At 69.4% G+C, this 56,391-nt stretch carries 53 protein-coding genes (1 of these 53 only partly in view); 27 read left to right on the plus strand and 26 right to left on the minus strand.

Annotation, left to right across the window (positions count from 1 at the left end):
* Positions 1 to 283 precede the first annotated feature (283 nt).
* Genes CFP71_RS12075 through CFP71_RS12090 form a run of 4 tightly spaced genes read right to left on the minus strand, consistent with a single transcriptional unit; the run spans position 284 to position 3,161 of the window.
* Positions 284 to 742: a YfbM family protein gene (locus CFP71_RS12075; RefSeq protein ID WP_093933937.1), complete on the minus strand. Its 459-nt coding sequence runs from the start codon at positions 740 to 742 to the stop codon at positions 284 to 286.
* A gap of 3 nt (positions 743 to 745) precedes the next feature.
* Positions 746 to 1,540 carry a PIG-L family deacetylase gene (locus CFP71_RS12080; protein ID WP_093933938.1) on the minus strand — a complete coding sequence of 265 codons (795 nt, stop codon included), beginning with the start codon at positions 1,538 to 1,540 and terminating at the stop codon, positions 746 to 748.
* Between the two features lie 50 nt (positions 1,541 to 1,590).
* On the minus strand, positions 1,591 to 2,280 hold the full coding sequence (locus CFP71_RS12085) for a dienelactone hydrolase family protein (RefSeq protein WP_093933939.1): 690 nt from the start codon (positions 2,278 to 2,280) through the stop codon (positions 1,591 to 1,593).
* Positions 2,277 to 3,161, minus strand: coding sequence for an arginase family protein (locus CFP71_RS12090; protein WP_093933940.1), 885 nt, complete (start codon positions 3,159 to 3,161; stop codon positions 2,277 to 2,279). Before CFP71_RS12090 ends, CFP71_RS12085 begins: the two co-directional genes overlap by 4 nt.
* A 73-nt stretch (positions 3,162 to 3,234) precedes the next feature.
* On the opposite strand from CFP71_RS12090, the gene CFP71_RS12095 reads away from it, so the two are divergent.
* Positions 3,235 to 4,587, plus strand: a complete 1,353-nt coding sequence (locus CFP71_RS12095; RefSeq protein ID WP_093933941.1) for a TrpB-like pyridoxal phosphate-dependent enzyme — start codon at positions 3,235 to 3,237, stop codon at positions 4,585 to 4,587.
* An 84-nt stretch (positions 4,588 to 4,671) separates the two neighbouring features.
* Here CFP71_RS12095 and CFP71_RS12100 read toward each other — a convergent pair whose 3' ends face one another.
* The 3 genes from CFP71_RS12100 to CFP71_RS12110 all read right to left on the minus strand — a co-directional run bounded on the left by CFP71_RS12100 (position 4,672) and on the right by CFP71_RS12110 (position 9,187).
* Complete coding sequence (locus tag CFP71_RS12100; protein ID WP_244199643.1) at positions 4,672 to 5,886, minus strand: GGDEF domain-containing protein; 1,215 nt, start codon at positions 5,884 to 5,886, stop codon at positions 4,672 to 4,674.
* A gap of 139 nt (positions 5,887 to 6,025) precedes the next feature.
* On the minus strand, positions 6,026 to 7,237 hold the full coding sequence (locus tag CFP71_RS12105) for an MFS transporter (protein ID WP_093933943.1): 1,212 nt from the start codon (positions 7,235 to 7,237) through the stop codon (positions 6,026 to 6,028).
* A 147-nt stretch (positions 7,238 to 7,384) separates the two neighbouring features.
* Positions 7,385 to 9,187, minus strand: coding sequence for a VanW family protein (locus CFP71_RS12110; RefSeq protein WP_208635938.1), 1,803 nt, complete (start codon positions 9,185 to 9,187; stop codon positions 7,385 to 7,387).
* 397 nt (positions 9,188 to 9,584) lie between these two features.
* Here CFP71_RS12110 and CFP71_RS12115 point away from each other — a divergent pair, with 397 nt between their 5' ends.
* Together CFP71_RS12115 and CFP71_RS12120 are read left to right on the plus strand one after the other, a co-directional pair.
* Entirely contained in the window at positions 9,585 to 10,091 is a 507-nt protein-coding gene (locus tag CFP71_RS12115; protein WP_093933945.1) for a metallophosphoesterase family protein, read from the plus strand.
* 18 nt (positions 10,092 to 10,109) lie between these two features.
* Entirely contained in the window at positions 10,110 to 11,105 is a 996-nt protein-coding gene (locus CFP71_RS12120) for a PHP domain-containing protein (RefSeq protein ID WP_093933946.1), read from the plus strand.
* Between the two features lie 81 nt (positions 11,106 to 11,186).
* On the opposite strand, the gene CFP71_RS12125 is transcribed toward CFP71_RS12120, so the two are convergent.
* The 3 genes from CFP71_RS12125 to CFP71_RS12135 all read right to left on the minus strand — a co-directional run bounded on the left by CFP71_RS12125 (position 11,187) and on the right by CFP71_RS12135 (position 13,985).
* Complete coding sequence (locus CFP71_RS12125; RefSeq protein ID WP_093933947.1) at positions 11,187 to 12,038, minus strand: chitosanase; 852 nt, start codon at positions 12,036 to 12,038, stop codon at positions 11,187 to 11,189.
* Between the two features lie 119 nt (positions 12,039 to 12,157).
* Positions 12,158 to 13,324: a saccharopine dehydrogenase family protein gene (locus tag CFP71_RS12130; RefSeq protein ID WP_093933948.1), complete on the minus strand. Its 1,167-nt coding sequence runs from the start codon at positions 13,322 to 13,324 to the stop codon at positions 12,158 to 12,160.
* A 19-nt stretch (positions 13,325 to 13,343) separates the two neighbouring features.
* Positions 13,344 to 13,985, minus strand: a complete 642-nt coding sequence (locus CFP71_RS12135) for a GOLPH3/VPS74 family protein (RefSeq protein WP_093933949.1) — start codon at positions 13,983 to 13,985, stop codon at positions 13,344 to 13,346.
* A 202-nt stretch (positions 13,986 to 14,187) separates the two neighbouring features.
* Between CFP71_RS12135 and CFP71_RS12140 the strand changes: the two genes are divergently transcribed.
* The 6 genes from CFP71_RS12140 to hrpA all read left to right on the plus strand — a co-directional run bounded on the left by CFP71_RS12140 (position 14,188) and on the right by hrpA (position 23,064).
* Complete coding sequence (locus CFP71_RS12140) at positions 14,188 to 15,663, plus strand: APC family permease (protein ID WP_093933950.1); 1,476 nt, start codon at positions 14,188 to 14,190, stop codon at positions 15,661 to 15,663.
* Positions 15,660 to 16,220: a GNAT family N-acetyltransferase gene (locus tag CFP71_RS12145; RefSeq protein ID WP_093933951.1), complete on the plus strand. Its 561-nt coding sequence runs from the start codon at positions 15,660 to 15,662 to the stop codon at positions 16,218 to 16,220. Before CFP71_RS12140 ends, CFP71_RS12145 begins: the two co-directional genes overlap by 4 nt.
* Positions 16,221 to 16,269: 49 nt before the next feature.
* Positions 16,270 to 16,581, plus strand: coding sequence for a hypothetical protein (locus CFP71_RS12150; RefSeq protein ID WP_093933952.1), 312 nt, complete (start codon positions 16,270 to 16,272; stop codon positions 16,579 to 16,581).
* 42 nt (positions 16,582 to 16,623) lie between these two features.
* Positions 16,624 to 17,841: a cation:proton antiporter gene (locus CFP71_RS12155; protein ID WP_093933953.1), complete on the plus strand. Its 1,218-nt coding sequence runs from the start codon at positions 16,624 to 16,626 to the stop codon at positions 17,839 to 17,841.
* 13 nt (positions 17,842 to 17,854) lie between these two features.
* Positions 17,855 to 19,018 (plus strand): alpha-hydroxy-acid oxidizing protein, encoded by a 1,164-nt coding sequence (locus CFP71_RS12160; protein ID WP_093933954.1) that lies wholly within the window; start codon positions 17,855 to 17,857, stop codon positions 19,016 to 19,018.
* A 149-nt stretch (positions 19,019 to 19,167) separates the two neighbouring features.
* On the plus strand, positions 19,168 to 23,064 hold the full coding sequence (gene hrpA / locus CFP71_RS12165; RefSeq protein WP_093934017.1) for an ATP-dependent RNA helicase HrpA: 3,897 nt from the start codon (positions 19,168 to 19,170) through the stop codon (positions 23,062 to 23,064).
* 124 nt (positions 23,065 to 23,188) lie between these two features.
* Here hrpA and CFP71_RS12170 read toward each other — a convergent pair whose 3' ends face one another.
* Complete coding sequence (locus CFP71_RS12170) at positions 23,189 to 24,895, minus strand: bifunctional 3'-5' exonuclease/DNA polymerase (protein ID WP_167406091.1); 1,707 nt, start codon at positions 24,893 to 24,895, stop codon at positions 23,189 to 23,191.
* A 148-nt stretch (positions 24,896 to 25,043) separates the two neighbouring features.
* Between CFP71_RS12170 and CFP71_RS12175 the strand changes: the two genes are divergently transcribed.
* Positions 25,044 to 26,678, plus strand: coding sequence for an acyl-CoA synthetase (locus tag CFP71_RS12175; protein WP_093933955.1), 1,635 nt, complete (start codon positions 25,044 to 25,046; stop codon positions 26,676 to 26,678).
* On the opposite strand, the gene CFP71_RS12180 is transcribed toward CFP71_RS12175, so the two are convergent.
* Positions 26,675 to 27,664 carry a hypothetical protein gene (locus CFP71_RS12180; protein WP_208635940.1) on the minus strand — a complete coding sequence of 330 codons (990 nt, stop codon included), beginning with the start codon at positions 27,662 to 27,664 and terminating at the stop codon, positions 26,675 to 26,677. The two genes, CFP71_RS12175 and CFP71_RS12180, sit on opposite strands and share 4 nt — an antisense overlap.
* A gap of 259 nt (positions 27,665 to 27,923) precedes the next feature.
* On the opposite strand from CFP71_RS12180, the gene CFP71_RS12185 reads away from it, so the two are divergent.
* The 5 genes from CFP71_RS12185 to CFP71_RS12205 all read left to right on the plus strand — a co-directional run bounded on the left by CFP71_RS12185 (position 27,924) and on the right by CFP71_RS12205 (position 32,680).
* Entirely contained in the window at positions 27,924 to 29,174 is a 1,251-nt protein-coding gene (locus tag CFP71_RS12185) for a S8 family peptidase (protein ID WP_093933956.1), read from the plus strand.
* Positions 29,175 to 29,273: 99 nt separating this feature from the next.
* Positions 29,274 to 30,026: an SDR family oxidoreductase gene (locus CFP71_RS12190; RefSeq protein ID WP_093933957.1), complete on the plus strand. Its 753-nt coding sequence runs from the start codon at positions 29,274 to 29,276 to the stop codon at positions 30,024 to 30,026.
* A gap of 4 nt (positions 30,027 to 30,030) precedes the next feature.
* Positions 30,031 to 31,095: a phosphotransferase family protein gene (locus CFP71_RS12195; RefSeq protein WP_208635939.1), complete on the plus strand. Its 1,065-nt coding sequence runs from the start codon at positions 30,031 to 30,033 to the stop codon at positions 31,093 to 31,095.
* A complete protein-coding gene (locus CFP71_RS12200; RefSeq protein WP_093933959.1) occupies positions 31,096 to 31,752 on the plus strand; it encodes a histidine phosphatase family protein in 657 nt (218 codons plus the stop codon).
* 10 nt (positions 31,753 to 31,762) lie between these two features.
* Positions 31,763 to 32,680: an SMP-30/gluconolactonase/LRE family protein gene (locus tag CFP71_RS12205; protein WP_093933960.1), complete on the plus strand. Its 918-nt coding sequence runs from the start codon at positions 31,763 to 31,765 to the stop codon at positions 32,678 to 32,680.
* Here the strand turns inward: CFP71_RS12205 and CFP71_RS12210 are convergent.
* Positions 32,672 to 33,142, minus strand: a complete 471-nt coding sequence (locus CFP71_RS12210) for a VOC family protein (RefSeq protein WP_093933961.1) — start codon at positions 33,140 to 33,142, stop codon at positions 32,672 to 32,674. The two genes, CFP71_RS12205 and CFP71_RS12210, sit on opposite strands and share 9 nt — an antisense overlap.
* 62 nt (positions 33,143 to 33,204) lie before the next feature.
* On the opposite strand from CFP71_RS12210, the gene CFP71_RS12215 reads away from it, so the two are divergent.
* Positions 33,205 to 34,152, plus strand: coding sequence for a helix-turn-helix transcriptional regulator (locus CFP71_RS12215; RefSeq protein WP_093933962.1), 948 nt, complete (start codon positions 33,205 to 33,207; stop codon positions 34,150 to 34,152).
* A 246-nt stretch (positions 34,153 to 34,398) separates the two neighbouring features.
* Entirely contained in the window at positions 34,399 to 35,652 is a 1,254-nt protein-coding gene (locus CFP71_RS12220; protein ID WP_093933963.1) for a DUF222 domain-containing protein, read from the plus strand.
* Positions 35,653 to 36,210: 558 nt separating this feature from the next.
* On the opposite strand, the gene CFP71_RS44110 is transcribed toward CFP71_RS12220, so the two are convergent.
* The 6 genes from CFP71_RS44110 to CFP71_RS12245 form a co-directional block, all read right to left on the minus strand.
* Positions 36,211 to 36,363: a hypothetical protein gene (locus CFP71_RS44110; RefSeq protein WP_167406092.1), complete on the minus strand. Its 153-nt coding sequence runs from the start codon at positions 36,361 to 36,363 to the stop codon at positions 36,211 to 36,213.
* A 137-nt stretch (positions 36,364 to 36,500) separates the two neighbouring features.
* Positions 36,501 to 36,776 (minus strand): hypothetical protein, encoded by a 276-nt coding sequence (locus CFP71_RS12225; protein WP_143267069.1) that lies wholly within the window; start codon positions 36,774 to 36,776, stop codon positions 36,501 to 36,503.
* Positions 36,777 to 36,868: 92 nt separating this feature from the next.
* Positions 36,869 to 37,696 (minus strand): enoyl-CoA hydratase family protein, encoded by an 828-nt coding sequence (locus CFP71_RS12230; protein WP_093933965.1) that lies wholly within the window; start codon positions 37,694 to 37,696, stop codon positions 36,869 to 36,871.
* Positions 37,693 to 38,385 carry an SDR family NAD(P)-dependent oxidoreductase gene (locus CFP71_RS12235; protein ID WP_093933966.1) on the minus strand — a complete coding sequence of 231 codons (693 nt, stop codon included), beginning with the start codon at positions 38,383 to 38,385 and terminating at the stop codon, positions 37,693 to 37,695. Before CFP71_RS12235 ends, CFP71_RS12230 begins: the two co-directional genes overlap by 4 nt.
* Entirely contained in the window at positions 38,382 to 39,887 is a 1,506-nt protein-coding gene (locus CFP71_RS12240; RefSeq protein WP_093933967.1) for a benzoate-CoA ligase family protein, read from the minus strand. The genes CFP71_RS12235 and CFP71_RS12240 overlap by 4 nt, the downstream gene beginning before the upstream one ends.
* Positions 39,884 to 40,609 (minus strand): creatininase family protein, encoded by a 726-nt coding sequence (locus CFP71_RS12245; RefSeq protein ID WP_093933968.1) that lies wholly within the window; start codon positions 40,607 to 40,609, stop codon positions 39,884 to 39,886. The genes CFP71_RS12240 and CFP71_RS12245 overlap by 4 nt, the downstream gene beginning before the upstream one ends.
* A gap of 48 nt (positions 40,610 to 40,657) precedes the next feature.
* On the opposite strand from CFP71_RS12245, the gene CFP71_RS12250 reads away from it, so the two are divergent.
* From CFP71_RS12250 to CFP71_RS12265, 4 genes are all read left to right on the plus strand, one after another.
* Positions 40,658 to 41,479: a PaaX family transcriptional regulator gene (locus CFP71_RS12250; protein ID WP_093933969.1), complete on the plus strand. Its 822-nt coding sequence runs from the start codon at positions 40,658 to 40,660 to the stop codon at positions 41,477 to 41,479.
* Complete coding sequence (locus CFP71_RS12255; RefSeq protein ID WP_093933970.1) at positions 41,476 to 42,261, plus strand: tryptophan 2,3-dioxygenase; 786 nt, start codon at positions 41,476 to 41,478, stop codon at positions 42,259 to 42,261. The genes CFP71_RS12250 and CFP71_RS12255 overlap by 4 nt, the downstream gene beginning before the upstream one ends.
* Positions 42,258 to 43,448: a PLP-dependent aminotransferase family protein gene (locus tag CFP71_RS12260; RefSeq protein WP_093933971.1), complete on the plus strand. Its 1,191-nt coding sequence runs from the start codon at positions 42,258 to 42,260 to the stop codon at positions 43,446 to 43,448. Before CFP71_RS12255 ends, CFP71_RS12260 begins: the two co-directional genes overlap by 4 nt.
* A 117-nt stretch (positions 43,449 to 43,565) precedes the next feature.
* Entirely contained in the window at positions 43,566 to 44,636 is a 1,071-nt protein-coding gene (locus tag CFP71_RS12265; protein ID WP_093933972.1) for a Glu/Leu/Phe/Val family dehydrogenase, read from the plus strand.
* Between the two features lie 342 nt (positions 44,637 to 44,978).
* On the opposite strand, the gene CFP71_RS12270 is transcribed toward CFP71_RS12265, so the two are convergent.
* Positions 44,979 to 45,167 (minus strand): DUF5302 domain-containing protein, encoded by a 189-nt coding sequence (locus CFP71_RS12270; RefSeq protein WP_005162443.1) that lies wholly within the window; start codon positions 45,165 to 45,167, stop codon positions 44,979 to 44,981.
* 74 nt (positions 45,168 to 45,241) lie between these two features.
* Complete coding sequence (locus CFP71_RS12275; RefSeq protein WP_093933973.1) at positions 45,242 to 46,207, minus strand: winged helix-turn-helix transcriptional regulator; 966 nt, start codon at positions 46,205 to 46,207, stop codon at positions 45,242 to 45,244.
* Positions 46,208 to 46,337: 130 nt separating this feature from the next.
* On the opposite strand from CFP71_RS12275, the gene CFP71_RS12280 reads away from it, so the two are divergent.
* Positions 46,338 to 47,810, plus strand: a complete 1,473-nt coding sequence (locus CFP71_RS12280) for a carotenoid oxygenase family protein (RefSeq protein ID WP_093933974.1) — start codon at positions 46,338 to 46,340, stop codon at positions 47,808 to 47,810.
* Positions 47,811 to 47,939: 129 nt separating this feature from the next.
* A complete protein-coding gene (locus CFP71_RS12285) occupies positions 47,940 to 49,163 on the plus strand; it encodes an acetyl-CoA acetyltransferase (RefSeq protein ID WP_093933975.1) in 1,224 nt (407 codons plus the stop codon).
* On the opposite strand, the gene CFP71_RS12290 is transcribed toward CFP71_RS12285, so the two are convergent.
* Complete coding sequence (locus tag CFP71_RS12290; RefSeq protein WP_093933976.1) at positions 49,079 to 49,477, minus strand: hypothetical protein; 399 nt, start codon at positions 49,475 to 49,477, stop codon at positions 49,079 to 49,081. The genes CFP71_RS12285 and CFP71_RS12290 overlap by 85 nt on opposite strands.
* Before the next feature lie 91 nt (positions 49,478 to 49,568).
* Positions 49,569 to 50,438, minus strand: coding sequence for an alpha/beta fold hydrolase (locus CFP71_RS12295; protein WP_093933977.1), 870 nt, complete (start codon positions 50,436 to 50,438; stop codon positions 49,569 to 49,571).
* 61 nt (positions 50,439 to 50,499) lie between these two features.
* On the opposite strand from CFP71_RS12295, the gene CFP71_RS12300 reads away from it, so the two are divergent.
* Entirely contained in the window at positions 50,500 to 51,237 is a 738-nt protein-coding gene (locus CFP71_RS12300) for a TetR/AcrR family transcriptional regulator (protein WP_093933978.1), read from the plus strand.
* Between the two features lie 99 nt (positions 51,238 to 51,336).
* Here the strand turns inward: CFP71_RS12300 and CFP71_RS12305 are convergent, their stop codons facing one another.
* Together CFP71_RS12305 and CFP71_RS12310 are read right to left on the minus strand one after the other, a co-directional pair.
* Positions 51,337 to 51,969 (minus strand): TetR/AcrR family transcriptional regulator, encoded by a 633-nt coding sequence (locus CFP71_RS12305; RefSeq protein ID WP_093933979.1) that lies wholly within the window; start codon positions 51,967 to 51,969, stop codon positions 51,337 to 51,339.
* A 225-nt stretch (positions 51,970 to 52,194) separates the two neighbouring features.
* The gene (locus CFP71_RS12310; protein ID WP_093933980.1) at positions 52,195 to 53,535 is read right to left on the minus strand and encodes a sensor histidine kinase; all 1,341 of its coding nucleotides are present in this window, start codon (positions 53,533 to 53,535) and stop codon (positions 52,195 to 52,197) included.
* Between the two features lie 77 nt (positions 53,536 to 53,612).
* On the opposite strand from CFP71_RS12310, the gene CFP71_RS12315 reads away from it, so the two are divergent.
* Genes CFP71_RS12315 through CFP71_RS12325 form a run of 3 tightly spaced genes read left to right on the plus strand, consistent with a single transcriptional unit; the run spans position 53,613 to position 55,896 of the window.
* Complete coding sequence (locus CFP71_RS12315) at positions 53,613 to 54,128, plus strand: P-loop NTPase family protein (protein ID WP_244199644.1); 516 nt, start codon at positions 53,613 to 53,615, stop codon at positions 54,126 to 54,128.
* Complete coding sequence (locus CFP71_RS12320; protein ID WP_093933982.1) at positions 54,125 to 54,784, plus strand: ATP-binding cassette domain-containing protein; 660 nt, start codon at positions 54,125 to 54,127, stop codon at positions 54,782 to 54,784. The genes CFP71_RS12315 and CFP71_RS12320 overlap by 4 nt, the downstream gene beginning before the upstream one ends.
* Positions 54,781 to 55,896, plus strand: a complete 1,116-nt coding sequence (locus CFP71_RS12325; RefSeq protein ID WP_093933983.1) for an FtsX-like permease family protein — start codon at positions 54,781 to 54,783, stop codon at positions 55,894 to 55,896. Before CFP71_RS12320 ends, CFP71_RS12325 begins: the two co-directional genes overlap by 4 nt.
* On the opposite strand, the gene CFP71_RS12330 is transcribed toward CFP71_RS12325, so the two are convergent.
* Positions 55,893 to 56,391 carry the 3' portion of a response regulator transcription factor gene (locus CFP71_RS12330; protein ID WP_093933984.1) on the minus strand. 203 nt of this gene lie beyond the right edge of the window, so only the last 499 of its 702 coding nucleotides appear in the window; the start codon falls outside the window, past its right edge — the gene reads right to left on this strand; its stop codon occupies positions 55,893 to 55,895. The genes CFP71_RS12325 and CFP71_RS12330 overlap by 4 nt on opposite strands.

Here is a 56,391-nt window from a genome sequence, read left to right on the forward strand (position 1 = left end):
CCCACGAGCTACCTCCTTCCCCTACCCGCCGCTCTTCCGATCTACTTTCCTCTCATCGCATGAGCGGAAAGTCCCCTTCACCACGGATCTTGCGGGTACCGCGGGCCTCGTGGGCGACGGAGGCTCGGCGGCGTTGCGAAAGCCACGTTCGCAACGCTCAACGTTGCGAACGTGGCTTTCGCAACACCCGAAACCGGCAGGTGGACAGGCCAGGCACACGCCACGTTTGCCTTACCCCTCAATAACCCTATTCGCCACTCACGACCACCCCGGCCGAGCGAGGTCAGGTGATGATCGTGACGACCGGATCCCCGGCCTTCGCGGCGGCGGCGAAGAAGGGGACGAGCGCGTCGTAGTGGGCCCGCACGTAGTCCAGCGCGTCGGGCTCGTCCCAGATCGACGGGTAGATCCCCTCGGCCTCGAGATCCGAGAGCTCGACGCCCTCCGAAAGCTTGTCGAATCCGGTCAGCTCCGCCGAGATCGTCCGCACTTCGTCCGCGCTGAAGTACCGCGGCGGCCCGTCACTGTCGGCTTCCCCCAGCAGTGTCCCGCCCAGTACGAAGTCGATCTTCCACCCGGCCCGCCCCACCAGATACCACAGCGCGTTCCACGCCTTGTCGACGTCGACCGTCCGCTCGGTGCCGGCGGCCTTCTCGGCGTAGTCCCAGTACCGGTCGGGCTCCTCGATCAGTTCACGCAGCTCACCTGGGGTGACCCGCAGATACGCACCGCACATGCCCATCGGTCAGAGCCCCGCCATCAGGTCGGTCTCGGTGATACCCGGCCCCTGCCCGGCGCGGATGAACCACTCGATGCCGAACGCCCGCGCGAAACCCTCGTCGGGCATCGCGAGGAAGAACGAGTCCTCGCTGATCTGACTGGCGTGCGCGCGCATCGCGGCCCGCTTGTGCGGCAGGTACGCGGTGACGTCGACCCTCGCCGTCAGGATCGCTTCCGGCTTGCCGAATTCGGCGCCGTCCTCGAAGTCGGGGAGGTCTTCGGCCTTCATCTCCCCGGCCCGCACCGCTTCCTCCATACCGCGGCGCATATCGTCACTGTTGCTCGTCGCCTCGTAGACCCGCGGCGTGCCCGCCAGCTCGGCCGCGCGCATGCCGACGCGGTGCACCTGGATGTGGTCCGGGTGCCCGTAGCCGCCGTTGTCGTCGTAGACGGTCAGGACGTCTGCCTGCTCCTCGCGCAGGATCTCGGCCAGCCGCTGGGCGGCCTCCTCGACGTCGGCCTGCCAGAACGTGCCGGGCACCTCGTTGCGCGGCTCGCCCATCATGCCGGAGTCGGTGTACCCCAGGAACTCCACGCGCTTGGCTCCCAGGACCTCGGCGGAAGCGTGCGTCTCCTGCACGCGGCGCTGCCACAACTCCTCTCCCTCGTCGAGGAACCCGTCCTGGACCTCGCCGACCTCGCCCCTGGTCGCGACCACGAGCACGACCCGGTGGCCTTCCTCGAAGGCCTTGCGCATGACGCCGCCCGCGACGATGCACTCGTCGTCGGGGTGGGCGTGAAAACTCACCAATGTGGCCATGGTGGGGAAACTACCCGGAGGCACCGACATATTCCGGCGCACCGACCCACTCAAGCCGGGAAGACCCGCCGCAGGAACTCCAGCGTCAGTGCCCAGGCCGCCGCGGCGGGCTCCGGCTGGTGGAACATCGGCGCCACATGGTTGTGGAACGCGTGCCCCGCGCCCTCGTGGACGTGGATCTCCGCACCGTCATGAGACGCGACAGCGTCGGCCAGGCGGCGCACTCCCTCGACAGGAATGTAGGGATCGGCGCCCCCGAATTGGAACTGGATCGGGCAGGTGATCTTGTCCAGCAACGGAAGCTGCTCCGGAACCCGGGACCCGTAGTACGAAACCGCGACATCCGGATCACCCTCGGCGGCCGCGGCGTACGCCATCGAGCCGCCGAGACAGAAGCCGAAGACACCCGCGCGCCCATCGGTTTCGGGCAGGGAGCGCAGCATCGCCAGGGTCGCGAGCACGTCGGAGACGGCGCGCGCCGGGTCGAGTTGGCCGGAGACCGCCATCGACGCCGAAATACCGGCTTCGTCGTGCGTGGCCGACCAGCCGGGAGCGATCCGCCAGAACAGTTCGGGCACGGCGACGACGTAGCCGAGCGCGGCCAGGTCGGCGGCGACGGACTTGAGGTAGTCGTCGAGGCCGAAGATCTCCTGGATCAGTACCAGCCCCGGGCCGGAGCCGGATTCGGGCAGCCAGAGCGGGGCGTCGAACGAGCCGTCGGCGACGGTCACCTGGGTCATCGGGTTCCTTCCAGCGCGCGTACGAGGCAATCCGCCACCAGGGCTGCCTGAGTTCCGTCGGGGTCGAGGTCGGGATCGAAGATGGTCAGTTCCAGCCCGGCGGCGCCGGGGATCGCGACGAGGCCGCGCAGCAGTTCGACGAGCTTGTCCGGGCTGAGCCCGCCGGGGTCCGGACTGTCCACAGCGGACACGAACTCCGGGTCGAGGGTGTCGATGTCGATGTGGATCCAGAAGCCGTCCAACGGCGCGAAGATCTCGCGGGCGGCGGCGAGCGCGTCGCCGGTGCCGGACGCCATGATCTCTTGGCTGGTCACGACACGGATCCCGGCTTCCCGCACCTCGGCGGAGTCCTCCGCGCGGACGCCCAGCACGAGGACGTCTTCGTCGCGGACATACGGCGAAAGGCCGTCCACATCGGCCAGTTCCGGCGCGCCTCGGCCGGTCACGACGGCGAGCGCTTCACCGCCGACGTTGGCGACGTGGTCGGAGTTTCCGAGGTGCCGGAAGTCGTCGTGACCGTCGAAGTAGACGATGCCGAAGCGCCCTTCGCGACGCAGGGTCAGCATCGCGGCGAGCGCGATCGAGCAGTCCCCGCCGAGGACGACCGGGAAGCCGCCGTCCGCACGGATCTTCGCGAGCCGCCCGGCGAGGGCCGCGGTGTAGGTCGCGATACCGGCGGCGTTCCGGACGCCGCCGCCGGGTGACCAGTCGGGCAGGTACCGCGGCGGAGTGACCACGCCGCCGTCGGTCGCGCCCAAACGGGTGAGCAGGCCGTGGTCGCGCAGCGCGCCCGGCGCCTTGTGACAGCCAGGGACCGCTCCTTCGGCTGGCGGCCGCAGGCCGAGGTTGGACGGTGCGTCGAGCAGTACGAGATTCCCCATCACCTCACCGTAGTAGTCGTCCCTGGTGTCGCGCCGTCCGTCCCTTTAGGTTGGAGGGAACTGAGGAGGCTCAATGGCGGAGCGGACCAAGTACATCCTCGACGAAGCGGACATGCCGGCCAGGTGGTACAACGTCGTCCCGGACCTGCCGGAGCCCCCGCCGCCACCCCTGCATCCCGGCACCCGCGAGCCGATCGGCCCGGACGATCTCGCGCCGCTGTTCCCGCAGGCGCTCATCGCCCAAGAGGTCACCACCGAACGCTACGTCGACATCCCCGAAGAGGTCCTGGACGTCTACCGGCTCTGGCGTCCGTCGCCGCTGTTCCGCGCGAGGCGCCTGGAGAAGGCGCTCGGCACGCCCGCCCGGATCTACTACAAGTACGAGGGGGTCAGCCCGGTCGGTTCGCACAAGCCCAACACCGCCGTGCCGCAGGCGTTCTACAACGCGGCCGAAGGCGTCACGAGGCTGACGACGGAGACCGGCGCCGGGCAGTGGGGGAGCGCGCTCGCGTTCGCCTGCGCCACTTTCGGGCTCGAGTGCGAGGTGTGGCAGGTCCGCGCTTCGTACGACCAGAAGCCGTACCGCAAGCTGATGATGGAGACCTTCGGCGCGACGGTGCACCCCAGCCCGTCCGAGCTGACCGCGTCCGGCCGCGTGATCCTGGCCGCCGACCCGGCATCGACCGGGAGCCTCGGCATCGCGATCAGCGAGGCCGTCGAGCAGGCGGCGCAGGCGGAGAACACCCGCTACGCGCTCGGCAGCGTGCTCAATCACGTGCTGCTGCACCAGACGATCATCGGCGAGGAGGCGCTCAAGCAGTTCGAACTGGCGGGGGACACCCCGGACGTCCTCGTCGGCTGCACCGGCGGCGGCTCCAACTTCGGCGGGCTCGCCTTCCCGTTCCTGCGCGAGAAACTCGCCGGGCGGATGGATCCGGTGATCCGCGCCGTCGAACCGGCGGCCTGCCCGACGCTCACCCGCGGGAAGTACGCGTACGACTTCGGGGACACCGCCGGGCTGACGCCGCTGCTGAAGATGCACACCCTCGGTCACGACTTCATCCCCGATCCCATCCACGCCGGCGGCCTGCGCTACCACGGGATGTCGCCGCTGATCTCGCACATCTACGAACTCGGCCTCATCGAAGCGCTCGCCATCGGGCAGGAGGACTGCTTCGCCGCTGGTGTGCAGTTCGCCCGGACCGAGGGGATCATCCCGGCGCCGGAGCCGACGCACGCGCTCGCCGCTTGTATCCAGGAAGCGTTGCGGTGCAAGGAAACCGGGGAGGATAAGGTGATACTCACCGCGTTGTGCGGGCACGCGCACCTGGACCTTCCGGCCTACGGCGCGTATCTGGCGGGGAACATCTCCGATCACGAGCTGCCGGAGGAGGCGCTGGCTCAGTCGCTCGCCGGGCTTCCCTAGCTCTCCGCGAAGTGTCATGAAGGGTCCCCATAGGACGAAAAGTGTCCGAAGGGGACCCCTCATGACACGCGCCGGGGGAGGGGGTCAGCCGGTCACCTGATAGCCCGAGGTCCGGTTCCGCCCGGTGTTCTTCGCCTCGTAAAGCGCGCGGTCCGCGATGGCGATCACCGCGTCGAGGTCGGTGACACCGGGCCGGTCGGCGAGCCCGATCGACACGGTGACGTGCTCCGGCAGGTCACCGTGCCGAGCGGCGACGCTCGACCGGATCCGTTCCGCGATCGCGTGGGCGTGCACGGCGGACGTGCCGGGCAGCAGCACGACGAACTCCTCGCCGCCGAACCGCCCGACCAGATCCGTACCGCGCACCTCGGTGCGCAGCGTCTCCGCGATCGCCGCCAGATACCGGTCGCCGACCAGATGCCCGTGCCGGTCGTTGATCAGCTTGAACCGGTCGACGTCGACCATCAGCAGACTGGTGTGCCGCCCCGCGCGCCGTCCGCGGTCGAGTTCGTCGGCCGCGGCCTCGCGCCACGCCTTGGCGTTGAGCAGCCCGGTCTTGGCGTCGCTGCTCGCCTGCCGCTTCAGCTGCCGCAGCAGGACCCCGCGGTGCAGCACCAGCGTGATCCCGACGACCAGCAGCAGCACCACCGGCCAGTCCCGCAGCGCCCACGCCACGATGACGCCGAGCGCGATCGTCGCCGCTTCGAGCGCGTACTCGAAGGGCTTCGCCAGCGCGTCGCGCAGCTTGTCGTGCGGCGTGCCGTAGTACACCGCGACCGTCATCAACGCGGTGTTGACCAGCATGAACACCCCGCCCGCCGCGACCACCGACCAGAACGAGGAGAGGTCGCGCGGGAGTTCGTCGAACGGGACGGCGTACCGGGAGAGGAAGGCGGCGGCCGCGAAGCCCGAGAGCACGGTCGCCGACGTGGAGAACGTCCGCCGGAACAGGGGGTTCGGCTGCCCGCGGAACCAGCGGTAGAAGAACGACAGTGCGATGACGAGCGCGGCCAGCCCGGGGTGCACCAGCAGTACGGCGGAGAAGGTCCAGACGCTGTCGAGCGAGATGTGCGGCGTGCCCGCGAACCGCTCCCGCACCCGCTCCACCGGACGGGACAGCTCCGTGTACAGCACGACGCTCGTGATCAGGACCGCGAAGGGGAGCGCGTCGCCCGGAGTGAACGGGATCCGGAGAAAAGACCAGGCGGATCCCGCGATCGCCGCGACGTCCACCAGGAGGACGAAGCCGATCAAGCCGCGGTTGGGTAGCCGCCACAGCGCCCAATTCGTTAGCGCCACGGTGACGAACGTAATCGGTTGGATACTAGGTGTCACTACGCTGTATGGGTAGGCGTGGGTGCACCACGCGTGACCGGATCGGGTGGCGGAGGGGGTGAGCCCTATGCGCGGGCAGAACTGGTGAGTACCGGGTTCCGGTCTAAAGGGGGTGCGGTGGGGCCACGTGGCGCCAAGCCCGGGTGGCCGGAACAGCCACGACGAGACCGGCCAATGCGATGACCGAGACCGTCGTCGCGGGTGAACCGAGCACGCCGACGAGCAGGCCGCCGGCGATCAGCCCGATTCCCTGCACGGCGATGAGTCCCGACCCGGCGAGGCCGAAGGCCTGGCCTCGTTCGGTGTCGGGGACCAACCGCATGAACGTGGTGCTCGCGGTGACTTGGTAAGCCGCGCACATCCCGGACAGCACGAGCAGTCCGGCGGCGTAGGGGAGCGACGGGGTGAACCAGAACGCCGCGAGCGGCACGATCGCGCCGAGCGCGAGCACTCCGACCATCCGCAGCCGGATTTCGGGCCGCACCAGGCGGCCCAGCACGAACACGCCGAGCACGATCCCCGCCGGATGCGCCGCGAGCAGCAAGCCCGCCGTCGCCGCCCCGCCGCCGATCTCCGCGGCGTAGGGCACGGCGAGACCCTCCGGAACGATCACGAAACCCGCGAGCCACGCCAGGCCGACCAGCGCGCGCAACCGGCGGTCTCGCCAGATCGTGCGGGCACCCGCGGAAAGCCGCCGCAAGGTCGACGTCGCCGGTCCGCCGGAACCCGAAGCGGCCCGGGCGCGGACACCCAGCCGCAGGACGATCGCCGAGATCCCGAATGTCACCGCGTCGACGGCCAGCCCTCGGCCAGGCCCGATCGCGGCGATCACGGCGCCGCCCAGGGCGAACCCGGCCAGCTGGCCGACCTGGTTGGTGATCTTCAGCAAGGACTGACCGAGCACGTACTGATCCCCGCTCAGCACCGACGGCAGGACGGCGGCCTGCGCGGCGGTGAACGGCGCGTTCGCCAGCTGCACCACGACGAGCACCGCGGCCAGTACGGGCAACGGGATGCCGGGGACGGCGAGCACCGCGACCAGGATCGCCCGGACGACGTCGGAGCAGACCATCACCGCGCGGCGCGGGAACCGGTCGGCCAGCCCGCCGAGCAGCGGGCCGCCGATCAGGTCGGGCAGATAGGTGAGCGCGTAGGTGAGCGCGGGCCAGGTCGCCGAACCGGTCCGCTGGAACACCAGGACCGACAGCGCGACCCTGGCCACCTGATCACCGAGGATCGACTGGAGTTCCGCGAACCAGATGGCCCGCAGTTCACCGACCGCGAAGATCTGCCGGAAGGTCGCCATGGAGTCCACTCAAGCCACCCCCACTCGGTCGGGTGAGTCACTCAGCGTACCTCTTTGGACGCGTGCGGTGAACCCTCGAAGTACGTGAAGGCCCCCTTCACTGCGTCTAGCGCAGTGAAGGGGGCCTTCACGTACTTGCGGGGTCCCGGAGGGTGGTTACTCCGTGCCGCAGGTGATCTTCGGCTGCGGGTTGTAGTGCACGTTCCGGGTGTGGCGCCGGACCTCGCGGCCGCTCGCGACGTCCTTGATCACCCGGGTGTCCGAAGTGGTGAAGCCGGGCGCGCCGTTGCTGGGCTTGCAGTTCTCGGCCGGGCCGGGCTTGGTGGGCGGGTCGGACGGGTTGCTGCGGCCGCCGGGGATCGACTCGACGGTGTACTTCTTGGTGCCCCACAGGCGGATCGTGATGTCCGACGGCGTCCAGATGGTCTGGATCGCGACGCCGGTGTCACCGTCGTTGGTGAACTTCAGGTCGATCACGCTGCCGCCGTTGTGGTTCTGGAACACGGTCGCCTCGCGCGCGGCGGGGTAACGGCTGATGTAGTAGCTGTGTTCCTTGTGCTCGGTGTCCTTCATGCCGGCGAAGTACGAGGCGTTGTACAGCGTGGTCGCGAACTGCGAGATCCCGCCGCCGACCTCGCGGCCGGGCGCGCCGTCCTTGATGACACCGGCCTCGACGTAGCCCTGCGCCGCGCCGCGCGGCCCGGTGAACCCGTTGAGGCTGAACGTCTCGTTCGGCTTCACGATGGCGCCGTTGACCTTCTGCGCCACGACCCGGATGTTCGTCCCCGAGTCGGCGGCGAAACCGGAGGTCTTGAACTCGCTGACGACCTCCTTGATGCCGAGCTGGTTGGCCTGCTCGGTGGTCACCTTGGCCGGGGTCTTCTTGTAGGTCACCGGCAGCTCGCGGGTCCCGGTGCGCTTGAGCACGTCGAGCGCCGGCTTGAGGCTCGGCTCCCAGTCGACGACGTTGGCGTCCTCGGAGGGCTGGACGGTCGGCTTGCCGCCTTCGAAGACGATCTGCGCGTCCTTGCCCTCCTTCTCGGTGGACTTCAGCTGCGGGCCGACGGCCTCGATGATCTTGTTGTTGTCGACCTTCGGGTTCAGCACGCCGCCGTCGGCGGGTTCGAAGGTCAGCGCGGTCGCGATGGCCTCGGGCTTGAGGATCGCGTCCTTGCCCTCGCCCTTGATGACCACCGGCGCCGCCACGGCGGGCTTCGCGACCTGGTCGAGGGCGGCGTGGACGGCCTCGGCCGAGACCTTGACCGGGGTCTGGGTGACCGCGAGTGTCAGCGGCTCGCCGGTGGCCCAGCGCTCCAGGATCGTCTTCTTGGCGGCCTCGACGTCGAGCTTCTGCCCGGTCTTCGGCTCGACCGCGACCGGCTTGGTCTCCTCGAAGCGGACGGTGCCCTCGACCGGGTCGCGGTCGACCTTGTCGCGCAGGTTCTCCAGCGCCCCGGTGAGCTTGCCGTCGTCGGTCTGCGTGACGACGCCGACCTCGGTGGTCGTGAAGAACGACGCGATCCGGGTGAACGGGTTCAACGGCTGGTCGCCGGCCTGGTCCAGGGTGGCGGGCCAGTCGAGGCGCAGGCCCGCGTTGGTCGGCGCCAGCGATTCCTCGGCGTCGCCCGCGACGACCTTCACCGGCCGGGTCAGCCGCGGCTCGATGCCGCCCCTGAGCTCCTTCTCGGCCGCGGTGCGGTCCATCCCGCCGACGTCGACCCCGGCGACGGTGACGCCGCGGGGGACGCTGCCCTGGGAGACCAGCACGTCGAGGGCGTACGCGACGACCAGCAGGCCGAACACGCCGCCGCCGATGAAGGCGGCCTTGCGGTAGCTGCGACGGCGCTTCGGTGGCGTGGGCTCCTGAGGCGTGGCAGACTCCGCGAACCCGGGCGTGACGACCGGGAGAATGTCCGTCTGCTCAGCGTGGGACTCGGGCCAGCGCGGTTCCTGCGGCAACTCTCCACCCTCCACGGTCCGGTGAGGCCGGACGTCGTGATCGAACATCCGGGCCTTCCACACGTTCCGGACGTATGTTCAAGATACGGGTGGCGTTTTGTGGGTCTGCAACTCGCCCGGTTGGGTGAGCGGGTCACTCCGACGGGTGGTCACCGGGTGTCAGGTTCCGGGTTTTCGCTCACTCTGGCGTGAAAACCGAGGTCACAGCCTTCGCCGGCTTGCGTGATGTGTTCGGAGCACGACGCGCCGTGACCCCGGGAGTACCACGAGGGTGGCGTGGTCCACCGCGCGCGGAGGCGTTGCGATTCCGCATCATCGCGGTCACGAGGTCCAGAGTGGACGAGCGGGCGGTCGGAGTCCGAGTCGGACTGTCCGGCTCGGATACGATCGGAGACCCATGACGCGCCTGCTGCTCATCGCCGACACCCATCTGCCATTGCGCGCAAAGGCGCTGCCGGAACAGGTCTGGCGCGAGGTCGACGCGGCGGACGTCGTCGTGCACGCCGGCGACTGGGTCGCCCCCGCCCTGCTCGACGAACTCGAGACCCGCTGCGAGCGGCTCGTCGGGGTCTGGGGCAACAACGACGGGGCGGACCTGCGGGCGCGGCTTCCCGAGATCGCGCGGGTGGAACTCGACGGCGTCCGGCTCGCCGTCATCCACGAGACCGGTGGCAAGCAGGGGCGCGAGCGCCGCTGCGACGAGCGTTTCCCGGACACCGACGTCCTCGTGTTCGGGCACAGCCACATCCCCTGGGACACCGTCACGCCGAACGGGCTGCGGCTGCTGAACCCCGGCTCGCCGACCGACCGGCGGCGGCAGCCGTTCTGCACGTACCAGACCGCCGAAATCCGCGACGGCCGGTTGTGCGATGTCGCTCTTCATGAGCTGCCTCCGCGTCGCTGACGGGGTAGACAGGTAGCCATGGAACCGGCGCAGGCGTTGAGGGAGATCGCGTTCCGGCTGGAGCGCGCGGGCGAGCCGAGTTACCGGGTGCGAGCCTTCCGTCAGGCGGCTTCGGTGATCGCCAAGGTCAAGCCGGACGACCTGCGCAAACGCGCCGAGGCGGGCACGCTGACCGCGTTGCCGAACATCGGCAAGGCGACCGCGGCCGTCGTCGAAGACGTCCTCGCCGGCCGTCGTCCCGCGTACTTCGAGAAGATCGGCGAGCCGAAGCTGCCCGACGGCGGCCCGATGCGGGCGGCGTTGCGCGGCGACTGCCACACCCATTCGGACTGGTCCGATGGCGGGAGCCCGATCGAGGAGATGGCCGAGGCCGCCCGCGCGCTCGGGCACGAATGGATGGTCCTGACCGACCATTCGCCGCGGCTGACCGTCGCCAACGGCCTCTCGCCCGAGCGGCTGCGACGGCAGATGGACGTCGTCGCGGAACTGAACGAGACGATGGCGCCGTTCCGGATCCTGCACGGCATCGAGGTCGACATCCACCTCGACGGCACGCTGGACCAAGAGGAAGACCTGCTGGCGCAACTGGATTTCGTCGTCGCGAGCGTGCATTCGAAGCTGCGGATGCCCGCCAGGGAGATGACGCCGCGGATGCTCGCCGCCGTGCGGCATCCGCGGGTCCGGGTGCTGGGGCATTGCACCGGGCGGCTGGTGATGGGGGCGCGCGGGAAGCGGCCCGAGTCGGAGTTCGACGCGGAGGCGGTGTTCACCGCGTGCCGGGACAACGGCGTGGCCGTCGAGATCAACTCGCGTCCCGAACGCCGGGACCCGCCGACGCGGCTGCTGAACCTGGCCGTGGAGCTGGGCTGCGACTTCGCGATCGACAGCGACGCGCACGCGCCGGGGCAGCTGGACTGGCTGGTCTACGGCTGCGTGCGCGCCACCGAGCTGGGGATCGAGCCGGACCGGGTGATCAACACGCGGACCGCCGAAGACCTGCTGGCCTCGGGCTAGGCGCTTTCCCCGCCGGGCGTGTCATGAGGGGTCCCCTTGAGACAAATTTCGTCTCAAGGGGACCCCTCATGACACCGGGCGCTAGCCGATCTCGTACGGGTCCCCGTAGACCTTCCACTTCAGCGGGGTGTGCAGGTCCAGGTTGCCGTCGTTGAGCCATACCAGCTGGGCCGTGTCGATCCGCGACGTGTCCGCGTGCGCCTCTTCCTGCTTCATGACCACGCGCCGCGCGTCGAGGAACGCCTTCAGGTACGCCGTCTCGTCACCGCCCTGGGCCGGCGGCTTCGCCTTCTGGAGCGCGGCCGAGCGGATGCCGCCGAAGCTGGCCTGGCTGGTGCCGGGCCCATGCATCACGATGGCGTCGTAGTAGATGAATTGTCCCAGAGCGCCCAGTCCGTCCGATTTGGCCTGGTTCACCGACGGGTCGAAATAGACGCGATCGCGTTCGCCGTTCTGCGCTTCCTTGAAGTCCGCGCGTCCGGCGGCCTCCTTCCACGCGTTTTCGAAATCGCTGCCGAGGCCTTCGTGCGAATCGCTGCCGTCCACTTTCCGTAGCGCCGGAAGGTATTCCGCGAGCGGGTTGTCCGGGACCGAGTTCGTGTAGCGCTCGACGAGGTCGAGCATGTCGCCGGTACCGGAGCAGAACCCGATGATGCCGGCGGTGTACCCGCGTCCGTCGCCGATGTCCTCGATGTAGGAGTACTGCGCTTTCCAGTCCAGCGAAGAGTTTTCCGCGCTGGAGACGATCTGCATCGCGATCTCCTTCTTCTCCGGCGAGGCGAGGTCGCCCCCGGAGGCGAAGATCGACGCCGATGCCGGGGCGGGATCGGCGGACGCGTGTGAAGAGAGCGCGACAGGGCCGGAAACGGCGAGGGCGAGAACGGAGACCGCGCCGAGAGCACGACGCATCGCGGGCCGCAGGGTGTCACTCATGAAAGGTGTCCCTTTCCACAGATAATTGTCATTCTCTGTCAGGTGTGGCTGCGGCGTGGGCACACGATAACCAGGGGTGACAGTTTCCGGCAAGGGGTCGATCCGGTTGAAGATTTTTGCTACAGGGTCGCGAAGCGCAGACCGGCGTCGCTCAGCCTGTCGATCAGCGCCTGCCCCATCGCGGTCGCCGTGGTGACCTGTCCGGCCGTCTCGGGCAGTTCGTCCAGCGCCAGGCACAGGGCGGACTCGCCGAGCATCTTGGCCGTCTCGCCGTAGCCCGGGTCGCCGCCGGACACCTCGGTCACGACGCGCTCGCCGTCGCTCTCGGCGTGGAACCGCACGGAGAACCACGACCGCGCGCGGCGCTGTTCGTCCGGTCCGCCGCCGGGCTTCAGCAGTTTCGACAGGGCCCGCCGCGCGGGCGGGATCTGGGCGGCTCCGAAGAGGACACCCATCCCGGCGGCGCCGGCGACCACCGTCGGAAGTCGTTTGATCGCCGCGAAATGCCGGTAGGTGAAGTCGGGGCCGTACGCCGGGAGGGCGGCGGCGGACCGTTCGACGATCATCGGGTCAATAGTCGGCAGCGGCACCGCCCAGAAGCCGTCAGGACTGCGGTGCGGAGTGCCGAGCGAGGCCCGCGCGCGACGGCCCGCCGGGCGGGGTTCGGCCGCGGCGCGGTCCCGCGCGGCGCGGATACTCGGCGACAGCCGGGAAAACGCGGTCAACGCGGAAAGGAACGTGCCGCCCGAAGGTGCCGCGCCCGCGCGCACGTAGCCGTCGATCCGGATCGGTTTCCCTTGTGGCAGCAGGGAAACCGTGAAAAGGGCGCCGAGGTCGTGTGGGATCGAGTCGAAACCGCACGCGTGCACCAGCCGGGCGCCGGTCTCGGCGGCGCGGGCGTGATGGGCGAGGTACATCCTGTCGACGAACTCGGGCTCACCGCACAGATCGGCGTAGTCGGTCCCGGCCTCGGCGCACGCGGCGACCAGAGGTTCTCCGTAGTGGACGTACGGGCCGACCGTGGTGGCGACGACCTTGGTGGACTCCGCGACCTTCCGCAGCGAGCCCGTGTCGGAGACGTCGGCTCGCAGCAGCGGTAGCTCACCGAACTCCGGATTGATCGAGAAAAGGTTTTCCCGCAACGCTTCGAGCTTGCCGGGATCGCGGCCGGCCAGTGCGAGACGCAGGCCGGGTGGCGCGGTGCGCGCGAGATATTCCGCCGTCAGGCCACCGGTGAACCCGGTGGCGCCGAACAGCACGACGTCGTGGTCACGGTCGGTGAGCATCGCCCCACACTACCGCCGGTCACCGCCGGTCGCCGGTGTAGACGACGGCGGCGCCCACCGCGTCCACGCCCGAGATCAGCTCGGCGAGCGCCTTCGGGAGTTCCCGGTGCGTGGCCTCGGCCCAGGTCCGCAGGCCCGCGCGGTCGAGTTCCGGTTCGCAGAGGTCGTCGAGGCCGATGGTCCAGGCCAGCAGGGCCAGGCAGACCGAATGCGGATCCGGCCGTTCGGTGCCGAGGACGGCCGTCCTCGCCTTGCTGCGCGCGGCCGTCGACATCAGCAGATCCCGCGGCGGGTAGCGGTGATTCTTCCGCATGAGCACCCGGTCGGTCTCGCGGTCGATCACTCCCGCGGTGAGCAGATTGTCCGCCACTGTTTCCCCGAGATCCTGGCGGAGATGGTCGACCCATTCCCGGACGGTGTGCCCCTCGCGTTCGCCGAGGATTTCCGAGAACACCCGATCCAGCGGGGGATGCGCGAGGCCGCGACGGGTCAGCGGCCTGATTCGCTTGCGTTCCACGGTGATCCGCTCGGCGAGGAGGAGATCACAAAGCGCGGCACCGGCCATTCCGATGCCGAGTCCCGTGCGGCGCAGTGCGGGTTTTCCGGTGAACTCGTCGTGGGCTAGGAAGAACAAGGAATCGACCAAGGTCAGCCGACGCATGAATGGCACGCCCTCCGGCGTTGTAGTGCGGGACGGCCAAAGTAGCGGTAGGCCGGGTACCACTGCGACCCGAGGTCCGTTTTTAGCCTGAACGGACGTATCTCGCCGGGTTGCCCGGCCCTAAGGTTGGATGGCTTTCGCAAGATCAAGAACGCGAACCGACCGCGTTCGCCGACAAACAGACGTCCGGGGGGACGGGTTCATGGGTACGCACAGACCGCGGCGCGGTCTCGGCCAACGGCGCCTCGGTGCCGCTCAGATCGTCTTCTTCGTGGTGGCGGCGGCGGGCCCGCTCTTCGCCATCGCGGGCGGGGTCCCGACGAACTACGCGGTCACCGGCAGTGTCGGTGTCCCGCTGTCGTTCCTCCTGCTCGCCCCGATCCTGGGGCTGTTCGCGGTCGGGTACGCGGCGATGAGCCGCTACATCACCAACGCGGGCGCCTTCTATCCCTACGTCGCCAACGGGGTCGGCAAATCCACCGGCGCCGGCATCGCGTTCGTCACGCTGATCTCCTACAACGCCATCCAGATCAGCATCTACGGCCTGTTCGGCTGGTCGGTCTCGACCTGGCTCGGCACGCTCACCGGGTCACCGCCGCCGTGGTGGCTGTGCGCGCTGGTGATGGTGCTGATCGTCGGCGCGCTCGGGGTCCTGCGGGTCGATCTCAACGCCAAGGTCCTCGGGGTGGCGCTGTGCCTCGAAGTCGCCGTCGTCGTGATCGTCGACATCGCGTTGTTCGCGAATCCCGCCGGTGGCAGCGTTTCCTGGGTCCCGCTGGAGCCTGCCAGCCTGTTCACCACCGGAGTCGGGGCGGTGTTCGCCTTCTCCGCCGCGGCCTTCATCGGTTTCGAAGGCGCGGCGACCTACGGCGAGGAGACCCGCGAACCCAGCCGTACGGTCGGCCGGGCGACGTTCGCCGCGATCGGTCTCACCGCGGTGCTCTACGTCGCTTCGTCGCTCGCGCTGGCGGTGGGCGCCGGACCCGACGTCATCGTCACCGCCGCTGCCGCCCAAGGGCCCGATCTGCTGTTCAACCTGGCGGGGCAACATCTCGGCGAGACGTTCTCCAACGTCGCGTACACGCTCTTCGTGACCGGTCAGTGCGCGGCGCTGCTGAGCTTCCACAACGCCGTCGCGCGCTACTTCTTCGCGCTGGGCCGGGAAGGACTGCTGCCGCGTTCGCTCGCCAAGACGAGCAAACGCACGGGGGCGCCGGCCGCCGGTTCGCTCACGCAGACCGCGCTCGCCCTCGCCGTCGTCTCCCTGTTCGCGATCGCGGGCCGCGACCCGGTGACCGAACTGTTCACCTGGCTCGGCACGACGGCGTCGACCGGGGTCGTGGTGATCATGATCGCCGTCTCGCTTTCGGTGATCGGCTTTTTCAAACGTCGCCGCCAAGCCGAAAACGCTTGGCGCCGTTGGATCGCGCCGGGACTGGCGATCCTCGCGCTGTCGGCCGTCCTCGCGCTGATCCTGCTCAACTTCGACCTGCTGCTCGGTCCGGCCGGGAACTTCCTGCTGCGCTGGGGATTGCCGGGTCTCGTGGTCATCGCGGCCCTGGTCGGCTTCCTGCGCGCGGAGGTGTTGCGGACGCGGGATCCCGAGACCTACGCCGCGATCGGCGGTCCGCTCGAAGGTGAAGACGAAGAGCCCGCGAAGCTCCGGGCGGGACGATGATCGTGCGCTCAGCCGAACTGTCCGAAATGGACATCGTGGTCGACGTGCTGACCGAGGCCTTCCATGAAGACCCGGTCAGCGTGTGGGTCTTCCCCGACGCCGAGCGCCGCCCGGTGGCGTTGTCGATCTTCCATCGGGCGATCGTGCGCGGAACCCTCGCCGCGGGCGGCAACGTCGACGTCACCGACGACCTGTCCGCCGCCGTGCTGTGGACGCCCAGCGGTGAGGAGGTCGTCGACGGCGACGCGTTCGCCGGGCTCACCGGGGAAGAACTGGGCAGGCTCGCGGCGTTGTTCGAGTTGATGACCGAACGCGCCCCCGCCGGCGAGTACCGCCACGCGCAGTTCATCGGTGTCCGCAAGAGCGCGCAACGGCAGGGGATCGGCGGATGGCTGCTGCGACACGGACTCGATCGCAACGGCGCCGTGCCCGCATATCTGGAAGCGAGCAGCCCGATGAGCGCGAAGTTGTACCGGCGGCTGGGTTTCCGTGACCACGGCCCGGCTTTCGCCGTGGCGGGCGGGCCGCCGATGCAGCCCATGTGGCGCGAACCGTGACAGATCTCTCGTCGATATGTCTATAAAGGACTGGTAAAGTCGCGGGCAGATGACGACGAACCGTGCCCCCGCCCCACGGCACCGTTCCGTCTTCTTCCTTCTGATCTTGCTCGTCTTCGCCTTCGTCACGCCGACCGTTCCCCACGGGCACGGCCGGACCGCGAAGGAAGACCCTGTCGCGGTCTTCGCGACCCATCCGCTGCCCGCCTTCCACGGCGGCCAAGCCGTTCCCCTCGCCGACGTGCCCGCCGAAACGGCGACCGTCGAACTCCTCGACGCCGGTCCCGCCCCTGAGCAGGGCGAACCCGTCGTCATCACCCGCGCGGTGCCCCAGGCTCCCGCGCGGGCGCCTCCGCGCTGATCCGGTCCTCACTCCCGCATTCAGCCACCATCGGAGGTCTCCATGAGTTCCGGTCATGCCCTGCTGGCCGTCGGCGGGGCGTTCCTCGCCGCCGGTGTCATCGCCAGAGCCGGCGCCCGCATCGGGCTGCCCACGATCCCCCTGTTCATGCTGGCCGGTTTCGTCTTCGGCCCCAACACCCCCGGACTGTCCCTTGTGGACGATCCGAAAGAACTCGGTGTCCTCGCCGGGCTCGGCCTCGTCTTCCTCCTGTTCTACCTCGGCCTGGAGTTCTCCCTCGACGACCTCGCCAAGGGCGGGCGCAAACTCGTCTGGTCCGGGCTGATCTACCTGATCCTGAACATCGGCGGCGGACTCGCCTTCGGCTTCCTGCTGGGCTGGGGAACCCGGGAAGCGCTGGTCATCGCCGGCGCCATCGGCATCTCGTCGTCGGCGATCGTCACGAAACTCCTGCTCGAAGCCCGCCGGATGAACCACCCCGAATCCCGGCTGATCATGGGCATCATCGTGATCGAGGACATCTTCCTCGCGCTGTACCTGGCGTTGCTGCAGCCGGTGCTGTCCGGCGCGGGGAGCTTCGCCACGGCGGCCGCCGACTTCGGCAAGGCCTTCGCGTTCCTGATCGTGATGGTCGCGCTCGCCCGCTGGGGCGGCCGGGTGGTGTCGAAACTGTTCGGCTCGGCCGACGACGAACTGCTGACCGTCTGCTTCGTCGGTGTCGCCGTCATGGGTGCCGCCGTCGCCGAGGAGGTCGGGGTGTCCGACGCCATCGGCGCGTTCATGGTCGGCATGATGCTCGGCGGCTCGAAGGTGGCGCCGCGCATCCACAAGCTGGTGCTCCCGCTGAGGGACGCGTTCGGCGCGCTGTTCTTCTTCATCTTCGGGCTCAGCATCGACCCGAACGCGGTCGGCTCGGTGGTCGTGCCGGTGCTGATCGCGGTGGCGCTGACGATCGTGCTGAACCTGGGCGCGGGCGCGCTGGCCGCGCGGCTGAACGGGTTCGGCCGCCAGGCCGGGGTGAACATCGGGCTGACCGTGCTCACCCGCGGCGAGTTCTCCCTGGTGCTCGCCGCGATGGCGACCGCCGCCGGACTGGACTCGCGGGTCGCGCCGTTCGTCGCGGGCTATGTCCTCCTGCTGGCCGTGATCGGTCCAGTCGCGGTCATCCGCTCGGAGAAACTCACCTGGTTGCTACCGGCGAGTATCGTCCGGCAGGATTCGACCACCCGGGACCGCGAAGAGCCGGCACCGGTGACGTGACGAGGAGGCCCGGGTGACCGAGCGGTTCGGCGGCTATCAGAACGAGATCTACCTGCAGGGGCTCGGCGGGACCTTCCCGCCGTGCTCCACCGACGCCACGAAGCTGGAGGAGTCGGCGCGGGAGGTCCTGGAGCCCGGGCCGTTCTGGTACGTCGCGGGGGCGGCCGGTTCCGGCGCCACCGCGCGCGCCAACCGGGAGGCGTTCGACCGCTGGCGCCTGGTGCCCCGGATGCTCACCGGCGCCACCGAACGCGATCTGTCGACGACGGTCCTGGGGACGCCGATGCCGGCGCCGGTGCTGCTGGCGCCGGTCGGCGTCCAGTCGATCGTGCACGAGGGGGCCGAACCGGCGGCCGCGCGCGCCGCGGCGTCGGTCGGCCTGCCCTACATCATGTCGACGGCGTCCTCCACGAGCATCGAGGACGTCGCCGAGGCCAGTGGCGAGGGGCCGCGCTGGTTCCAGCTGTACTGGCCGACCGACAACGACGTCTGCGCGAGCATCCTGGCCCGGGCGAAGGCCGCGGGCTTCACCACGCTCGTCGTCACGCTCGACACCTGGACGCTGGCCTGGCGCCCGAACGACCTCGACCACGCGTACCTGCCGTTCATCAAGGGCGAGGGACTCGGTGTCCCGCTGAGCGACCCGGTGTTCCGCGGCCTGCTGGAGAAGACGCCCGAAGAGGACGCACCCACCGCGATCCTGCGCTGGATCTCGATGATCACCGGCACCGACAGCACCTGGGACCGGCTGCCGTTCCTGCGTGAGCACTGGGACGGGCCGATCGTGCTCAAGGGCATCCAGCACCCCGACGACGCGCGCCGCGCCGTCGAGACCGGGATGGACGGGATCGTCGTGTCCAACCACGGCGGCCGCCAGGTCGACGGCGCCGTCGCCTCGCTCGACGTGCTCCCGGAGATCGTGGCCGCCGTCGGCGACCGGCTGGAGGTCCTGTTCGACTCTGGCATCCGCACCGGCGCCGACATCGCCAAGGCGCTCGCGCTCGGGGCGAAGGCCGTGCTGGTGGGACGGCCCTGGGTCTACGGCCTGGCGCACGCGGGGGAAGACGGCGTCCGGCACGTGCTGCGGAGCCTGCTCGCCGACCTCGACCTGACCATGGGCCTGTCCGGGCACCGGACGCTCGCCGACCTCACGCCCGCCTCCCTCCGGCACGCCTGACCCCCGCGTTTCGTCCTCTGGATGCGGTAGTTCGCGGCACCAACTACCGCATCCAGAGGACGAAACGCGCGGGGTGAACGTGGCGTGGTGGTGACGTGGGGGATATTCGGAGGCCCCGCTCGTCACGCACGGCTATCCTGGTGCCGGTCATGGCTTCTCAACCTTCCCCGCTCGGCGCCCTGCGCGCTCGCCTGCCCGAATTGATGTCGCGCGACGAGCACCGCCTCCGGCGCCGGCTCGACGGTGCCCGGAAAGCGCGGAACGCCGAGTCGATCACCGCGCGGATCGAGGCCGACATCGAGGCCGCGGAGCTGCGGGTCACCCGCCGCCGCGACGGCGTCCCGAAGATCTCCTATCCCGAAGAGCTGCCCGTCAGCCAGCGCAAGGACGAGATCGCCGCCGCCATCCGCGACCACCAGGTGGTGATCGTCGCGGGGGAGACCGGCTCCGGGAAGACGACCCAGCTGCCGAAGATCTGCCTCGAACTCGGCCGCGGGATCCGCGGCCAGATCGGCCACACCCAGCCGAGGCGGCTGGCCGCGCGCACCGTCGCCGACCGCATCGCCTCCGAGCTGAACACCGAACTGGGCGAGGCCGTCGGCTACAAGGTCCGGTTCACCGATCAGTCCGGTCAGGACACGCTGGTCAAACTGATGACCGACGGCATCCTCCTGGCCGAGATCCAGACCGACCGCATGCTGCGGCAGTACGACACGCTGATCATCGACGAGGCGCACGAGCGCAGCCTCAACATCGACTTCATCCTCGGCTACGTCAAACAGCTCCTGCCTCGCCGTCCCGACCTCAAGGTGATCATCACCTCGGCGACGATCGACCCGGAGCGGTTCTCGAAGCACTTCGGCGACGCGCCGATCGTCGAGGTCTCCGGCCGGACGTATCCGGTCGAGGTCCGCTACCGGCCGATCATCGACCCCGACGATCCGGACGCCGATCAGGATCGCGACCAGACGCAGGCCATCTGCGACGCCGTCGACGAACTCCAGCACGAGGGCCCCGGCGACATCCTGGTGTTCCTCTCGGGCGAGCGGGAGATCCGCGACGCCGCGGACGCGCTGTCCAAACAAGACCTCCGGAACACCGAGATCCTTCCGCTGTACGCGCGGCTTTCGTCGTCGGATCAGCATCGCGTCTTCCAGCGGCACACCGGGCGCAGGGTCGTGCTCGCGACCAACGTCGCCGAGACGTCGCTGACCGTGCCGGGCATCAAGTACGTCGTGGACCCCGGCACCGCCCGGATCTCGCGCTACAGCCACCGCACCAAGGTCCAGCGGTTGCCGATCGAGCCGGTCTCGCAGGCGTCGGCGAACCAGCGCAAGGGCCGCTGCGGCCGGACGTCGGACGGTATCTGCATCCGGCTGTACTCCGAAGACGACTTCGACGCGCGGCCCGAGTTCACCGATCCCGAGATCCTGCGGACCAACCTCGCTTCGGTCATCCTGCAGATGACCTCGCTCGGCCTCGGCGACATCGCGGCGTTCCCGTTCGTGGAACCGCCGGACCGCCGCCAGGTCACCGACGGCGTCCAGTTGCTGCAGGAACTCGGCGCCTTCGAGATGTCGGACGGCAAGAAGCTCACCGAGACCGGTCGCAAGCTCGCGCTGCTCCCGGTCGACCCGCGGATGGCGCGGATGGTCCTGGAGGCCTCGCGCAACGGCTGCGTCCGCGAAGTGATGATCATCGCCGCCGCACTGTCCATTCAGGACCCGCGCGAGCGGCCGGCGGAGAAGCAGCAGGCGGCGGACGAGCAGCACGCGCGGTTCGCGGACAAGACGTCCGACTTCCTGGCGTACCTGAACCTGTGGGAGTACGTCAGCGAGCAGCAGAAGGCGTTGTCCACCGGCCAGTTCCGCCGGATGTGCCGCAACGAGTACCTGAACTACCTGCGCATCCGCGAATGGCAGGACATCTTCAGCCAGCTGCGTCAGCTGGCCAAACCGCTCGGCATCACCCTCGCCACCACCGCCGACGGCCCGGTCGATCCGCAGCGTGTGCACACGTCGCTGATCGCCGGGCTGTTGTCGCATGTCGGCCTCAAGGATCCGGCGAAGGGCGACTACCTCGGGGCCCGCGGGGCGCGGTTCTCGGTGTTCCCGGGGTCGGCGCTGTTCAAGAAGCAGCCGCGGTTCGTGATGTCGGCCGAACTGGTCGAGACCTCGCGCCTGTGGGGCCGGGTCAACGCGCGCATCGAACCGGAATGGGTCGAGCCGCTCGCCGGGCACGTCGTGAAGCGGAACTATTCCGAGCCGCACTGGGAACGCAAGCAGGGCGCCGTGATGGCCCTGGAAAAGGTGACGCTGTACGGCGTCCCTCTGGTGGCCGACCGCCGCGTCAACTACGGCCGGATCGACCCGGAGACGAGCCGCGAGCTGTTCATCCGGCACGCGCTCGTCGAGGGCGACTGGGAGACCCGGCACCACTTCTTCCGCGAGAACCGCGCGCTGCTCGACGAGGTCGAGGACCTGGAGAACCGCGCTCGCCGCCGCGACATCCTGGTCGACGACGAGACCTTGTTCGAGTTCTACGACCAGCGTGTCCCGGCCGACGTCGTCTCCGCGCGGCATTTCGACAGCTGGTGGAAGAAGGCGCGGCACACCGAGCCCGATCTGCTGAGCTTCGAGAAGACGATGCTCATCAACGAGACCGCGGGTGGCGTGCGCGAGGCCGACTACCCCGACTTCTGGACCCAAGGCAACCAGACCTTCAAGCTCACGTACCAGTTCGAGCCGGGGGCTGACGCGGACGGCGTCACCGTGCACCTCCCGCTGCCGGTGCTGAACCAGGTCACCGCGGACGGTTTCGACTGGCAGGTCCCCGGGCTGCGCGAAGAACTGGTGACACAGCTGATCAAGTCGCTGCCCAAGGCGATCCGGCGCAACTTCGTGCCCGCGCCCGATCACGCTAAGCTGGTGCTCTCGCGGGTCGGCCCGGCCGACGGGCCACTGCTGCACGCCGTCGCCGACGAGCTGGAAGCGCTGCGCGGGGTGGTGATCCCGGACGACGCCTGGCAGCCCTCGGCGGTACCCGAACACCTGAAGATGACCTTCCGCGTGGTCGACGTCCGCGGCAAGAAGGTGTCCGAGGGCAAGGATGTCGAGGCGCTCAAACGGGATTTGAGCGGCCAGGTGCGCGCGACGATCTCCAAGGCCGCGGACAGCATCGAGCGGCAGGGCCTGACGACGCCCGCGTTCGGCGAGCTGCCGAAGGTGTTCGCGAGCAAGCAGCGCGGGCACGACGTCAAGGCGTATCCGGCGCTGGTCGACGAGGGCGGCACCGTGGCGGTGCGGCTGCTGGACACGCCGGGGCAGCAGGAACAGTCGATGTGGGCGGGCACGCGGCGGATGCTGCGGCTGAACATCCCGTCGCCGATGAAGTTCATCACCCGCAACCTCGGCAACTCCTCGAAGCTCGTGCTGAACCGGAATCCGCACGGTTCGGTGGCGGCATTGCTCGAAGACTGCGTCGACTGCGCCGTCGACAAGCTCGTGGCCGACAACGGCGGCCCGCGCTGGGACGAGGCGGGCTTCGCGGTCCTGCTGGAAAAGGTGCGCGCCGGGCTGAACGCCGGAGTGCTCGACGTGCTGACCAACGTCGAGAAGATCCTGCGCGCGGCGAACGACGTCGAGACGCGCTTGGCCGACACGCGCGGCCCGAAGGATTCGCTCGCGGACGTGCGGGCGCAGCTGGACGGGCTGGTGCACAAGGGTTTCGTCACCGAGACCGGGCAGGACAGGCTGAAGCACGTCGTCCGGTACCTGCGGGGGATCGAGCGGCGGCTGGAGAAACTCCCGACCGAGCCGACCCGCGACATCCAGCGGACCGGCGACATCGCGTGGCTCCGCAACGAGTACCAGTCCGCGCTGGACGCGCTGCCGCCGGGGACTTCGTCTCCCGCGCTGCGCGAGATCCGGTGGATGATCGAGGAGCTGCGGGTGAGCTTCTTCGCCCAGACCCTCGGCACGGCCCACCCCGTCTCGCTGAAGCGCGTCATCAAGGCCCTGGACGACGCCGCCGCTGCCCGCATTTAGTCCTCTGAATGCGGTAGTTCGTGCCGCCAACTACCGCATTTAGTCCTCTGAATGCGAGGACCCTCACCGCCCGGATGAGCGTTGCGGGCCGTAGCTCGCATTCAGAGGACTAAATGCGAGGGGGTCACTTCGCGTCGGCGTAGGTGTCGACGGCGGCGATGTGCAGCGGGAACCGGACCGGGCAGGCGGCACCGAACAGCATCCGCGCCGCCTCGCCCATGCTGTCCACAATGGACTGCGAGACCTCGTCGGCGAACTCGGCGGGGGTGTGCACCAGGACCTCGTCGTGCTGGAAGAACACCAGATGCGCGGGGGAGGGGAGCTTGCCGCGCAGGGTCGCCAGCAGGACCGCGGTCATGTCCGCCGCACTCGCCTGCACGACGAAGTTGCGGGTGAAGCGGCCCCAGTTGCGGGCCGCCTGACGCGCTTTGAGCTCGCCCGCCTCGTCCTCCGCGACACCGCCGGTCAGCGCGCGCCAGGCCTCCGACGGGGCGGGTGAGGTCCGCCCCAGCCGGGAGCGGACGCGCTCACCGCGTTCCCCGGCCTGCGCCGCACGCTCCACATAGGACACCGCGTCCGGGAACCTGGTCCGCAGCAACGCCAGCAGCGGCCCCGCCTCGCCGGACGTGCCGCCGTACATCGCCGACAGCATCGCGATCTTCGCCCTGTCCCGATCGTCCCTGTCGTCCCACGCGGGCACCGGGACGCGGCGGACCCCGGAGAACATCGCCTCGGCCAGGCTCGCGTACAGATCCGTGGCCGCGGCGACGTCGGCCAGTTTGCGGTCACCGGACAACGCCGTCAGGACGCGTGGCTCCAGCTGCGCGGCGTCGGCGACCACCAGCTTCCAGCCCGGATCGGCCCGGACACAGGTCCGCAGCACCTTCGGGATCTGCAACGCGCCCCCACCCCGACTCGCCCAGCGTCCGGACACGACCCCGCCGACGACGTAATGCGGACGGAACCGGCCATCGCGCACCCATTCGTCGAGCCAGGTCCAGCCGTTGGCCGAATGCAGCCGCGCGAGTTCCTTGTACTCCAGCAGCGGCGGGACGGCGGGGTGGTCGATGTCGCGCAGCAGGTACTTCCTGGCCGACGTGACCTCGATGCCCTCCCGCCCGAGCGCGCGGACGACGCTGGCCGGGGCGTCCGGATTGACCGGGCGGCCGCCGAACGCGTCGCTGATCTTCGCCGCCAGCTCCACCAGCTTCTTCGGGCGCTGCCCGGCCGGGACGCGGGGGCCGAGCTGCTCCGCGAGCAGTTCGAGGTGCAGGTCCGCTCGCCACGGCAGCCCGTCGGCGGACATCTCCGCGGCCGCCAGCGCGCTCGCCGACTCCGCCGCGAAGAGCAGCCGAAGCCGATCCGGATGCTCGGCGAGAGCGACCCGCTTCTCCTGTTCGGCCAGCACCCGGCGCGCCGCGTCGACCATGGTGACGCCGGAGGGCAGCCGCGGGCCGCGCGTCTCGAACAGCGTCGGCTGGTCTTCCTCGGCCCACAACGGCGGCTCGTCGGCGGGCGGCTCTTCCCCGTTCGCCCTGGCCAGCGCCGCGCGCAGGCTCCGCGACTCCTGCGGACGGCCCTCGTGCGCCAGCAGCAGCCCCTCGGTCAGCGCCAGGTCGTGACACCGCCGCACCCGGACGCCTGCCTTGATCAACGCCGGGTACGCCTGCTCGACCGACGGGAACACCCACCGGGGTGAGTGCTCGGCCTCCACCCGCCGTACTTCGTCCACGAACTCCGGGATCTTCAGGCCCAGCCGCGGCGGCTGTCCGGAAATCGAGATCGCGAAGTCGCCATCTTCCTCTTGACCTGCGATCGCCTGCACACTCACATTGTGGTGGATCCCACCGACATTTCTGTCACCAGACGGTTAGTGCGCCTGCGCTATCGGTCGGCTACTGTCGAGTAGCAACCCATACCGCCGGTACGCGAACGCCGCCGGCATGGTGTCTCGCCGCAGCAGCAACGGAGGTGCCCGGATGAGAAACCCCACCGGCCTCGCCACCCTGGTGGCGGGCAAGGTGACCGAGACCGTGCGCAGCATCGACGTGATGCGGCAAGCGGGCCTGCTCCCGATCCCGAGGGTCGACGAGGGCCTGCGTTCGCTGGTCATGGTGCGGAAGTGGGGTCCGTTCGCCGGGGCGAACATGATCGCCGCCCGCCGGGACCCGACCGCGACAGGCATCGTCGACGAGCTCGGCCCGCTGACCTTCAAGCAGCTCGACACCCAGTCGAACGCGCTGGCCAGGGCCTGGTCCGAACGCGGCCTCGGCCCGGGTTCGGTGATCGCCGCGCTGTGCCGCGACCACCGGGGTCTCGTGCTGACGATGCTCGCCTCCGGCAAGCTCGGCGCGAAGCTGCTGCTGATGAACACCGGGTTCGCCAAACCGCAGCTCGCGGACGTCGCGAAACGCGAGGGTGTCACGGCGCTCGTGTACGACCAGGAGTTCACCGACCTGCTGGACGCTGTCGAGGGCGAAGTCGACCACTACCTCGCGTGGGTCGATTCGGACACCGCGCGCTCGCCTGACATCCCGGTCGTCACCGAACTGGTCGCTAGCACCGACGACCGGCCGTGGCCGGCGCCCGCCAAACCGGGCGGCTTCATCCTGCTGACCAGCGGCACCACCGGGACGCCGAAGGGCGCGCCGCGGCCGCACACCTCCGCGCTCGCGTCCGCGCAGTTCCTCGACCGCATCCCGCTGCGCACCGGCGAAGCGACCTACATGGGCGCGCCGCTGTTCCACGGCACCGGGTTGTCGCAGTTCATCCTGTCCTTCGCGCTCGGCTCGAAGGTCGTCATGCGGCGCAAGTTCGTGCCGGAGGAGACGCTGCGAGGGGTCGCGGAAAGCCGGTGCACCACGCTGGTCCTCGTGCCGACGATGTTGCAGCGGATCGTCGACCTGCCCGAAGAGGTCCGCGCCAAGTACGACACGTCTTCCCTGCGGATCATCTTCGTCGCGGGCTCCGCGCTGTCCCCGGACCTCGGGAACCGCGCGACCGCCGCGTTCGGCGACGTCGTGCACAACCTCTACGGCTCGACCGAGGTCGCGGTCGCGACGGTCGCGACCCCCGAGGACTGGCGCAAGGCGCCGGGCACGGTCGGCCGCGCGCCGGTGGGCTGCAAGGTCGCGCTGTACGACGAGAAGGGCGGCAAGATCACCGAGCCGCACGTCACCGGGCGGGTGTTCGTCGGCAGCGGGCTGAGCTTCCAGGGCTACACCGACGGCCGGAACAAGGAGATCATCGACGGGCTGCTCTCCAGCGGCGACGTCGGCCATTTCGACGAGGACGGCCTGCTCTTCATCGACGGCCGTGACGACGAGATGATCGTCTCCGGCGGCGAGAACGTGTTCCCGATCGAGGTGGAGAACCTCCTGGTCGAACGCGAGGACGTGCTCGAAGCGGCGGTCGTCGGTGTCGAAGACCCCGAGTTCGGGCAGCGCTTGAAGGCGTTCGTCGTGCGGGCCGAGAAGTCGGACCTGGACGTCGACGGCGTGCGCGAGTACGTCAAGGCGAACCTCGCCCGCTACAAGGTGCCGCGCGACGTGGAGTTCCTCGACGAGCTACCGCGCAACGCGACCGGGAAGGTGCTGCGGAACAAGCTCCACTAGTACTCCCAGTCGATGCCGAACACGCCGGGGCCGAAGTCGAGCGCCACGGCGTGGACGCCGCTGCCTTGGTCCAAGGTGAGTTCTTTCCGGTCCAGCTGGGAGGAACCCTGGCCCAGGCCCGAGGTACTTGTTCCCGCCGAGGGCCCATGTGCGCTGTACTGCCAGCATTTGGTGGGGATGGTGTCCGGGTCGAACCGGATCTCCAGCAGATACTCGCGCACGGGGCGCCGGAACTCGCGGTAATGCGTGTTCCGGCACTCCGGGTACGGCGGTCCGGAGTTGGTCAGGGAGTACTCGATCAGGTGGGTCTCGCCGCGGTCGATGGGCCGGTCGAAGAGGAGTTCGGCGACGGTGAGCCCGTGCTCGTCGTCGACCTCGGCGCGGCCGACGTGGCAGTTGCGCAGCGTGTTCAGCACCGGCGGCCCGGCCTCGGGATCGCCCTGGGCGTAGACCAGCAGCCAGCGGTCCTGGCCGTCCGCGCCCGCCTGGAACACCGCCCGGGCGGTCACCGCGCGTTGCCCGCCGTCTTCGGCGATCTCGCACAGGTCGTGCAGGCCGACCAGCTTCAGCTGATGGTGCTGTTCGAGCGCGTTGGGCGCGCCGACCTTCTCCAGCAGCGCCTGGAGGGCTTCGAGCGGGAAGGTCAACGGCTGCTCGGTGGTGGCGCGGCTCCGGCGTGACGACGCCCCGCGCGGACGCGGCGGCGGCAAGAGACTGAGCAGCGAACCGGCGGGAATCGCCAGGACTTCTTCGAGGACCCGGACCGCGGAGAGTGAACTCTGCCGTTCCGGCTGGCGTTTCCCGGACTGCCAGTAGCTCAATGCGGTGACGCTGACCGACGCGCCGCGAGCGAGAAGTCTCGCTTGGATACGGTCGAGACTCAGCCCGCTGGTGGCGATGGCCGATCGCAACGCCGTGGCGAACGCGGTACGCGGTTCTTCCTCATCGTCGGTGCTCACTCGGTCCGCCGTGCTCCCCGCCACCATATGTCGCCCGACCGCCCCCGCCTGCCGTTTCTCGACCCGTCCGGTTGATAACAACACGAATAACTTTATCAGTCTGGGGTAACACTCCAGGGGCGCCTTCTGCCAGGCGAAAACCCCTTTCCGGACGAGCGGTGCTACTCCTTTTGGCCTAGTACTGGTAACTGTGAATCATTGCCCGCCACCTGGCGCACCGGCTTGCATGGCCTCAGCAACGATCATCCTCCCGGGTGATCCGCACGGCGCGGCAGGAAGGGAACCAGTGAGCAAGTCCCGGAAGAACCTGAAGTCCCGAAAGACCCGTAGCGGCCTCGTGGCGGGTGTCGCCCTCGCCGGCGTGACCGCGGCTGTCGCCACCTTCGGCGCGGGTGCGGCCAACGCCGACCAGCAGGGCGAGATCCGTGACGCCGGTGTGGCCAACGCGGTCGGCGGCAGCTACATCGTCGTCCTCAAGCCGACCGCGGTCGGCCAGGGTGTGGCCGCGGCGAACGAGGTCACCGCGAACGTCGCCTCGAAGGCACAGGGCCTCACCGGTCAGTACGGCACCACGCTGTCCCGCACGTTCGGCTCGGCGCTGAACGGCTTCTCGATCAAGGCCGACGAGGCCGCCGCAAAGCGTCTCGCCGCCGACCCGCAGGTCGCGTACGTCGTCCAGAACAAGACGTTCAAGATCAGCGAGACCCAGGACAACCCGCCGTCGTGGGGCGAGGACCGCGTCGACCAGGCGGACCTGCCGCTCGACAACAAGTACACCTACCCGACGAAGGCCGACAACGTCACCGCCTACGTCATCGACACCGGTGTCCGCGGTTCGCACAAGGACTTCGGTGACCGCGCGACCGGCGGCAAGGACTTCGTCGACAACGACGACACCCCCAACGACGAGCACGGTCACGGCACGCACGTCGCCGGCACCATCGGCGGCACGGACCACGGCCTGGCCAAGGGCGTGAAGATCGTCGGCGTCCGCGTGCTGGACGCCAACGGCAGCGGCACCACCGAGGGTGTCGTCGCCGGTGTCGACTGGGTCGCGGCGAACGCCAAGGGCCCGTCGGTCGCCAACATGAGCCTGGGCGGTGGCGCGGACGACGCCCTGGACGCGGCGGTCAAGGGTGCCATCGACAAGGGCGTGACCTTCGCGCTCGCGGCGGGCAACGAGTCCTCCGACGCCGGCACCACTTCCCCGGCGCGGGTCAAGGAGGCCATCACGGTGGCCGCCAGCGACAAGACCGACAAGCAGGCCAGCTTCTCGAACTACGGTTCGGTCGTGGACCTGTACGCGCCGGGTGTCGACATCACCTCGACGTGGGGCACCGGTGACGACGCCACCAACACCATCAGCGGTACCTCGATGGCTTCGCCGCACGTCGCCGGCGCTGCCGCGCTGTACCTCTCGGCCCACCCGGACGCCACTCCGGCCCAGGTCTCCGAAGGCCTGGTCGCGGCGGCCGCCGACGGCAAGATCAGCAACCCGACCGGGGGCACCGCGAACAAGCTGCTCCAGGTGAAGTAAGACCCTTTCGGACAGGCTGCCCCCGGCGAACTCCAGGCGCCGGGGGCAGCCATCCGTCCGAGGGGCGCCGGACTTGTTACCAACGGGTAAGCTCCAGCCATGGTCCTGCGGAAGAACATCCTGATCACCGGGGCGAGCTCCGGACTCGGCGAGGGAATGGCCAGGCAGTACGCCGCCAGAGGCCGCAATCTGGCGCTGGCCGCCCGCCGTGTCGACCGGCTCGACGCCCTCGCGGCGGAACTCGAGAAGGCGTATCCCGGCATCACCGTCGTCACCCGGAAGCTGGACGTGAACGACCACGACCAGGTGTTCACCGTCTTCGAAGAGTTCCGTGAAGCGCTCGGCTCCCTCGACCGTGTGATCGTGAACGCGGGGCTCGGCAAGGGGCAGCCGATCGGCTCCGGCAGGTTCGACGCCAACCGCCAGACGCTCCAGACGAACTTCCTCGCCGCGGCCGCCCAGATCGAGGCCGCCGTCGGTATCTTCCGCGAGCAGAAGGAAGGCCACCTCGTCGTGGTTTCCTCCTTCTCCGCGCTTCGCGCCTTCCCCGGCAACTTGACCGCGTACGCCGCTTCGAAGGCGGGCGTCTCGGCACTGACCGAGGGCACCCGCATCGAGCTGATGAAGACGCCGATCAAGGTCACCCAGCTGCTGCCCGGGTTCATCGAGTCGGAGATGAACGTGGACATCTCGAAGATCCCGCTCGCCACCAAGGCGGAGGCGGGTGCGCAGGCGCTGGTCAAGGCGATCGAGACCGAGAACGCGAAGGCGTTCGTCCCGTCTTGGCCGTGGAGTGTGCTGGCGAAGGTGTTCCGGTTCGTCCCGGTGTCGGTGCTGAGGAAGTTCGGGTGACCTGTTGATGACCGCCGCGGACAAGACCGTCGAGGTACGCGGCGAGGACGCTTTCGACCCCGCCGCGGTGCACGCCTGGCTGGCCGGACGGGTGCCCGGCCTCGGCGACACACCGCCCGGGGTCCGCCAGTTCCCCGGCGGTGCTTCGAACCTCACGTACCTGCTGACCTACCCGGACCGGGACCTGATCCTGCGCCGGCCGCCGCTGGGGCACAAGGCCGCGTCCGCGCACGACATGCGCCGTGAGTTCCGGGTGCAGCAGGCGTTGCGGCCCGTCTTTCCTTACGTGCCCGAGGTCCTCGCCTTCTGCGACGACGAAACCGTGCTCGGCGGCGACTTCTACGTGATGGAACGCCTCGAAGGCCTGATCCTCCGCGGAGACCTGCCCGCTGGTTTCGCATTGCCGCCGGAGAACGCGCGCGAGCTGTGCGGCAAGGTCGTCGACAGGCTCGTGGAGCTGCACGCCGTCGACGTCGAGGCCGCCGGGCTGGCCGACCTCGGCAAGGGCGCCGGATACGTCGAGCGCCAGGTGCGCGGCTGGTCCGAGCGATTCCTCAAGGCGCGCACAGAGAACGTCCCGGACTGCGCCGAGGTGATGGCGTGGCTGAAGGAGAACCAGCCGTCCGAGGTCAAGATCTGCCTGATCCACAACGACTACCGGCTCGACAACCTGGTACTCGACGACGACCTCGGCATCATCGGCGTCCTCGACTGGGAGATGGCCACCCTCGGCGATCCGCTGATGGAACTCGGCAGCACCCTCGCGTACTGGGTGCAGGACGACGATGACGACGTCATGAAGCTCAGCCGCCGTCAGCCGACGCACGTGCCCGGGATGTACACGCGCGAGGAGTTCGTCCGGCGGTACGCGGAACGCTCCGGCCTCGCGATCGGCGACTGGACGTTCTACGAGGTGTACGGCCTGTTCCGGCTCGCGGTGGTGATCCAGCAGATCTATTACCGGTTCCACGAAGGACAGACGACCAACCCGGCGCTGAAGGATCTCTGGCAGTTCGTCGGCTATCTGGACGGGCGCTGCCGCCGGATCATCGGAGGAGGGCGCGCGTAGATGGGTGCGATCTACCTGGTCCGGCACGGGCAGGCGTCGTTCGGCGCGGAGAACTACGACCAGCTCTCGCCGCGCGGCTTCGAACAGTCCACTGTGGTCGGTGAGGAACTGCTGCGGCGAGGTGTCGAGTTCACCCAGGCGCGGTCGGGTTCCCTTGCCCGGCAACGGGACACGGCCGCGACGGCGTTGAAGGTACTCGGCTCGGGGATCGCCGTCGTCGAGGACGAACGCTGGAACGAGTACGACCACGTCGACATCGCGAAATACCATGCCGCCGGTGTCCAGCAGACCGATTCGCGGGCGTATCAGGCCGCTTTGGACGGTGCGCTGAGCGCGTGGGTCTCGGCGGGCGCGTCCGGTCCGTGCGCCGAGACCTGGCCTCGGTTCCTGGAGCGGGTCAAGGGCGCGCTGGCCGACGTCGTGGCGTCGCTGGGCAAGGGCGAGCATGCCGTCGTCTTCAGCTCCGGTGGCGTGATCGCGACGGTCTGCGGCGCGCTCATGGGTACGCCCGAGGCGGGGCTGCTGAAACTGAACCGGGTCACCGTCAACGCGGGCATCACGAAACTGGTGTCCGGCCGCGGCGGGGTGACCCTGTTGTCGTTCAACGAACATCCGCATTTCGAGGCGGAAGCCGCGAAACTGCTCACCTACCGCTAGGAGACACGCGATGGCGTTCGGCGAGGTCACGGTCATCCCGGTCAACGGGCACGGTCCCGAGGACGTCGTGGTCGACGACCAGGGGCGGATCTACACCGGCGTCGACGACGGGCGGATCCTGCGTGTCTCGCCGGACGGCAAGCGCATCGACGTCCTCGGCGACACCGGTGGCCGCCCGCTGGGGCTGGAGTTCTTCGGTGACGACCTCCTGATCTGCGACGCCAAGGCCGGGCTCTTGACGATGCCGCTGGCCGGTGGCGCCATCACCACCTTGGCGACTTCGGCGGTGGGGCTGGACTTCGTGTTCTGCAACAACGCCGCCGTGGCCGCCGACGGCACCGTGTACTTCACCGACTCGTCGCGCCGCTTCGGCATCGAGAAATGGCGCGACGACCTGATCGAGCAGACCGGCGGCGGCAGGCTGCTGCGCCGGACGCCCGACGGGAAGATCGACCAGCTCGCCGACGGTTTCCAGTTCGCCAACGGGGTCGCGCTGCCGCCCGACGAGTCCTATGTGGCCGTCGCCGAGACCGGCGCCTACCGGGTTTCGCGGTTCTGGCTCACCGGGGACAAGGCCGGCACGCGCGACTACCTCGTCGACGATCTGTGGGGCTATCCCGACAACATCTCGACCGGCAGTGACGGGCTGATCTGGATCACCGTGGCCAGCCCGAAGGTGCCCGCGCTTTCCTTGGTGCAGAAGCTCCCCGCGCCGCTGCGGGCCGGTGTCCGGGCGCTGCCGACGGCCTTGCAGCCCGCACCCGCGAGGGAGTGCGGGGTGCGCGGGGTGACCGCGGACGGGAAGCAGGTCCACGAACTGCGCGGGGAGATCGACGGGTTCCACGTGCTCGTCGGCGTCCGCGAGCGGGCCGGGAAGCTGTATTTCGGCTCGCTGGAGGACAACGCGATCGCCGTCACGTCAGTCTAGGCAGAATTCGTTGCCCTCCGGGTCTTGCATCACGATGAACCCGAGGCTCAACGGCTGCTCGGGCTCGAAACGCTTCACCCGTTTCGCGCCCAAGGCGACGAGCCTCGCGCACTCGGCTTCGAACGCCGCCATGCGCTCGTCCCCTTCGAGGCCGGGGGCGGCCCGGATGTCGAGGTGGACGCGGTTTTTGGCGACCTTGTCCTCCGGGACCTGCTGGAAGAAGATCTTCGGCCCCACACCGTCCGGGTCTTCGAGGGCGGATCGAGTGTTGCGCTGATCCTCGGGAACGCCGACACGCTCCAGGAACTCGTCCCACGCGTCCAGCGGGTCGGTGCCCTCGGGTACCTCGACCCCGGGCGGGCCAGGGTGGACGTAGCCCAGGGCTTCGCGCCAGAAGAGGGAGAGGGCTTTCGGGTCGTGGGCGTCGAAGGTGACCTGGAATTCGCGGCTCTTGCGGTTCATGGGACCACCCTGGCACGCCTAGCGGACAGGATCGGTCCGCTATCTCTGACACGATGGGTGACATGGAGGACGAGCGAGGGACGACCGAGCGGGTGCTCACCCTGCTCGGGCTGCTCCAGCAGCGCGCGGTGTGGACCGGTCCCGAGCTGGCGGACCGGCTCGGCGTCACCCCGCGCACGATCCGGCGGGACGTCGAGCGGCTGCGCGCGCTCGGCTATCCGGTGCAGGCCAGCAACGGTGTCGGCGGTGGTTACCAGCTCGGCCCCGGCCACGACATGCCGCCGCTGCTGCTGGACGACGAGGAGGCGATCGCCACCGCGGTCTCCCTGCTCGCCGGCGCGGGCGGCGGTGAGGCCGCGCTCCGGGCGCTGACGAAACTCGACCGGGTGCTCCCGGCCAGACTGCGGCACGAGGTGCGCGCGCTGTCCGGCTCGATCGTGGCCTTCGACGGAAGCCGCGCGCCGATCGACCCCGACGTGCTCATGACGCTGGCCCGCGCGTGCCGCGACGAGGTCGAGGCGGGCTTCTCGTATCCGTCCTCCGGTGCCGCCGCTTCACGGCGAGTGGAGCCGTACCGCTTGGTGGCTTCCGGGCCGCGTTGGTACCTCTTGGCTTTCGACCTCGACCGCGACGACTGGCGCACCTTCCGCGTCGACAAGATGACCGAGGTTTCCGCGCGGTCTTGGCGTTTCCGCCCGCGCGCGGCGCCCGACGCGGCGGCTTATGTGCAGGAGAACGTGGCCAGCCGGGTGTATCGGCATCAAGCGCGCTTTCTGGTGCACGCGCCTGCTTCGGTTGTCCGGGCGCAGATTCCGGCTTCGGCGGCTGTGGTTCGCTCGCTTGGGCGTTCGCGATGCGAGGTTCTGAGTGGGGCCGGGGACCTGGATTTCCTGCTGATGCATGTGGTGTTGCTGGGGCATTCGTTCGAGGTGATCGAGCCGGTGGAACTGGGGGAGCGGTGCCGGGTTCTGGCCGAACGCTTGCTTTCGGCTGGGGTTCGTCGTAGTTAGTCGGGTGGCTGCGGAGGTTGGGTTTCTTGGTGGGATGGTGTGTTGTGCTTTGGGTTGTCTCGCGGTTAGTCGGCTGGCTGCGGGGCTTAGGTCGCTTGGTGGATCGGTGTCCTCCGTGCTGCGCTTTCGGCTTCTTCTCAGTTAGTCGACTTAATGCGGGGCTTCACTCGGAAGTGGTGAATGCGCGGGTTCGCGGTAACGCAAAATTACGAACACGTGTTCGAGGATTAGGTGTATTATAAAGATGTGTCCGAGACCTTCCTTCCCGAACTCCCGCAGGAGTTGTGGCGTGCCGGCAAGCTGGAGCTTGCTCATGGCGTGCAGCAGTTCTTGCAGCTGATGCGGGTCGCCTCCGCCGCTCTGGGGCAATTCCTGGCGGAGATCGAGTCTCGGGGTTCGAAAGACTTGTATGGCTATGGGTCGACGGCGGCGTGGTTCGCTGATGTGGCTGGGTTGTCTCGGGGTGAAGCGCAGTCGGTGGTGAAGCGGGCGATCGCGTTGAACCCGACCCGTAATCTGGATGGCACCGAGGTTCCGGCCTTCGCACCCACCACGGGTGCGGCAGCCGCCGAGGGCATGATCGGGGACGAGCGGATCGACCAGATCCTGGAGATCTTGGGGAGACTCACGTCTGACACGTCGGCCGAGGATCGGGCCACTGCGGAGAAGATCCTCGGGAATCTGGGCCGTGGAGCTGGTCCCCGGCAGCTGGTGAACGCGGAGACGAGCCTGCTCGGCTGGCTGGATCCCGACGGGAACGAACCCAAAGACCCCGAACCGAAACAGCCACGCCGAGAGATCACCCTCGAGCGTCGCAAGGACGGGTTCTGGAAACTGAACGGCCTGCTCGATGACGAAACCGGCGCCCGCACCGCCGCCGCCCTGGAGGCGTACGCGAAGCCTCGCCCGGTGGACGAGTTCGGCCAGGCTGACTTGCGGATGAAGTGCGAGCGCCTGGGTGATGCGTGGGCGGAGCTCCTTGACTTGGCGATCGCGTGTCCTGATCAGCCCGGCACCAGCGGATACCGGACCTTGGTGCACGTGACCATCGGCCTGGAAGAGCTGAAGACCGGGATCGGGAAAGCCTGCCTCGACTTCGTCGGGACCATGACCGCCCGCGAAGCGCGGATGGCCGCATGCGACTGCCTGATGCTGCCCGTGGTGATGAACGCCGCCGGGGAACCCCTCGATGTGGGGCGACTACGACGGTTCGTCACCCCAGGCCAAAGACGGGCACTCAATATCCGGGATCGGGGCTGTGCGTTCCCGGGCTGTCATCGGAAACCGAAGAACTGCCACGCCCACCATATTGAGCACTGGGCAGACGGCGGCCCGACCGATCTCCGGAACCTGGTGCTGCTGTGCGGTTTTCATCACCGACTGATCCACCACGGTGACTGGCACGTCCGCATGGCGGCTGACGGGCTACCGGAGTTCATTCCGCCCCAGTATTTGGACCCGCTACAACGAATCCGGCGCAACACCCTCAACCGCGCCTGAACTCCCTGCATGACCCGAGGAGCCCGCCAGCCTTACCGGCGACGGGCTCCTCGGCATGCCCACGAGCAGGTCGCGAATGCGGTGTTCGTCGCTGCCTGGCGGACTCGCAAGGTGGTGGCGACAGGCACTATTCGTTGGCCTGTAAGTAGTGCTTCGAGGTCGTCGGCTGGGGTGTGCCAGCCGACGGTTTCACGGGGCGGCCGTCGAGTTCGGGGGCGAGGTCCGCTGGAGGAGTGCAGAGTGCGGCTGATGCTGGTCATCGCGGCGGCGGCGTCGCGTCCGTGGGAGCAGATGCGGCAGGATCGCGAACGGGATGCCCAGGGTCAGGTCGCCTTCCCAGTACCCGGGGACGGCGCGGTCGGCGGGTCGTCGCAGATCTTGATTCCGCCAGCGGCCCCGAGCCCGCGGCGCAGCGCACCCGGCCCGGACGTACAGCGCTTGGCGGATCGACCGGAATCTCCGGCCGACCCGGGAATTCCGGCACCGGTCTCCGCGCGACCTGGCGGGGGACCATCTACAGTCCAGCCGGCCTGCACGGACCGACACCGTGCCCATCGGCTACCGAACCTCCGCGCTCCCGGTCACGGCCGGCCAGCGCACCGCGTGCATTTGTCCTTTGCCGTTCTCGGACTCGCCCACGATTTCGCCGCGGCCGTTGAGGCCGTTCGCCTCGGTCCGATGCCCGCCGCGCAGAGCCGGCAGCACGATCACGGTGCCTACCGCAGCGCCTGCCCCGGGAGTCCGTCGGCGCCGGATTCGCAGAAACCCACCGCGATCCCGGAGTCGTTGATCTCCGAGCCTCGCAGGTGCGGGCGCCTTCGGGGACCGGCAGCGTGGTGATACCGCCGTCAGGGTTCCATCGGACGGGGTGATACCCCGGCCGGTATCGCGAGCCGGGTGTGCGTGCCGTCGGGGTTCCAGCGTACGGCGATCGTCCTCTCGGCCACGGTGCTGTACTCGCCGACCACTCCACCGGCGTCGTTGATCCCGGTGGAGTGGCTGTGGCTGTCCCCGCGAAACGCGCCGAGATCGACCGGCGCCGCCTCCCGCGCGCCGGCCACGGTGACGGTGCCGCCGAGCAGAAGGACCGAGAACAAAGTGCACAGCAAGAACTTTCCCCGCACCACGTGAACCCCTCCAGAGTCGCCCGAGTGCGCCGATCTCCGGAGTATGGCGAAACCCGGTCAGCGGCCGGAACCGCCGATCGGACGCGGGCTCATCGGCCGGTCCACCGTGGCGAGCGCCCGGCCGTCCAGGCCGCATAGAACTCCCCGTGGTCCTTCGCCGTCATCAACAGGGCCTGCGTGATCGCCTCCAGCTCGATGGAACTCCCCAGATCCATGTCCAGCTCGCGCGTGAGCAGCACCTTGGTCGTCCCGTACGCCAGCGCCGGGCCGTCGGCCAATCGCCGCGCCAAAGCGGAAGCGGAAGCGGCCAACTCGGCGTCGGGAACGACCTGCGAAGCCAGCCCGATCGCCTCGGCCCGGGCGGCGTCGATCTTGTCGCCCAGCATCAGCAGTTCCGTGGCCCGCCCCAACCCGACCAGCCGCGGCAGCAGATACGCCGAGCCCATGTCCGCCCCGGCCAAGCCGACCTTCGTGAACAGGAATGCGAATTTCGCCGACGACGCCAGCAGCCGGAAGTCGCTCGCCAGCGCGATCACCGATCCCGCGCCCGCCGCGACACCGTTCACCGCGGCGATCACCGGGATGGGGCACTCGCGCAGCGCCTTCACCACCGCGCCGGTCATGCGGGTGAACTCCAGCAGCTCCGCCGACTCCATTTTCTGCAGCTCGCCGATGATCTCTTCGACGTCGCCGCCGGAGCAGAACCCGCGCCCGCGGCCGGTGACGACCAGCACCCGGACGTCGCCGCGGTGCGGCAACTCGGCCAGCAGGTCGCGCAGGTCCGCGTAGACGTCGAAGGTGAGCGCGTTCAGCTTTTCGGGGCGGTCCAAGGTCACCGTGGCGACACCATCGTCCACAGTGAACTCGAAATGCTCCCAGTTCGCCGTGATCGGCGGCGTGGCGCGGAACGGGCTCATGACTGGATCCCACCTCCATCGAGGACGAGTGTCTGTCCGTTGATCGCGGCGGCTTCGGCCGCCGCGAAGAAGGCCACCGCGTGGGCGACCTCGTCGGGTTCGAGCAGGCGGCCGAGCGGGGACGCGGCGGCGAGGGCGGCTTCCGCTTCGGCCTCGTCGCGGCCGGTGCGGTCCCGGATCCGGGCCACCGAGGCGGCCGTCATGTCCGTGCGCACGAAGGCCGGGCAGACGGCGTTCGCGGTGACGCCGGTGCCGGCGACCTCGGCGGCGGTGGCGCGCATCAGGCCGACGGCGGCGTGCTTCGACGCGGTGTACCCGGCCGTGTAGCGATAGCCGAGGTGCGACGCCGTCGAGGCGACGGTGACGATCCGGCCGGTGTCGCGCGATCGCATGCCGGGCAGAACCGCGCGTGTGCACAGGAAAGCACCGGTCGCGTTGACCTCGATCTGGGTCCGCCACTGGTCCAGCGACGTCTTCGCCAGCGGCGCGCTCGCCGAGATCCCGGCGTTGTTCACCAGCACGTCCACCGGGCCGAGGCCATCGAAGTACCGCGCGACGGCGTCCTCGTCGGTGACGTCGCAGTCGGCCCGGCCGGGGGCGTGCACCTTGTCCCCGGCGGCCTGGAACCGGGCGGCGACGGCCGCGCCGATCCCGCGCGTCCCGCCGGTGACGACGACGATCCTGCTCACTGTGCCTCCACCCGGCGCAACGCGCGCCGATCGAGTTTTCCGTTGGCGGTGCGGGGGAGTTCGGTCACGAACACCACCTCGCGCGGATATTTGTGCTTCGCCAGATTCGCCCGCGCGTGATCCTTCAGTTCGTCGGCGGTCACCTGGACACCGTCCGCCAGGACGACGCACGCCCGCGGGACGACCAGGCCGTCGACGGTCACGCCCAGCACCGCGCAGTCGATGACGGCCGGATGCCCGATGAGACAGTCTTCGATCTCGCTCGGCGCGACGAACACGCCGGACACTTTCAGTAGGTCGTCGGCGCGGCCGTGGTGATGGAAGAACCCGTCGGTGTCGCGGCTGAACAGGTCGCCGGTACGCAGGGTGTCGCCGTGGAACGTCCGCGCGGTCTTCTCCGCGTCGCCGTAGTACTCGCGCGCGATGGTCGGACCGGTGACCTCCAGGGGACCGATCTCGCCGTCCGGCAACGGATCACCGCTCTCGTCCACGATCCGCGCGGTGTAGCCGGGGACCTCGCGGCCGAGGCTGCCGACCCGCTGCGCACCGGGCACATTGGACAGATAGATGTGGTACGCCTCCGACGAGCCGATCCCGTCGATCACCGGGACCCCGAACAGGTTGTCCCACTTGCGATGCAGTTCCGAAGGCAACGCCTCGCCCGCCGACGTCGCCAGGCGCAGTGAACTCAGGTCCACAGTAGACGCGGTAGAGTGGGCGATCATCGCGCTCATCATGGTCGGCACGTTGACCAGGATCGTCGGCCGGTAGCGTTCGATCAGCGAGAACAGCAGGTCCGCGGTGCTGCGCTGCGGGAACACGATCCCGGACGCGCCGACGCCGAACGGGAACAACGCCGTCAGGTCCCGCGCGTAGCCGAAGAACAGCTTCGGCACGGCCAGTACGCGGTCGTCCTCGCGGAGGCCGAGCACGCCGAGCGCGTACCGGTCGAAGCTCTCCAGCGCGCTGCGCGCCGGGTGCACGCACGCCTTGGGGGAACCGGTGCTCCCGGTGGTGAACTTCCAGATCGCGACGTCGTCCAAAGTGGTCGGCGCGGCTTCCAGCTCGGCCGGGGCCGACGCCGTCAGCGACGTGAACGAGTGCTCGCCGGGCTCCAGGTCGACGTCGCCGACCACCAGCAGGTTCCGCGCCCCGGCCTCGCGCAGCGCGGGCAGCGTCGAGCCGTCCGCGATGACGACGACGGCCTCGGTATAGGCCAGATAGTACGCGTAATCCTTGGGCTGCAGGAAAGAATAGGCCTCGGCGGTCACCGCGCCGATCTTCTGCGCCGCGTACCAGACGGCCACGAACTCGACGCTGTCGTTCAGCGCCAGCAGGACCCGATGTCCACTTCGGACGCCGAGATCGCGCAGCACGTTCCCGGCCCGGTTCACCAGCGCCGCCAGCTCCGCGTACGTGACTTCCTCGTCGCCGCACAGCAACGCCGTCCGCTCGCCGGGGAGGCGGTCGACGAAATGGGTCGCCAGATTGAAGGTGGTCATACCAGCTCCCGGATCGCTTCGACCAGGATGTCGGTGAGCGCCGAGAAGGTCTTCTCACCTTCTTCGGCGGTCGCCTGGGCGGGGTTTCCGCAGTAGGCGTCGGTCATCCCGGCCGAGGCGAAGTCCGTGACGCCGCCGCGCGCCAGGTCGACGTGGACCGCGGGCAGGTCGCGCTGGACGGCGGTGTCGACCAGGTCCGGCCGGTCGGCGAGCACCAGTGACGTCTCGTACTGCCCGGCGTGGCACTCGCCGGAGCGGAACTCGTCGGTGAGCCGGGCCGCGTACCGGCGGCGGACCAGGTCGACGAAGCCGACGCCCGAGGTCTCCGCCACGCGCCGCAGCACCACCAGATGCGCCGGTTCGAAATGGTTGTTGACCAGCAGGATCCGGGTGAGTCCCTGCCCGGCGAGCGCGCCGCAGATATCGGTGAGCAGCGCGTACAGTGTCTCCTCGCCGATCGAGACGCCGCCCGCGAATCCGGCCGCGAACCGGGTCACCCCGTACGGAACCTCGGGCAGGATCAGCACACGAATGCCGGGATCACCCGCCAGCCGCGCGGCCGCGCGTTCGCACATCCCCCGGGAGATCAGGGGATCGGTGCCCAGCGGCGCGTGCGGGCCGTGCGGTTCGACGGCGCCCACCGGCAGGAGCAGCACGGGGACGCGCGTGTCGGACGCGAGAGCCGCCACCTGGCGTGAGCTCAAATCCGCGAAGTACGTCACTCGAATCAAGCTACACCGCAGCGGCCTGAGGTGTATAGAGTTGCGCGCATGCCCGCATCGGCCACCCCCCACGGCGACCCAGGACCCCAAGACCTGGTGATGACACTGCTCGGCACCTACGTGTCGCCGCGCGAGAGCCGCCGTGTCTGGTCCGGCGGCCTGGTCGCCGTGCTCGCCGGGCTCGGCTTCTCCGACGGCGCCGCGCGGATCGCGCTGGCCAGGCTCGTCCGCCGCGACCTGCTCGCGCGGCACAAGGCGGGCAGGCTCGTCCACTACTCGCTGACCCGCCGCACGATCACGCTGCTGGAGGACGGCGACCGCCGGATCTTCTCCCTCGGCAGGCGCGAACGCGAGGCCGGGGAGTGGACCGTGCTGTGGCAGAGCATCCCGGAAAGCCGCCGCCAGGCCCGGGAACGGCTCGTGCGCCGGCTGCGTTTCCTCGGTTTCGGCCCGGTGCAGGACGGCACCTGGATCGCCCCGCACGACCGCGAGGCCGAGGTGCTCGCCCTGCTGGCCGAACTCGACGTCTCCGAACACGCCGGGCTGATGCTCGGCAAACCGTCGCCCGCGCTCGACGTCCGGCGGTTCGCCGACCGGGCCTGGAACCTCGACGGCCTCGCCGCGCGCTACGACGCGTTCGTCCAAGATTTCGGCGGGTATTCAGGCGACTTGCCTGACGCCGAGGCGTTTCAGGTCCGAACCTGGCTGACGCACACCTTCCGCGCCTTCCCGTCGCTCGATCCGGAACTCCCGGTCGGGCTGGTGCCCGCTCCGCCGAGCCGGGCGGCCGCGGTCGAGCTTTTCCACGATCTGTATCAGGCGCTGGCCCCGGCGGCGCAACGCCATTTCGATGGAGTGACCGAATCATGAACGATGACACCCAGGCCGCATTGAGTTACACGTCCTACCTTTCGCTGGACGAAGTGCTGGACGCGCAGCATCCCCGGTCCGACGAGCACGACGAATTGCTCTTCATCGTGATCCACCAAGTGTATGAACTTTGGTTCAAACAAGTTCTCCACGAGGCGCTTTACCTGCAGGAGCAACTCGAGGCGGGTAACACCGCTCACGCCACCCGCACGCTGAGGCGAATCCTGACTATCTTCAAGGTGGTGGTCGCGCAGATTGACGTGCTCGAGACGATGACTCCGAGCCAGTTCACCAGTTTCCGTGCGCGACTCGACGCTTCGAGCGGGTTCCAGTCGGCTCAGTTCCGCGTCCTGGAGGCCGTTCTCGGCCGCCGGGACGAGCGGGTGTTCGCGCATTACCCCGAGGGCGGTGACCAGCGCGCCCAGATCTCGGACGCGATGTCACGGCCGTCGCTCTTCGATTCCTTCACCACTTACCTCGCGGTGAAGGGGTACGACGTCCCGACCGGGCGCGATGTCACCAAGCCACTCGAACCCTCTCCGGCGCTCCAAGAGGTTCTGTTGCGGGTCTACCGCGACGACACCGGGCCGTCCGTGGTGGCGGAGCACCTGGTCGATCTGGACGAAGGGATGCAGGAGTGGCGGTATCGGCACGTGAAGATGGTCGAGCGCACCATCGGAGACAAGACCGGGACGGGGGGTTCGTCGGGCGCGCACTACCTGCGTACGACGCTTTTCTCCCCGATGTTCCCGGATCTCTGGGCAGTGCGGAGCAGGCTGTGACGACACTCGACGAACTCCGCGGCGACCCCAACGCGCTCGCGGCGCACTACACGCACTTCGGTGTGGCGGACCGGATCCTGCTGACGGGGCACTCGCACCAGGCGTGGCCGGACGTCGCCCGGGAAGGCCTCCTCGAAGCCTTCGCCGACGCGGCCGAAGGGGTCGACACCAAGTGGGACCGCGCTTTCGCGAAGGCCGACGAGATGCGGGCCGGGTTCCGGGCGCTGCTCGGCGACCCGCACGGCGGCATCGCGCTCGGCGCCAGCACGCACGATCTGGTGATCCGGTTCCTGTCGGCGATGGACCTCCCGAGCCGGCCGCGGCTGGTCACCACCGACGGTGAGTTCCACACACTGCGCCGCCAGCTGGGCAGGCTGGCCGAAGAAGGGGTCGAGGTCGTCCGCGTGCCGTCGTCGCCGGTCAGCACGCTGGCCGAACGCGTCGCGGCCGAGGTCACCGAAGACACCGCGGCCGTGCTCGTCTCGGCGGTGCTGTTCGAGACCTCCCGGCTCGTGCCGGGGCTGGCGCATCTCGCCGACGTCTGCCTGTCGAAGTCGGTGAACCTCGTCGTCGACGCCTACCACGCGCTCGGCGTCGTCCCGTTCTCGCTGCACGACCTCGGGCTCACCAACGCCTGGGTGCTCGGCGGCGGCTACAAGTACCTCCAGCTCGGCGAGGGCAACTGCTTCCTGCGGATGCCCGCGCACGCGCAGGAACTGCGGCCGGTCGTCACCGGCTGGTACGCCGAATTCGGCGCGCTCGCGGACGAGCGCCGACCCGGCGAGACCGCCTACGCGTCCGGATCGGACAGGTTCGCCGGCGCGACTTACGACCCGACGAGCCATTACCGGGGCGCCCGCGTCTTCCGGTTCTTCGCCGAACAAGGCCTCACCCCCGAGTTCCTGCGGGAGGTGTCGCGGCACCAGGTCGGCTTCCTCGCCGACGGTTTCGACAAGCTCGGGCTGCCCGAAGACGTCGTCACCCGCGACCGGGAGACCCCGCTGGACCGCATCGGCGGCTTCCTGTCGCTGAAGTGCGCCGACGCGGGCGGGCTGCGGGCCGCGCTCGCCGAACGCGGCGTCCGGACCGACAGCCGCGGCGAGTATCTGAGGTTCGGCCCGGCGCCGTATCTGTCCGACAGCCAACTCGACTCCGCACTTCGCGTCCTGGGCGAGATCGTCCGCTAGGTTTGCGGGTGTGGCACCGTCGCCGCCGGACGACCTTCGTCGGGGACTGTGCCCTGTTCCAGGAACTTCGCACGTGAGCCACAAGCAGCGTGCACTCCACGACAAGGAGTCACCACAGTGACCGAAGTGTTCGGCCATGGCACCGGCCATGAGCAGGTCGTCTTCTGCCAAGACCAGGCCACCGGCCTGAAGGCCATCATCGGGATCTATTCGACGGCGCTCGGGCCGTCGCTGGGCGGGACCCGGTTCTACCCCTACGAGTCCGAGGAAGCCGCGCTCGCGGACGTCCTCGCGCTGTCGAAGGGGATGGCCTACAAGAACGCGCTCGCCGGGCTCGACCTCGGTGGCGGCAAGGCCGTCATCATCGGCGACCCCCACAAGCACAAGACCGAAGCGCTGCTTCGCGCCTTCGGCCGGTTCGTCCAGTCGCTGGGCGGCCGCTACATCACCGCCTGCGACGTGGGCACCTACGTGCAGGACATGGACATCGTCGCGCGCGAATCGGAGTTCGTGACGGGCCGCTCGCCGGAGAACGGCGGCGCCGGCGACTCCTCCGTGCTCACCGCTTTCGGCACCTACCAGGGCATGCGCGCCTCCGCGGACGCCGTCTGGGGCGTCCCGGACCTCGCGGGCCGCAAGGTCGGCGTCGCCGGGGTCGGCAAGGTGGGGCACATCCTCGTCGGGCATTTGATCGAGGCGGGCGCGCAGGTGGTCATCACCGACGTCTCGCCCGCGGCGATCGAGCGCACCCGCGCGGCGTACCCCGCCGTCGAGGTCGTCGAAGACCTCGACGCGCTGATCCGCACCGAGCTCGACGTCTTCGCGCCGTGCGCGCTGGGCGGCGTGCTCACCGACGAGACCGTGGGCCTGCTCCGCGCCAAGATCGTCTGCGGCGCGGCCAACAACCAGCTCGCGCACCCCGGCGTCGACAAGCTGCTCGACGACCGCGGCATCCTCTTCGCGCCCGACTACCTGGTCAACGCCGGTGGCGTGATCCAGGTCGACGACGAGCGGCACGGCTTCGACTTCGCGCGGGCCAAGCGCAAGACCACGGCCATCTTCGACACCACCAAGGCGGTGTTCGCGCTGGCCAAGGCCGACGGGGTCCCGCCGGCGGCGGCGGCCGACCGGTTGGCCGAGCGCCGGATGGCGGAGATCGGCGGCCTTCGGTCGATCCTGACCGTGTAGGTCTCCCAAGCGCAATGAAGGGGCCTTTCATAGCAAAATTTGCTATGAAAGGCCCCTTCATTGCACGGACAGCCCTGCCGCGGCGGTGCCTCTCGGAGCGCTGGTCGCGGAGCCGCGCAGCGTTGCGAAAGCCACTTTCGCAACCTTCAACGTTGTGAAAGTGGCTTTCGCATCACCGGTATCGCGCGGCGAGCCCCGAGTCACCGGGCAGCGGGCAAGGACACGGCTCGGATGACGCGAAAGCCACTTTCGGGACATCAGATGCCTCGAAAGTGGCTTTCGCGTCAGGTCCGTCCTCCCGGGCGAACCGGTCGGACCGCCGAGTCGGCGGGTGCCGGGGACTCAGCCGCTCTTGCGACGGAAGGTGCGCTTGTTCGCGGCCGGGCCGTGCGCGTGCAGGTTCTTCCCGCCACCGTTCTCGTGGGCCGAGCCGGAGCGGGCCTGAGCCTGCTTGCGCTCCAGGGCTTCGCGGAACTTGCGCTTCGTGTCGTCCTCTTCGCCATCCGCTGGGGACGGTGCCGGTTCAGTCATTGCTACCTCCGAGGTGACGACGTGTGACCACGTCAGCCTGTCAGGAACGGACCGGCTTGGCGAGTCGATTTACGTCACCTGGGCGGCGCGGGAAGCTGGACCGGGCCGCCGAACTGGATCCGGTTCCGCAGCAGGGGCCGCCAGCAGTGGTCGCACAGCAGCATCGGCTTCAGGCGGTTGCCGCAGTCCACGTGCTCCAGCGTGATGTCGGGTGCCTGTCCCGGCGCCTCGAAGCCCCGTGACCACTCGGCGATGAAGGCCAGGGCGGGGAAGAACGCGAGGCCCTTCGCCGTCAGCCGGTAGTCGTGCGCGTCGGTGCGGGTCTTCGCGGTCCCGGTCCGCAGCACGCCGACCTCCACGAGTTTCGACAGCCGCCCCGAAAGCACGCTCGGCCCGATGCCGAGTTCGCGTTCGAACTCCGAGAAATGCCGCGCCCCGAGCAGCGCGCTCACGACCAGGCCCGTCGACCAGCGGTCGCCGAGGAGTTCCATGGTGTCCGGGAAGAACATCAGCGGATCGCCCGCGAGGGACTCGGCGTCCTTGCGGCGGAAGCGTTTCGTCGCGGTCGCTTCGACGACGCCGGTGTCGTCGAGCCGCCGAGCGCGGACGTCGCGGGCGTCCACCCGGCGTTCGCAGGTGGCGCAGCCGAGCGGCGCCGAGGTGGCCAGCTCGCAGTCGAGGTGGATCAGCGTCGGCAGCACGGCACGCCGTCCCTCGACCCATTCCCTTTCCCAGGCCCAGATCGAGATCAGCAGCGGCCACAGTTCGAGACCGCGTTCGGTGAGCCGGTACTCGTGCCGGGTGCGGCGCGCGTCCCGGTACGGCGTGCGGACGAGCATGCCCGCGTCGACCATCTCGCGCAGCCGCCCGGACAGCGCGGTGGGGGAGATGCCGAGCCGCAGCCGGAGTTCCTCGTAACGGCGGAAGCGCAGGAAAAGGCTCTGCAGGATCAGCAGGGTCCACTGATCGCCGAGCAGTTCGAGTGCCCGGCGCAGCGGATCGCCCGCCGGCCTGACGCGGTGCGCCGTCGCCTCTGTCACGTAGGTGCCTCTCTAACGGTGTCGCTGTCAGCGTACCCCTGGCTACAGCAAAAGAAGCCTATTGACAGCTGACTACAGAAATCATAGTGTCTCAGCCAGTCGGTCAACGCGAACCAACCGGGGAGAACCGATGACGAGCACCTCCGAGCAACCGATCCTGGTGGCGGCCGCCACCGGTGAACCCGAGGTCAACCCGTACCTGATGGGCGTCTACGCCCCGGTCGGCGAAGAGATCGACGCGAGCGATCTCGAGGTCATCGGAAAGATCCCCGCCGACCTCAACGGCGTGTACCTGCGCAACGGGCCCAACCCCCGGTTCGAGCCGGAGGGCCGCTACCACTGGTTCGACGGCGACGGCATGATCCACGCCGTCCACCTGGAGAACGGCAAGGCCCGCTACCGCAACCGCTGGATCCGCACCAAGGCGTTCGAGGCCGAATCCGAGGCGGGCAAGGCGTTGTGGAAGGGCGTCATGGAGTCGCCCAAGGGCAACCCGTTCGGCAACACGCACGGGCTGAACGTCAAGGACAGCGCCAACACCGACCTGATCTTCCACCGCGGCCAGGTGCTCTCCACCTGGTACATGTGCGGCACGCCGTACGCCGTCGACCCGCTCTCACTCGAGACGCTGGGCGCCGAAGACTTCCTCGGCACGCTGGTCGGCGACATGATGGCCCATCCGAAGGTCGACGAACGCACCGGCGAGATGTTCTGGTTCGACTACGGGCCCCGGCCGCCGTACCTGCGCTACGGCGTGATCAGCGCGGACGGCAAGGTCGTGAGCACGACCGAGATCGAACTCCCCGGCCCGCGCCTGCCGCACGACATGGCGATCACCGAGAACTACGCCGTCCTGATGGACTTGCCGCTGGTCCAGGACATGGAGGCGGCGCGCAACGGTCGTCACAAGCTGCTGTTCGACCGGTCGCTGCCGAGCCGGTTCGGGGTGTTGCCCCGCTACGGTAACGGTAGCCAGATCCGCTGGTTCGAAGCCAGCCCGTGCTACATCTACCACGTCGTCAACTCCTGGGAGCAGGGCGAGGAAATCGTCCTCGACGTCTGCCGCGTCCAGCGCCCGCAGCCACGCGCGGACGCGCGCACCCCGCTCGCCAAGATGCTGTCGTACCTGCGACTGGACGCTTCCCTGCACCGCTACCGGTTCAACCTGCGGACCGGACAGTGCCTGGAGACCCAGCTCGACGACGACAACACCGAATTTCCGTCCGTCGACTCGAGGGTGGTCGGCGGCCGGAATCGCTTCTCCTACGCGGTGCACATCTCGCCGGACTCGACGCTCAAGTTCGACGGCCTGGTGTGCTACGACAATCGTGCCGGCGCCAAGACCGAGTATCGCTTCGGTCCGGGCCGGTGGGGCAGTGAGGCGCCGTTCGCACCCCGCGACGGCGCGGCCGCCGATTCCGACGACGGCTATCTGGTGACTTTCGTCCAGGACGAGCGTGAGGGGCGCTCGGAGCTGGACATCTTCGACGCCGCCGATCTCACTGCCGGACCCGTGGCCAGGGTCCTGTTGCCCCAGCGTGTCCCGCTCGGTTTTCACGCGACCTGGGTCCGGGCGGACCAGCTGGAACCTTCCTGTAACTGAGTGATCCCCTTCGCGCCCGCCCACCAGAGGGGTGTGGGCAGGCGGCGAAGGGCCGAAAGCCGCCGTCCGGGTCGCCCCTTCCAGGGGGCGGGGCGACCCGGGCACGGCACCAGAGGGCGGAACGGGCCGATGACGGTCTTCGTACTGGGCGGGGCACAGACCGATTTCGCGCGGAACTTCGCGAAAGAGGGCGGCGGGCTCTACGAGATGCTCGCCGAAGTGGTGCCCGACGCCTTGGTGGACGCGCAGGTCGAGCCGGGCGACGTCGGCGTCGCGCACGTCGCCAACCTGGCCGCCGAGTTGTTCACCGGTCAGGCCCACCTCGGCGGGCTGCTGATGGCGGCGATCCCCGATCTGGACGGTGTGCCGAGCGTCCGGCACGAGGCCGCGTGCGCCTCGGGCGGGACGGCGGTGCTCGCCGCGAGCGCGGACATCGAGTCCGGCCGGTACCACGTCGCGCTGGTGACCGGGCTGGAGCTCATGCGCAACACCGACTCGCGATCCGCGGCGGAGCATCTCGGCTCGGCGGCCTGGGTCGGCGAAGAGGCGCAAACGGCCGAATTCCCTTGGCCCGCCTTGTTCTCCGACGTCGCCGACGTCTACGACTGGCGGTACGGACTCGATCTCGCGCATCTCGGCCTGTTCGCCCGAAACGCCTTCGCGAACGCCGCGCTCAACCCGATGGCGCAGACCCGGGACTGGAGTTTCCCGGACGGCTCGTTCGATCAGGACGACCGGCTGAACCCCGTCGTGGCCGGTGTCCTGCGCAAGAACGACTGCGGCCGCATCTCCGACGGGGCCGCCGCGATCGTGCTCGCCTCGCCGGAGTTCGCCGCCGACTGGGCGAAACTCGTGGGCCGGGACCTCGCGGAGGTCCCGAAGCTGACGGGCTTCGGCCACCGGACGGCGCATTTGTCGTTACGGGGCAAGCTGGAACGCGCCGAAGGACACGAGTACCTGTTCCCGCATCTGCGGGGCGCGGTGGTCGACGCGTACTGGCGCGCGAAGGTCTCCGGCGCCGAGGAGATCGACGTCGTCGAACTGCACGACTGCTTCACCATCACCGCGCTCGTGGCGCTGGAACACCTCGGCGCGGCCCCGCCGGGGGCGGCCGGGCGGCTGATCGAATCCGGCGGGATCGCGCGGGACGGCGTCCTCCCGGTGAACCCCGGCGGCGGGTTGCTCGGGCTCGGCCACCCGGTCGGCGCGACCGGGGTGCGGATGGTGCACGACGCCGCGCGCCAGGTCGCGGGAACCGCCGGGCCGCTTCAGATCGACGGCGTGCGGAACGTGCTGACCTTGAACGTCGGCGGATCCTTCACGACCGTGGTCGCGATGGTCGTCGCCCGCTGAAACCACCGGCCGCGATACGCCGCTCCGGTGAGCGTCGCCCCGAAGAAGACGACGGCGGCGACACCGGTTTCGGGAGTGAATTCGAGCGCGCCCAGCGAGCCCGCGGTGAATCCCGAGTGGACACTCCAGGCGATCAGCGCCGTCCCGGCCGCCGCCGCCACGCTCGTCACGGCACCGGCGACGAGTACGACCACGGCCAAGGCGGCCAAGGAAATGCCATGATGTCGCGCCGAACCGAGGAGCCCGGCCACCGACGCCGCGACGACGACGGAGACACAACCGAACGGGAAACCGAAGCATTCGGGATTCCTCATCCGCTCAGTCAACTCCGCGTGACCGGGCGTGCCGTCGGCGTGAACGGCTTTCCTACGCTCCGGCCGGGATTCTTGACGAAATCCTGACGCGTCAGGCCTTGCGCGCGTGCGTGACGATCGCCTGCGCGATCGCGGGCCACAACTGCCGCGGCAGTTCGTGGCCCATCCCGGGGAACAGCAGCAGTTCGGCGTCCGGGATCGCTTCCGCGGTCGCCTTGCCGCCGCTGACGTCGATCAGCGGGTCGCTCTCGCCGTGGATGACCAGCGTCGGGACGTGGACCTCGCGCAGCTTCGCCGTGCGATCACCCGAAGCGACGACGGCGGCGGCTTGGCGCAGCCCGCCCGCCGGATGGTTCGCCCGGTCGTAGTTGCGGGTGGCCTTCATCCGCAGGAACTCCTCGTCGGACGGGTGCCCTGGCGAGCCCACGAGCCTGAACCACGCGATGCCGTCCTCGATGGCCTGCTCGCGGGTGGCGGCGGGCGGCCGGGTCAGCCCGGCGAGCGCGGCGGGCTCCGGATGCCCGACCGAAGGATCCCCGGTGGTCGACATGATCGAGGTGAGGCTGAGCAGCCGGTCCGGCGAGTCGATCGCGAGCTGCTGGACGATCATCCCGCCCATCGACGCGCCGACGACGTGCGCGCGGTCGAACCCGAGCGCGTCGAACAACCCGGTGATGTCGGCCGCGAGATCCGAGAGCAGGTACGGCGCGGAGGTCAGGTCGCCCGCGGCGAGCGCGGCCAGATCCGGCGCGGGGAGATCGTCCAGATAGGACGAGAGACCGATGTCGCGGTTGTCGAACCGCACGACGTGGAACCCGCCCTCGGCGAGCAGGTCGCAGAAGCCGATCTCCCAGGTGACCATCTGGGCGCCGAGGCCCATCACCAGGACGAGCGGCGGATCCGCGGGGGAGCCGAAGGTGTCGTACTCGAGTTCGAGGCCGTTCACACGCGCGCGGGGCATGGCCCGATCCTGCCGGAAGCCCCCACTTCCGGACCAGCGGAGTGCGGATACGGTAACCCGCATGCCGACTTTCTCCGAAGACGCGGGTTCCCGGTCGCGGTCACGCGTGGCTTCCGGACGGCCGGCGGTCACCAAGGACCGGATCATCGACGCCGCGCTGGAACTGTCGGCCGAGTCCGGTTTGGAGAACTGGACGCTGCGGCAGCTCGCGGCCGCCGTCGACGCGTACCCGGCGGTGGTCTACCACCACGTCGGCGACCGGGACACCGTCGTCGTCGCGGTGCTGGACCGGGTGGTGGGCCAGCTGACCCTGCCCGACGAGACCTTGCCGTGGCGGGCCTGGTTCACCGAATTCCTGCCCACCGTGCGGGCCGTGCTGCGGCGCTATCCCGGTTCGGCGCGAAGGCTGGCCCTGTTCGGGCCGTCGGTCGCCGCCGCCGTGCCGACGATGAACACCGGCATCGGACGGCTGCTCGCGGCCGGGTTCGGCACCGAGGCGCCGTTCGCCTACAACCTGCTGCTGGCGACAGCGTGCCAGTTCGTCGCGATGGAGGACGACCGCGAGAGCGCGATGGCGCTGCAATTGGAGCGGACCGAGGGTTACGCGGCGTACCGCACCCGCACCGACCTGCCGGGGATGGCGGCGCTGGGCGAGTCGGTCGCGGCGCTGGTCGCGGACCCGGATCTCGCGGCCGGTTACTACGCGCGGCTCTACGGTTACGCGGTCGAGCGCTGCCTCGACGGGCTCGAACACCGGCTCAGCCAGTTGCACACGCTCGGAAGTTTGACAGAGCGCTGACAGCGAATCGGCGTAGTGTGGAGGAATACCGGTGCTCGGTCACCGGTCCCGAAGCCCCTGGCACCAACCTCCCCCTCGAGGTGCCGGGGGCTTCTCATGTCAGGAGCGCGGGGCGGCGCGCTGGATCTCCGGGAAGACCTCGCCGACCAGGGTGACCAGCGATTTGCTGAGCAGCGTGTGCACCTGGGAGCGATCGAGCGAACCCCGCACGAGCCATTCGCGGCCCGCCGCCTTGACCATCCCGCCGAACGCGCGGACCAGGGCGTTCAGCTCCTGGCCGTGCTCGCTCTCGCGGGACAGGCCGACCGCTTCGAGCACCCTGTCCGCCGATTCGCGATCGGCCTCTTCGAGGATCCGTTCGACTTCGAGGTCCCGGCCGATGCCTTCCGGCGCGATCGCGGCCAGCCACATCTTCTCCTGGCTGGTGACCATGTCCAGGAACCAGTCGATGGCGACGTCGGCACGCAGTTCGAGCGGGCCTTCCGGCAGGATTTCGACCGCGAGCCGCGGCACGGTGAGCGCCCGCCGGATGATCTCCAGATAGAGTTCTCGTTTGGTGCCGAAGTAGTGGTTGATCAGCCCCCTGGCCACCCCGGCCTCCGCCGCGATGTCCGATGTGGACACTTCCGAGTACGGACGTTCCCCGAAAAGACGTGCCGCACAGGCGAAGATCTGCTCTTTGCGCTCGTCCGGCTCCAGTCTCCGCCATCTCGGCGTCGGCTCGGTCGTCATGTCCTCAATCTTCCCACGATCGATTCAGCCCGGCTGGATGGTCACCGGATCCCTGTGACATATAAAAGCAAAGTGTCAGTTAATCCGGCGTGTACCGTCTGTTGGCCCGCTGGTCTTTACCGTCTTCTTTCAGGTGGCATGCCGTGCGCGCTGTCGGGGCGCGTTTGCCTCCTACCGGCCCGGCCTGGCGAGTAACCCCCCCTAGCTCGCCAGGCCCGGGCCTTCTTACTGCGCCGAGGGACGCTCCGCGGGCAAGAGAAGCGTGAACGTCGTCGGCGACGGGCTGGTCAGCCGCAGTCGCCCGCCTTCCGCCTCGGCCAGGCTCCGCGCCAGCCTCAGGCCGATCCCGTGACCTTCACGGTCTTCACCCTGGTCGTCGGTGACGAACGGATCGTGCCCGTCCGGGATGGCGCCCTCGTCGCTCACGTCGATGGCCAGCGCGTCCCCGGCGTCGCGGGCGAGGACGGAGACCGTGCCGCGCCCGTGCGTCGCCGCGTTGTCCAGCAGCACGGCGAGCACCTGCCGCACGGCCGCGTCCGCCGCCCGGGCCGGCAGCGCCTCGCGTCCGCTGATCCGCAGCGCCCGGCCGCGTCCGGCGAGCAGACCGTGCCAGGTCTGGCGGACCTCTTCGAACAGTTTGCCCAGGTCGAGCAGGGCGCGCGGGGCCCTGGTCTGCTTGGCCAGCGCCAGCAGGTCGTCGATGGTGCGTTCCAGCCGGTCGGCCGACGCGATGCTGTCGCGGATCGTCGCGTAGGGGTCGCGGTCGGGGCTCTCCAGGGCCGCCTCCAGTTGCAGGCGCAACCCGGTCAACGGGGTCCGCAGCTGGTGGGAGGCGTCGGAGGAGAAGGTCCGTTCCCGTTCCAGGGTCTCGCCTATCCGCACGGAGGTGGAGTCGAGCGCTTCGCCGACCTGATCGATTTCGCGGACCCCTGTGCGCCCGGCGCGCACGGTGAAATCGCCCTCGCCGAGACGTTCGGCGACGCCCGCGAGATCCTCCAGCGGCCGCGCCAGCCGGGTGGCGATCCGGCGCGCGATCAGCCAGCTGGCCCCGATCGCGATGACGGCGAGCCCGGCCATCTTCAGCCAGGTCAGCCGGATCCGGTCGTCCAGTTCGGACCGCGGATGGGCGGCGCGGACCACCCCGACCAGCGATGAACCGCTGATCACCGGGACGGCCAGGACCACTTCTTCGCCGTGTGTCCCGGTCGCCATGTCGGTGTAGTGCGCGTCGCGGACGTAGCGGTCTTCGGTGGCCGGGCCGTCGCCGACCAGGAGCCTGCCGGTCGGGGTGTAGATCGCGACCTTGATCCCGCGGATCCGGTCCGCGTCCGGTTTGACGGGTTTGAGCTCCGGGACCCGGCCGTTGGCGAGGTCGCCGGTCACGTCGAGGACGGCCGTGTCGGCGACCCGTTCCAGGTCGTGAGTCGAATTGCCCTCGTGGAACCTGGCGACCGCGATGGCCAGTGGCGCCCCGAAGAGGGTGATCGCCAGCACCGCGGCCAGCACGGTGAGGGTGACGATCCGGCGGCGCACGGACAGAGTGTGGCCGACAAGGGGGAGGATCACCCACCCGACGCGATATTTTGCCTTCCGTTGACCTGAGATCAAGGCGATGTTGACCCCGTTCGCTTTACCTTGGGGCCATGCGCCGACGTGCCGCCGTCATGGCAGGCCCGGGGCCCGGATCCGTCCCCCTCGTCCGGTTCGCCGTCCCGGGCGAATGTGTGGCCGTGCTGCCCACCGGAAGCGGGGAAACCCCCGAGGGCGCTTCCGGCGTGGGCGTGCTGCTCAGGCGCGGGAACCTCTTCGGCCATCTCACCGTCGGGCAGAACATCCTGCTGGCCGGGCGGCTCGCCGGTCGTCGGTCCCTCACCAGCCCCGCCGACCTGCTGGAACTGGTCGGCCTGAGCGGACGCGGTGACGCTTATCCGGGCACGCTCTCGGCACTGGAGGGCGCGCGGGCCGGCGTCGCCGTCGCCCTGGCCGGGGCGCCCGAGGTGGTCGTCGCCGACGAACCGGCGGGCGAACTGGACGGGCTCGCCGCGCTCGAACTCATGGACCTGCTGCGCGCCGTCGCGGCCCGCGGGACGGCCGTCGTCGTGGTGACCCGTGATCCCGAGATCGCGGCGGCCGCGCACCGGATCGTGAGAGTGGCGTGACCGCGCCCCTGGTCCGCACCGACGAACTGGCGCACACCTATGGTTCCGGGCTGACCGCGGTGGTCGCCGTGCACGGTGTCAGCTGCGTGATCGGCGCGGAGACCCGCGCGGTGGTGACCGGCAGGGCGGGCGCTGGGAAGACCACGCTGCTGCACCTGCTCGCCGGGATGAAGAAACCGACGGCGGGCACCGTCGACTGGCCCTCGTTCGAGCCGTCGCCGCCGGGCCCCGACCTGATCGGGCTGGTCCTGCAGGACGGCGGGCTGCTGCGCGATCTCGACGTCCGGCTCAACGTCGCCCTGCCACTGGTCCTCGCGGGCCGGACCGGCACCGCGGTCCGCGACGCCGTCGACGGCGCGCTGGACCTGGTGGGCCTCACCGGCTTCGCCAAGAAAGCGCCCCGCGACCTCACCGGCGAGCAGATCCGGCTGGCCATCCTGGCCAGGGCGCTCGCGCCCGCGCCCAAACTCATCCTCGCCGACGATCCGGCGGGCTGGCTGGACCGGCCCGCGGGGGAGCGGCTTCTCGGCAGGCTCGTGAAAGCCGCGGACCGGCTGGCCGCCGGCCTGCTGGTGGCCACGGCCGAGAAGGCCCCGGCCGGGTTGTTCGGCGAAAGCTGGGCGATGGTCGACGGAAAGCTGGTGCGGGACCGGTGATCGCGGCGATGGCGTTGTGGGTCGGCGGGATCGCGCGCGTGCGGCCCGTCCGGCTCGGCGTGCCCGCGGCCGGGGCCCTGATCGTGACCACGTTGCTCGCGGCACACGGCTGGGAGTGGGAAGCGGCGCCGCCGTGGGTGCCCGCGACCGTGCTGGTGATCTTGCTGACCGCGCCGTCGGAGCGTTCGCTGCGAGGGGATCACGACCTTCTGCGTGCCCGCGGCGCGACCGGCGGGCAGGTGCTCGGGCTGGCCGCCGCCGAAGCCGTCGCCGCCGGACTGGCTGGTGGTCTCTTCGGCATCGTGCTGTCGCTGGCGGGTGGCTTCCTGCCCGGCTCGGGTCTGACCCTTGTCCGGGAAATCGTTCTCTTGCTGCTCGCCGGGCTGTTCGTGGCGGTCGTCGCCGTCCTGCCACCGGTGGTGCGCGAGTGGTATTTCGAGCCCGCCGACGACGGGCCGCCCTGGTGGTCGCCCTACGGTCTCGATTTCCTCCTCCTCGCGCTCGCCTTCTTCTGGCCGCTGCTCGGCTGGGCCGGTGGCACGATGCTGTTGTGGCGGCTGGTGGAGCTGGGGCTGCGCAAGGGCAAGCGGGCGATCGGCGGGGTGTTCAGGCCACTCGTCTCGGGGCTCGCCGGGGTGCTCGCGCTGTCCATTTCGTGGCGGAGCGCCCTGTTGGCGCGATCGGTGGCGCTGGTCGCGCTGGCGGTGGCGTTCGCGATCTCGTCCGCCCTCACCCGCGATGGCTGCGTCGCGGCCCACGTGGACCGGGCGGCTTCCCTCGTGCTCGCCGCGGCCGCCGCCGGGCCGTCGTTCGGGCTGGCGCTCAACGAACGCCGCCGTGACCTGCTGATCGTCAGCACCCTCGGTGGGAAACGCCGTCAGGTGGCGACGTTCATCGCGGGTGACGCGCTGATCGTCGGCGGTGGGGGCCTGATCGCCGGGCATCTGCTGGGCGTGTTGTTCGTCCTGCTCACGCCCGCCGAATGGGTGGCTTTCCCGCACGGGTACTTCGCGATGCTGGGCGCGGTGGTGATCGTGTCGTGCGTGGCGGCGTCGGCGCGGATCGCGCAACTCGCCGCCCGCGACGAAGTCTCCGACCTGCGCGACTACTAGCCTTCGAAAGGTTGTTCCAGGCGATAGCCGTGGCCGCGCAGCGTCGAAATCCTCGGCGCCTGCTCCGGAGTGGGCGCCGACTCGGTCAGTTTCCGCCGCAGCGCTGCGATGTGGACGTCCAGGGTCTTCGTGGAGCCGTACCAGTGCGCGTCCCACACTTCGGACATCAGCGTGTCCCGGCTGACCGCGACGCCCGGCTGCTCGGCCAGCCGGGCGAGCAGATCGAACTCCTTGGCCCGCAACGGGATCTCCCGGCCGCCGACGCTGACCCGCCGTCCGGCGGTGTCGACCCGCAGATGCCCGATGGCGATCGCGGGCCTGCTCTCCGGCGGAGCCGTCCCGCGCCGCAGGTGTGCCCGCACCCTGGCGAGCAGTTCGCCGAGCCGGATGGGTTTGGTGAGGTAGTCGTCGGCGCCGGCCTCCAGGCCGACGACGACGTCCATCTCCTCTTGCCGGGCGGTCAGGATGACCAGGACCGCGCCGGGGAGCGCCGCG

Source organism: Amycolatopsis thailandensis, assembly GCF_002234405.1.
Classification (GTDB): Bacteria; Actinomycetota; Actinomycetes; order Mycobacteriales; family Pseudonocardiaceae; genus Amycolatopsis; species Amycolatopsis thailandensis.

Coding starts and splice junctions, on each gene's coding strand:
- CFP71_RS12115 (WP_093933945.1), top strand. CDS start 9,585: ATGACGCGCCTGCTGCTCATCGCCGACACCCATCTGCCATTGCGCGCA.
- CFP71_RS12075 (WP_093933937.1), bottom strand. CDS start 742: ATGGGCATGTGCGGTGCGTATCTGCGGGTCACCCCAGGTGAGCTGCGT.
- CFP71_RS12130 (WP_093933948.1), bottom strand. CDS start 13,324: ATGCTCACCGACCGTGACCACGACGTCGTGCTGTTCGGCGCCACCGGG.
- CFP71_RS12135 (WP_093933949.1), bottom strand. CDS start 13,985: ATGCGTCGGCTGACCTTGGTCGATTCCTTGTTCTTCCTAGCCCACGAC.
- CFP71_RS12315 (WP_244199644.1), top strand. CDS start 53,613: ATGCGCCGACGTGCCGCCGTCATGGCAGGCCCGGGGCCCGGATCCGTC.
- CFP71_RS12180 (WP_208635940.1), bottom strand. CDS start 27,664: ATGGTGGCGGGGAGCACGGCGGACCGAGTGAGCACCGACGATGAGGAA.
- CFP71_RS12150 (WP_093933952.1), top strand. CDS start 16,270: ATGACGACGAACCGTGCCCCCGCCCCACGGCACCGTTCCGTCTTCTTC.
- CFP71_RS12305 (WP_093933979.1), bottom strand. CDS start 51,969: ATGACGACCGAGCCGACGCCGAGATGGCGGAGACTGGAGCCGGACGAG.
- CFP71_RS12205 (WP_093933960.1), top strand. CDS start 31,763: ATGGCGTTCGGCGAGGTCACGGTCATCCCGGTCAACGGGCACGGTCCC.
- CFP71_RS12190 (WP_093933957.1), top strand. CDS start 29,274: ATGGTCCTGCGGAAGAACATCCTGATCACCGGGGCGAGCTCCGGACTC.
- CFP71_RS12280 (WP_093933974.1), top strand. CDS start 46,338: ATGACGAGCACCTCCGAGCAACCGATCCTGGTGGCGGCCGCCACCGGT.
- hrpA (WP_093934017.1), top strand. CDS start 19,168: ATGGCTTCTCAACCTTCCCCGCTCGGCGCCCTGCGCGCTCGCCTGCCC.
- CFP71_RS12300 (WP_093933978.1), top strand. CDS start 50,500: ATGCCGACTTTCTCCGAAGACGCGGGTTCCCGGTCGCGGTCACGCGTG.
- CFP71_RS12175 (WP_093933955.1), top strand. CDS start 25,044: ATGAGAAACCCCACCGGCCTCGCCACCCTGGTGGCGGGCAAGGTGACC.
- CFP71_RS12210 (WP_093933961.1), bottom strand. CDS start 33,142: ATGAACCGCAAGAGCCGCGAATTCCAGGTCACCTTCGACGCCCACGAC.
- CFP71_RS12240 (WP_093933967.1), bottom strand. CDS start 39,887: ATGACCACCTTCAATCTGGCGACCCATTTCGTCGACCGCCTCCCCGGC.
- CFP71_RS12200 (WP_093933959.1), top strand. CDS start 31,096: ATGGGTGCGATCTACCTGGTCCGGCACGGGCAGGCGTCGTTCGGCGCG.
- CFP71_RS12140 (WP_093933950.1), top strand. CDS start 14,188: ATGGGTACGCACAGACCGCGGCGCGGTCTCGGCCAACGGCGCCTCGGT.
- CFP71_RS12215 (WP_093933962.1), top strand. CDS start 33,205: ATGGAGGACGAGCGAGGGACGACCGAGCGGGTGCTCACCCTGCTCGGG.
- CFP71_RS12080 (WP_093933938.1), bottom strand. CDS start 1,540: ATGGCCACATTGGTGAGTTTTCACGCCCACCCCGACGACGAGTGCATC.
- CFP71_RS12255 (WP_093933970.1), top strand. CDS start 41,476: ATGAACGATGACACCCAGGCCGCATTGAGTTACACGTCCTACCTTTCG.
- CFP71_RS12230 (WP_093933965.1), bottom strand. CDS start 37,696: ATGAGCCCGTTCCGCGCCACGCCGCCGATCACGGCGAACTGGGAGCAT.
- CFP71_RS12120 (WP_093933946.1), top strand. CDS start 10,110: ATGGAACCGGCGCAGGCGTTGAGGGAGATCGCGTTCCGGCTGGAGCGC.
- CFP71_RS12155 (WP_093933953.1), top strand. CDS start 16,624: ATGAGTTCCGGTCATGCCCTGCTGGCCGTCGGCGGGGCGTTCCTCGCC.
- CFP71_RS12295 (WP_093933977.1), bottom strand. CDS start 50,438: ATGCCCCGCGCGCGTGTGAACGGCCTCGAACTCGAGTACGACACCTTC.
- CFP71_RS12125 (WP_093933947.1), bottom strand. CDS start 12,038: ATGAGTGACACCCTGCGGCCCGCGATGCGTCGTGCTCTCGGCGCGGTC.
- CFP71_RS12145 (WP_093933951.1), top strand. CDS start 15,660: ATGATCGTGCGCTCAGCCGAACTGTCCGAAATGGACATCGTGGTCGAC.
- CFP71_RS12290 (WP_093933976.1), bottom strand. CDS start 49,477: ATGAGGAATCCCGAATGCTTCGGTTTCCCGTTCGGTTGTGTCTCCGTC.
- CFP71_RS12090 (WP_093933940.1), bottom strand. CDS start 3,161: ATGGGGAATCTCGTACTGCTCGACGCACCGTCCAACCTCGGCCTGCGG.
- CFP71_RS12270 (WP_005162443.1), bottom strand. CDS start 45,167: ATGACTGAACCGGCACCGTCCCCAGCGGATGGCGAAGAGGACGACACG.
- CFP71_RS12285 (WP_093933975.1), top strand. CDS start 47,940: ATGACGGTCTTCGTACTGGGCGGGGCACAGACCGATTTCGCGCGGAAC.
- CFP71_RS12085 (WP_093933939.1), bottom strand. CDS start 2,280: ATGACCCAGGTGACCGTCGCCGACGGCTCGTTCGACGCCCCGCTCTGG.
- CFP71_RS12095 (WP_093933941.1), top strand. CDS start 3,235: ATGGCGGAGCGGACCAAGTACATCCTCGACGAAGCGGACATGCCGGCC.
- CFP71_RS12250 (WP_093933969.1), top strand. CDS start 40,658: ATGCCCGCATCGGCCACCCCCCACGGCGACCCAGGACCCCAAGACCTG.